At 33.9% G+C, this 57,671-nt stretch carries 44 protein-coding genes and 1 tRNA gene; 26 read left to right on the top strand and 19 right to left on the bottom strand.

What is annotated here, in order from left to right; genetic code table 11:
* Positions 1–243: 243 nt before the first annotated feature.
* Positions 244–1,410 (bottom strand): MFS transporter, encoded by a 1,167-nt coding sequence (locus LPB88_RS20230; RefSeq protein ID WP_230717485.1) that lies wholly within the window; start codon positions 1,408–1,410, stop codon positions 244–246.
* Positions 1,411–1,513: 103 nt separating this feature from the next.
* On the opposite strand from LPB88_RS20230, the gene LPB88_RS20225 reads away from it, so the two are divergent.
* The 8 genes from LPB88_RS20225 to LPB88_RS20190 all read left to right on the top strand — a co-directional run bounded on the left by LPB88_RS20225 (position 1,514) and on the right by LPB88_RS20190 (position 10,622).
* Positions 1,514–2,347 carry an AraC family transcriptional regulator gene (locus LPB88_RS20225; protein ID WP_230717484.1) on the top strand — a complete coding sequence of 278 codons (834 nt, stop codon included), beginning with the start codon at positions 1,514–1,516 and terminating at the stop codon, positions 2,345–2,347.
* Between the two features lie 70 nt (positions 2,348–2,417).
* On the top strand, positions 2,418–2,804 hold the full coding sequence (locus LPB88_RS20220; protein ID WP_230717483.1) for a hypothetical protein: 387 nt from the start codon (positions 2,418–2,420) through the stop codon (positions 2,802–2,804).
* A gap of 133 nt (positions 2,805–2,937) precedes the next feature.
* On the top strand, positions 2,938–3,468 hold the full coding sequence (locus LPB88_RS20215; protein ID WP_230717482.1) for a DUF3347 domain-containing protein: 531 nt from the start codon (positions 2,938–2,940) through the stop codon (positions 3,466–3,468).
* Between the two features lie 2 nt (positions 3,469–3,470).
* The gene (locus LPB88_RS20210) at positions 3,471–4,031 is read left to right on the top strand and encodes an AraC family transcriptional regulator (protein WP_089352876.1); all 561 of its coding nucleotides are present in this window, start codon (positions 3,471–3,473) and stop codon (positions 4,029–4,031) included.
* A 273-nt stretch (positions 4,032–4,304) separates the two neighbouring features.
* On the top strand, positions 4,305–6,869 hold the full coding sequence (locus LPB88_RS20205; RefSeq protein ID WP_230717481.1) for a heavy metal translocating P-type ATPase: 2,565 nt from the start codon (positions 4,305–4,307) through the stop codon (positions 6,867–6,869).
* Between the two features lie 9 nt (positions 6,870–6,878).
* A complete protein-coding gene (locus tag LPB88_RS20200) occupies positions 6,879–9,131 on the top strand; it encodes a multicopper oxidase family protein (RefSeq protein ID WP_230717480.1) in 2,253 nt (750 codons plus the stop codon).
* Positions 9,132–9,184: 53 nt separating this feature from the next.
* Complete coding sequence (locus tag LPB88_RS20195; protein WP_230717479.1) at positions 9,185–10,336, top strand: hypothetical protein; 1,152 nt, start codon at positions 9,185–9,187, stop codon at positions 10,334–10,336.
* 121 nt (positions 10,337–10,457) lie between these two features.
* Positions 10,458–10,622, top strand: coding sequence for a hypothetical protein (locus LPB88_RS20190; protein WP_230717478.1), 165 nt, complete (start codon positions 10,458–10,460; stop codon positions 10,620–10,622).
* Positions 10,623–10,790: 168 nt separating this feature from the next.
* Here LPB88_RS20190 and LPB88_RS20185 read toward each other — a convergent pair whose 3' ends face one another.
* Entirely contained in the window at positions 10,791–11,243 is a 453-nt protein-coding gene (locus LPB88_RS20185; RefSeq protein WP_089352871.1) for a DUF4442 domain-containing protein, read from the bottom strand.
* A gap of 255 nt (positions 11,244–11,498) precedes the next feature.
* Between LPB88_RS20185 and LPB88_RS20180 the strand changes: the two genes are divergently transcribed.
* The 5 genes from LPB88_RS20180 to LPB88_RS20160 all read left to right on the top strand — a co-directional run bounded on the left by LPB88_RS20180 (position 11,499) and on the right by LPB88_RS20160 (position 15,846).
* A complete protein-coding gene (locus LPB88_RS20180; RefSeq protein WP_230717477.1) occupies positions 11,499–11,954 on the top strand; it encodes a DUF4870 domain-containing protein in 456 nt (151 codons plus the stop codon).
* A gap of 132 nt (positions 11,955–12,086) precedes the next feature.
* Positions 12,087–12,419, top strand: coding sequence for a PadR family transcriptional regulator (locus tag LPB88_RS20175; RefSeq protein ID WP_008464689.1), 333 nt, complete (start codon positions 12,087–12,089; stop codon positions 12,417–12,419).
* A gap of 3 nt (positions 12,420–12,422) precedes the next feature.
* Positions 12,423–14,153 carry a PspC domain-containing protein gene (locus LPB88_RS20170; RefSeq protein WP_230717476.1) on the top strand — a complete coding sequence of 577 codons (1,731 nt, stop codon included), beginning with the start codon at positions 12,423–12,425 and terminating at the stop codon, positions 14,151–14,153.
* Positions 14,154–14,156: 3 nt separating this feature from the next.
* Positions 14,157–14,888, top strand: a complete 732-nt coding sequence (locus LPB88_RS20165) for a head GIN domain-containing protein (RefSeq protein WP_230717475.1) — start codon at positions 14,157–14,159, stop codon at positions 14,886–14,888.
* Between the two features lie 88 nt (positions 14,889–14,976).
* Positions 14,977–15,846 (top strand): GIN domain-containing protein, encoded by an 870-nt coding sequence (locus LPB88_RS20160; protein WP_230717474.1) that lies wholly within the window; start codon positions 14,977–14,979, stop codon positions 15,844–15,846.
* Between the two features lie 133 nt (positions 15,847–15,979).
* On the opposite strand, the gene trxB is transcribed toward LPB88_RS20160, so the two are convergent.
* Positions 15,980–16,927 carry a thioredoxin-disulfide reductase gene (gene trxB / locus LPB88_RS20155; RefSeq protein WP_230717473.1) on the bottom strand — a complete coding sequence of 316 codons (948 nt, stop codon included), beginning with the start codon at positions 16,925–16,927 and terminating at the stop codon, positions 15,980–15,982.
* A gap of 152 nt (positions 16,928–17,079) precedes the next feature.
* Here trxB and LPB88_RS20150 point away from each other — a divergent pair.
* The 10 genes from LPB88_RS20150 (at position 17,080) to LPB88_RS20105 (ending at position 27,385) form a co-directional block, all read left to right on the top strand.
* Positions 17,080–17,154: transfer RNA gene (locus LPB88_RS20150), tRNA-Pro, on the top strand.
* Positions 17,155–17,472: 318 nt separating this feature from the next.
* Positions 17,473–17,880, top strand: coding sequence for a septal ring lytic transglycosylase RlpA family protein (locus LPB88_RS20145; protein WP_230717472.1), 408 nt, complete (start codon positions 17,473–17,475; stop codon positions 17,878–17,880).
* Between the two features lie 249 nt (positions 17,881–18,129).
* On the top strand, positions 18,130–20,637 hold the full coding sequence (locus tag LPB88_RS20140) for a DUF2339 domain-containing protein (RefSeq protein ID WP_230717471.1): 2,508 nt from the start codon (positions 18,130–18,132) through the stop codon (positions 20,635–20,637).
* The gene (locus LPB88_RS20135; protein WP_230717470.1) at positions 20,624–21,850 is read left to right on the top strand and encodes a hypothetical protein; all 1,227 of its coding nucleotides are present in this window, start codon (positions 20,624–20,626) and stop codon (positions 21,848–21,850) included. The genes LPB88_RS20140 and LPB88_RS20135 overlap by 14 nt, the downstream gene beginning before the upstream one ends.
* A gap of 225 nt (positions 21,851–22,075) precedes the next feature.
* Positions 22,076–22,843 carry a ParA family protein gene (locus tag LPB88_RS20130; protein ID WP_089353624.1) on the top strand — a complete coding sequence of 256 codons (768 nt, stop codon included), beginning with the start codon at positions 22,076–22,078 and terminating at the stop codon, positions 22,841–22,843.
* 5 nt (positions 22,844–22,848) lie between these two features.
* Complete coding sequence (locus LPB88_RS20125) at positions 22,849–23,751, top strand: ParB/RepB/Spo0J family partition protein (RefSeq protein ID WP_230717469.1); 903 nt, start codon at positions 22,849–22,851, stop codon at positions 23,749–23,751.
* Positions 23,751–24,311 carry a DUF5683 domain-containing protein gene (locus LPB88_RS20120; RefSeq protein WP_230717468.1) on the top strand — a complete coding sequence of 187 codons (561 nt, stop codon included), beginning with the start codon at positions 23,751–23,753 and terminating at the stop codon, positions 24,309–24,311. Before LPB88_RS20125 ends, LPB88_RS20120 begins: the two co-directional genes overlap by 1 nt.
* 37 nt (positions 24,312–24,348) lie before the next feature.
* Positions 24,349–25,050 (top strand): 4-hydroxy-tetrahydrodipicolinate reductase, encoded by a 702-nt coding sequence (gene dapB, locus LPB88_RS20115; RefSeq protein WP_230717467.1) that lies wholly within the window; start codon positions 24,349–24,351, stop codon positions 25,048–25,050.
* A gap of 69 nt (positions 25,051–25,119) precedes the next feature.
* Complete coding sequence (gene lepB, locus LPB88_RS20110; protein ID WP_230717466.1) at positions 25,120–26,676, top strand: signal peptidase I; 1,557 nt, start codon at positions 25,120–25,122, stop codon at positions 26,674–26,676.
* A 91-nt stretch (positions 26,677–26,767) separates the two neighbouring features.
* Positions 26,768–27,385: a WbqC family protein gene (locus LPB88_RS20105; protein ID WP_230717465.1), complete on the top strand. Its 618-nt coding sequence runs from the start codon at positions 26,768–26,770 to the stop codon at positions 27,383–27,385.
* A gap of 174 nt (positions 27,386–27,559) precedes the next feature.
* Here the strand turns inward: LPB88_RS20105 and LPB88_RS20100 are convergent, their stop codons facing one another.
* The gene (locus tag LPB88_RS20100; RefSeq protein ID WP_230717464.1) at positions 27,560–28,858 is read right to left on the bottom strand and encodes a S28 family serine protease; all 1,299 of its coding nucleotides are present in this window, start codon (positions 28,856–28,858) and stop codon (positions 27,560–27,562) included.
* 171 nt (positions 28,859–29,029) lie between these two features.
* Between LPB88_RS20100 and LPB88_RS20095 the strand changes: the two genes are divergently transcribed.
* Positions 29,030–30,250: a Xaa-Pro peptidase family protein gene (locus LPB88_RS20095; RefSeq protein ID WP_230717463.1), complete on the top strand. Its 1,221-nt coding sequence runs from the start codon at positions 29,030–29,032 to the stop codon at positions 30,248–30,250.
* A gap of 358 nt (positions 30,251–30,608) precedes the next feature.
* Here the strand turns inward: LPB88_RS20095 and LPB88_RS20090 are convergent, their stop codons facing one another.
* The 9 genes from LPB88_RS20090 to LPB88_RS20050 form a co-directional block, all read right to left on the bottom strand.
* Positions 30,609–34,460 (bottom strand): M43 family zinc metalloprotease, encoded by a 3,852-nt coding sequence (locus LPB88_RS20090; protein ID WP_230717462.1) that lies wholly within the window; start codon positions 34,458–34,460, stop codon positions 30,609–30,611.
* 649 nt (positions 34,461–35,109) lie between these two features.
* Positions 35,110–36,567 carry a SusD/RagB family nutrient-binding outer membrane lipoprotein gene (locus tag LPB88_RS20085; RefSeq protein ID WP_230717461.1) on the bottom strand — a complete coding sequence of 486 codons (1,458 nt, stop codon included), beginning with the start codon at positions 36,565–36,567 and terminating at the stop codon, positions 35,110–35,112.
* 11 nt (positions 36,568–36,578) lie between these two features.
* Positions 36,579–39,785, bottom strand: coding sequence for a SusC/RagA family TonB-linked outer membrane protein (locus tag LPB88_RS20080; RefSeq protein ID WP_230717460.1), 3,207 nt, complete (start codon positions 39,783–39,785; stop codon positions 36,579–36,581).
* A 427-nt stretch (positions 39,786–40,212) separates the two neighbouring features.
* A complete protein-coding gene (locus LPB88_RS20075; protein WP_230717459.1) occupies positions 40,213–42,375 on the bottom strand; it encodes a DPP IV N-terminal domain-containing protein in 2,163 nt (720 codons plus the stop codon).
* Between the two features lie 3 nt (positions 42,376–42,378).
* On the bottom strand, positions 42,379–43,674 hold the full coding sequence (locus LPB88_RS20070; protein WP_230717458.1) for an aminopeptidase P family protein: 1,296 nt from the start codon (positions 43,672–43,674) through the stop codon (positions 42,379–42,381).
* A 3-nt stretch (positions 43,675–43,677) separates the two neighbouring features.
* Positions 43,678–44,913 carry an FAD-binding oxidoreductase gene (locus LPB88_RS20065; protein ID WP_230717457.1) on the bottom strand — a complete coding sequence of 412 codons (1,236 nt, stop codon included), beginning with the start codon at positions 44,911–44,913 and terminating at the stop codon, positions 43,678–43,680.
* 74 nt (positions 44,914–44,987) lie between these two features.
* Positions 44,988–45,998: a 4-hydroxyproline epimerase gene (locus tag LPB88_RS20060; RefSeq protein WP_230717456.1), complete on the bottom strand. Its 1,011-nt coding sequence runs from the start codon at positions 45,996–45,998 to the stop codon at positions 44,988–44,990.
* Positions 45,999–46,000: 2 nt separating this feature from the next.
* On the bottom strand, positions 46,001–47,584 hold the full coding sequence (locus LPB88_RS20055; RefSeq protein ID WP_230717455.1) for an aldehyde dehydrogenase (NADP(+)): 1,584 nt from the start codon (positions 47,582–47,584) through the stop codon (positions 46,001–46,003).
* Positions 47,585–47,663: 79 nt separating this feature from the next.
* Positions 47,664–48,578 carry a dihydrodipicolinate synthase family protein gene (locus LPB88_RS20050; protein WP_230717454.1) on the bottom strand — a complete coding sequence of 305 codons (915 nt, stop codon included), beginning with the start codon at positions 48,576–48,578 and terminating at the stop codon, positions 47,664–47,666.
* 176 nt (positions 48,579–48,754) lie between these two features.
* Here LPB88_RS20050 and LPB88_RS20045 point away from each other — a divergent pair, with 176 nt between their 5' ends.
* Positions 48,755–49,600 (top strand): AraC family transcriptional regulator, encoded by an 846-nt coding sequence (locus LPB88_RS20045; RefSeq protein ID WP_230717453.1) that lies wholly within the window; start codon positions 48,755–48,757, stop codon positions 49,598–49,600.
* Between the two features lie 195 nt (positions 49,601–49,795).
* On the opposite strand, the gene LPB88_RS20040 is transcribed toward LPB88_RS20045, so the two are convergent.
* The 6 genes from LPB88_RS20040 to LPB88_RS20015 all read right to left on the bottom strand — a co-directional run bounded on the left by LPB88_RS20040 (position 49,796) and on the right by LPB88_RS20015 (position 56,061).
* Positions 49,796–50,812, bottom strand: coding sequence for an endonuclease/exonuclease/phosphatase family protein (locus LPB88_RS20040; RefSeq protein ID WP_230717599.1), 1,017 nt, complete (start codon positions 50,810–50,812; stop codon positions 49,796–49,798).
* A 48-nt stretch (positions 50,813–50,860) separates the two neighbouring features.
* Positions 50,861–51,724, bottom strand: a complete 864-nt coding sequence (locus tag LPB88_RS20035) for a rhomboid family intramembrane serine protease (RefSeq protein WP_230717452.1) — start codon at positions 51,722–51,724, stop codon at positions 50,861–50,863.
* 44 nt (positions 51,725–51,768) lie between these two features.
* Complete coding sequence (locus tag LPB88_RS20030; protein ID WP_230717451.1) at positions 51,769–52,518, bottom strand: rhomboid family intramembrane serine protease; 750 nt, start codon at positions 52,516–52,518, stop codon at positions 51,769–51,771.
* Positions 52,515–54,404: a DNA mismatch repair endonuclease MutL gene (gene mutL / locus LPB88_RS20025; protein WP_230717450.1), complete on the bottom strand. Its 1,890-nt coding sequence runs from the start codon at positions 54,402–54,404 to the stop codon at positions 52,515–52,517. The genes LPB88_RS20030 and mutL overlap by 4 nt, the downstream gene beginning before the upstream one ends.
* Before the next feature lie 220 nt (positions 54,405–54,624).
* Positions 54,625–55,197 carry a 6,7-dimethyl-8-ribityllumazine synthase gene (gene ribH, locus LPB88_RS20020; protein WP_230717449.1) on the bottom strand — a complete coding sequence of 191 codons (573 nt, stop codon included), beginning with the start codon at positions 55,195–55,197 and terminating at the stop codon, positions 54,625–54,627.
* An 81-nt stretch (positions 55,198–55,278) separates the two neighbouring features.
* Positions 55,279–56,061 carry a tetratricopeptide repeat protein gene (locus LPB88_RS20015; protein ID WP_089353645.1) on the bottom strand — a complete coding sequence of 261 codons (783 nt, stop codon included), beginning with the start codon at positions 56,059–56,061 and terminating at the stop codon, positions 55,279–55,281.
* A 404-nt stretch (positions 56,062–56,465) separates the two neighbouring features.
* On the opposite strand from LPB88_RS20015, the gene LPB88_RS20010 reads away from it, so the two are divergent.
* A complete protein-coding gene (locus LPB88_RS20010; RefSeq protein ID WP_230717448.1) occupies positions 56,466–57,545 on the top strand; it encodes a DNA replication/repair protein RecF in 1,080 nt (359 codons plus the stop codon).
* Positions 57,546–57,671: the final 126 nt, after the last annotated feature.

Below are 57,671 nucleotides of genomic sequence, written 5' to 3'. Positions count from 1 at the left end.
CTCATTGGTAACCTCAACAATCATGCGCTTTTTTTACGTTCCATAGGAACGTTTGTTTCGTGTCCAATACAATGCATACAATTTACCAAACATCCCTACAGGATGATATCGAATCGTGAACATTTTTTTTCTACCGATGAAATGTTCCGATGGAACAAAAAATGTTGTTTACGATATTTTTTATCAGATTGTTGTTGTTTTTTATATTCTGAATATTGGAAAACCGCTATTCATACTTATTTTTTAGGCATTCTGTAATTGCAAATTGCTTTTGTGTTTCTGCATTAAAGCAACAGTAATAATCATACCGGTAATCGCCATTCCAACACCTATAAGATTTGGAGAAGCATAACTGTAACCAGCTGCCAAAGGCAATCCGCCTAAAAAGGCTCCTAGAGCATTCCCAATATTAAAACTTCCCTGAAGCGCTGCAGAAGCAATCATCTCAGCACCTTTTGCTGTTTTAATCATTAACATTTGAATAGGCGCAATTACTGAAAAAGAAATAGCTCCCGTTAAAAAAGTCAGGAATAAAGAAATGTATTGATTATAAGAGAATAAGTAAACCAAGATTAAATCAATCGACATTACAAATAATAAAGCCAATACGGTTGGTGCCGGAGAAAATTTATCAGCAAGTTTACCGCCTGCAAAATTTCCAACAACCATTCCGAGTCCCGCCAAAATTAAAATGTATGAAACGTCTTCGGCAGCAAACTTAGAAACATTGATTAACAAAGGAGCGATATAACTAATCCAGGCAAACAGTCCTGCAAACCCAATCGCAGTAATTCCGATAATCAGCCAGGCTTCTGTTTTCTTAAAAAACAGTAATTGCGTTTTCATATTTACATTTCCGCTTTTCTCCAGATTTGGCATCCATAAAGAAATAAACAAAAACGTAAGCAAACCAACAACGGCAATTAATATAAAAGTATAACGCCAAACAAAATTGTGTCCTATATAAGTACCAATTGGAACACCAATTAAATTAGCCAGCGTTAAACCCGAAAACATAATCGCAATTGCCTGAGCTTCTTTGCCTTTGTCTGCCAAACGGCTTGCAACTACAGCTCCAACCCCAAAGAAGGCGCCGTGTGGTAATCCTGAAAGGAATCTCGATGCGAATAAAAAATTATACGTTGGTGCAATAATAGAAAGCGCATTAAAAACAGTTAACATCAAAGCTAATATTAAAAGCATTTTCTTTGGAGCTAAATTTCTTCCTAAGATTACTAATAAAGGAGCTCCTATAACAACGCCAAGAGCGTAAGCCGAAATTAAATATCCGGCAACTGGAATCGAAACTTTCATATCTGAGGCAATATCTGGCAACAAACCCATCATAACAAATTCGGTAATTCCGATAGTTAATCCTCCTAATGAGAGTGCAATAAGACTTTTTTTCATTTTGTTTTTACAAGAAAGGAATAGAATTTCTATGACGCAAAGTTAACGCTGTTAAACGCGAAAAAAGTTGTACATTTGCGATATAAACTTGTAAATTTATGCTATGCCGATCTTAAATCAATTCAAGACTTTAGTTATTGATGAGTTTGAAGATGAAAAATTTCACCTTCCGCCACACACGCATACTTATTATGAAATTATTTACATCAAAAAAGGAAGCGGAGTTCATCATCTCAATAACAATCTATTACCTTATAAATCGGGAGATCTGTTTGTGATTTCTCCGGAAGACGAACATTATTTTGATATTAAAAAAAGTACACGTTTCTTTTATATAAAGTTTACCGACAACTATTTTAATTCAAAACAGAATCTTACCTGTGATGAATTTTTAATTCATACTCCGGAAAGTTTCATGCGTGATAAAACACTCAAAGAAACGGTTCTTAAATTAGACGATCCCTGCAAAACCATATTAAAAAATACGATCGAAAACATTGCTGCTTATAATTGCAAAACAGATGTTTCTACCTCACCAATTGTATTTTATCAGATTCTTTCAATTTTTGGATTAATCAAAGAAACCATGCGCGGCCAGAATCTTGTTGTTAAAGGAAATTCTATTGATAACGAGCAAATCACATCTTATATCCATCAGAATATATACAATCCTAAATTAGTTCAAATTAAAGTGATTGCAAGTCATTTTAATATTGCCGAAACTTATTTTAGCGCTTACTTCAAAAGGACATTCACTATTAGTTATCGCGATTATATACATAATTTAAGAACGACTTTAATCGAAAAACGAATTCACAACAACCAATTACCAATTAAGCAAATTGCTTATGAATTTGGTTTTACCGATGAAAGCCATTTGTCAAACTATTTTAAAAAACGAAAAAACATGAAGCCTACAGATTTTAAGAAAACTTAAAATTGGAAATCTTAAATATGTAGCAGCTCTAAAAAAAAATATCTAAATTTGTATTTCTAAAACATTTTCATTGAGAAAAAAGTTCCGCATATTATTTCTTTTTTTAACTCTTGGCTTCTTCCTGATGTCCAATAGGGGTTATGCTTGCGGAAAAACTTCTGAAAAAACTTCTTGTGAAACGAAAACAGCTTCTAAAAAAGAAACTGCTGATTCTTGTCAAAAAGAGTGTTGCAAAGACAATCATAATTCGAAAAAAGACCAACATGGCTGTAACGGAAAATGCGATCATTCAGGTTGCACACCTTCAGGCTTAGTCTTTAGTTTGATTGCGACAAATGAATTTGAATTCGACAATAACCTATTCAATTTCTCTACTGAGAAAACTTCTTTACACCATAAAACCGCTAGTATTTCTGACGGTTTTACTTCTATTTGGTTACCGCCTAAAATAAAATAATTGTATTTCTGATAGCCATAATTGGGTTTTGTTTAACCGCAAAGTTCGCGGAGATTTACGCTAAACTCGCAAAGAAAAATTAAAATTATTTAACTTAGAGAAGAATTTACATTCTCTCTTAAAATCACATAAAATGAAAAAATCAATAGCAACTATAATCGCAATAATCGCATTAGTATTTAATGCAAATAGTATTCAGGCAACTTCAATCAAAATAGAAACAACTACAATTGAAGAAGCAGATTCAAATCAGTTACAAGCTGTTTATGATGCTTACTTTACTGTAAAAGATGCCTTAATTAAAAGTGATGCCAAATTAACTTCGGCGAAAGCCCAGGATTTACTGACTGCAATTACTGCGGTAAAAATGGATAAACTAAAAAGCAACGAACATACTGCATGGATGAAAGTCGTTAAAAAAATAACTGCTGATGCCAAAAGTATTTCTGCAACAACAGATCTTAAGAAGCAACGTGAGACTTTCAAATCACTTTCAAAAAATACTTACGATCTAATTAAAGTTTCTAAATCTACTGAGGTTGTTTACAAACAATATTGTCCAATGGCAGATGCTGATTGGTTAAGCAAAGAAAAAGCAGTTAAGAATCCTTATTATGGTTCTTCGATGCTAACTTGTGGAAATGTGGTAGAAACCATCAAATAAATATGACACTCTACATCAAAAACATGGTGTGTGGTCGCTGTAAAATGGTTGTGAAGTCTGAGTTTGAAAAACTCGGACTTCATACTATTTCTGTTGAATTAGGCGAAGTCGAACTGCAAGATCCAATTACCGAAAGCCAAAAAGAAGTTTTACTTAAAAATCTGCAAGCCTTAGGTTTTGACTTTATTGATGATAAAAAAAGTAAAACCATCGAGAAAATAAAAAATCTGATCGTCGATTTAGTTCATCACAGAAACAACGATCTTAAAGTCAACTTATCCGATTATTTAGTCGAAAATCTCAATCAGGATTACAGTACACTAAGCAATCTATTCTCGGAAGTTGAAAACACTACTATCGAAAAATATTTTATCAGTCAGAAAATAGAAAAAGTAAAAGAGTTATTAATCTACAATGAACTTTCGCTAAGCGAAATTGCCGATATTCTAAATTACAGTAATGTAGCACATTTGAGCAATCAGTTTAAGAAAATCACCGGCTTTACTCCTACTTACTTTAAACAACTGAAGGATAAAAAACGCATTCAGATTGAGAATTTGTAAAAAAGTTAATTTCTCGCAAAGCCGCAAAAGCGCAAAGTTTATTATTTAATGCCACAGATTAAAAGGATTTAAAAAATCTGCTTAAATCTGCAGAATCTGCGTGAAACAAAAAACTTTGCGCTTTTGTGGCTTTGCGAGATTATTACAAAACTTTGTAAAAACCGTTGCGCCCTTTGCGGTTAAATAATATTACAAATCATTCTCAAAATTATACAAACCGTTGTAAACCTTACTTCGGAAATTTGCATTGTAATACTTTAAATAATAGAAACAATGACTCATCAATATGTAATTTCAGGAATGTCGTGCGATGGCTGCCGTAAAAAAGTAGAGAAAACTTTAAACTCTGTAGAAGGAATTCAGGCCGAAGTAACTTTAAATCCTCCATTGGCAACTATAACAATGGAAAAACATGTCCCGACTGAAAAATTTCAAGAAGTCTTAACCGAAGCCGGAAAGTATACTATTGAGATGACTTCTTCTAAACCATCTTCAGAACCAGCGGTCAAATCTTGTTGTTCAAGTCATACTAAAGACAGTCATGCTGGTCATGAACATAAAAAAGAAACTACTGTAAAACATCAGCACAACCATAATCATAGCCACAATCATCATAATGCAACCGGAGTTTATTATTGTCCAATGCATTGCGAAGGTGATAAAACTTATGACAAACCCGGAGATTGTCCGGTTTGCGGAATGGATTTAGTTCCTCAAGTTGCCATTGGAACACAATTTACTTGCCCAATGCATCCGGAAATCGTTTCAAACGAACCTGGCGATTGTCCAATTTGCGGAATGGATTTGGTGCCAATGCAGGCTTCTGAAAACGAAGAAAACAAAACATACACTGACTTACTAAAGAAAATGAAGATTGCGATTTTGTTCACACTTCCAATCTTTATTATTTCAATGTCAGAAATGATTCCGGATAATCCTCTTTATAAAATAATGTCTATAGAAAACTGGAATTGGGTTCAATTCTTATTTTCAATTCCCGTATTATTTTATGCAGGCTGGATGTTTTTTGTTCGCGCCTATAAATCGATTATCACTTGGAATCTCAATATGTTTACCCTTATCGGGATTGGAACTGGTGTTGCCTTTTTATTCAGTATTGCCGGAATGTTTTTTCCTGATGTTTTTCCATCTGAATTTAAATCGCATCACGGAACCATTCATCTTTATTTTGAAGCCGCAACGGTTATTATAACTTTAGTTTTATTAGGACAACTATTAGAAGCCAGAGCACACGGGCAAACAAACGGAGCTATAAAAGAATTGTTGAAATTGGCTCCAACCGAAGCAACTTTGGTAGAAAACGGAAATGACAAAGTAATTTCGATTCATAATATTAAAAAAGGAGATTTATTACGTGTAAAACCTGGAGAAAAAATTCCGGTTGACGGAAAAATTACCACAGGAGAAAGCAGCATCGATGAAGCGATGATTACCGGAGAACCAATTCCGGTGGATAAAAAAGTGGGCGATATCGTAATTGCAGGAACTATAAACGGAACCAAATCTTTTGTGATGATTGCCGAAAAAGTAGGATCTGAAACCTTGCTTTCTCAAATTATACAAATGGTAAATGATGCGAGCCGTTCAAGAGCTCCAATCCAGAAATTGGCAGATCGTGTGGCAAAATATTTTGTTCCAACAGTTGTCGCTATTTCAATATTAACCTTTATTTTATGGGCAAAATTTGGTCCTGAACCAGCTTACATTTACGGATTAATCAATGCGATTGCGGTTTTAATTATCGCTTGTCCTTGTGCTTTAGGATTAGCAACTCCAATGTCGGTGATGGTTGGTGTCGGTAAAGGAGCGCAAGCGGGAATCCTGATAAAAAATGCCGAAGCACTCGAAAACATGAACAAAATCGATGTTTTAATCACAGACAAAACCGGAACAATTACAGAAGGAAAACCATCTGTCGAAAAAATCTACGCAGTTAATAATAATGAAGATCTTTTACTTCAAAATATCGCATCGCTAAATCAACACAGCGAACATCCTTTAGCGCAAGCCGTAGTCAATTTTGCCAAAGCTAAAAATCAAACTATACTTGACGTTCCTGACTTTGAAGCCGTTGCCGGAAAAGGAGTTATAGGAACTGTAAATAATTCAAAAGTAGCTTTAGGAAACAAAAAACTAATGCTTCAGGTTGGTGCTTCAATTTCTGAAGATATTGAAAATAAAATTATTGCCGAGCAAAATCTGGGTAAAACAGTTTCTTATATCGCCGTTGATAAAGTTGTTTTAGGCTATGTAACGATTACAGATGCTATCAAAGCAAGCAGTGCAAAAGCCATAAAAGATTTAATTGATCAGGGCGTTGAGGTCATTATGATGACGGGAGACAATGGTAATACTGCAAAAGCAGTTGCCGATCATTTACATCTAAGTTCGTTTAAAGCAGATTGTTTGCCTGAAGACAAACTGAAAGAAATTAAACGTTTGCAAGCCGAAGGTAAAATTGTAGCGATGGCAGGTGACGGAATCAATGATGCTCCGGCTTTAGCGCAAGCGAATATCGGGATCGCAATGGGAACCGGAACTGATGTTGCCATCGAAAGTGCCAAAATTACCCTTGTAAAAGGAGACTTAAACGGAATTGTAAAAGTGAAAAAACTAAGCCATTCTGTAATGAAAAACATCAAACAGAATCTGTTTTTTGCTTTTATCTATAATGTTTTGGGCGTTCCAATTGCAGCTGGAATTTTATATCCAGTATTTGGGATTTTGCTTTCGCCGATGTTAGCAGCTCTTGCCATGAGTTTGAGTTCGGTTTCGGTAATTGTAAACGCTTTAAGATTGCGAAATCTAAACCTTTAAAAAATCAACATGAAACTACATACTATTATACTTGTCTTTTTGATTGCCTTGAGTGCGCAAGCTCAAAAAGTAGTTCGTTACGATTTACATGTTCGGGACACTATTGTGAATTTTTCCGGAAAAGAAAAACGCGCTATCGCAGTCAACGGACAAATTCCGATGCCAACCTTAACTTTTACAGAAGGTGATATTGCAGAAATTTATGTTCATAACGATTTAAAAAACGAAGATACAGCATTGCATTGGCACGGATTATTTCTTCCAAATAAGGAAGATGGAGTTCCGTATTTGACTCAAATGCCTATTAAACCGGGAACAACACATAAATATACTTTCCCCATTATTCAAAACGGAACGTATTGGTATCACAGTCATTCTGGTTTGCAGGAACAAATTGGTTTGTACGGACTTTTCATTATTAATAAGAAGAAAGACGATACTACTTTTAGAAAAGGGATCCATGATTTACCAACTGTTCCTGTCATTTTAAGTGAATGGACAGATTTGAAACCAGAAAATGTTCAGCGAATGCTGCACAACGCCAATGATTGGTTTGCTATAAAAAAAGGAACAACTCAAAGTTATGCCGAAGCAATCAAAAAAGGGCAATTTTCTACAAAAGTCACTAATGAATGGAAACGCATGAATGCCATGGATGTGAGTGATGTTTATTATGAGAAGTTTTTAATTAACGGAAAAAATGAAGATCAGCTTTCGCAATTTAAACCTGGTGATAAAGTCAGATTGCGAATTGCAAACGGTGGTGCTTCCAGTTATTTCTGGCTTACTTATGGCGGTGGAAAAATAACGGTTGTTGCCAGCGACGGAAACGATGTTGAACCTGTAGAAGTCGATCGATTGATTATTGCAGTTTCTGAAACTTATGATGTTGTAGTTACAATTCCTGAAGACAATAAATCCTTTGCTTTTTTGGCTACAGCCGAAGACAGAACCGGATCAGCTTCTTTATTTTTAGGCGGTGGAACTAAACAACCTGTCAAACATCTTCCTAAATTGAAATATTTTGAAGGGATGAAAATGATGAACGACATGATGAAAATGAACGGAGAAATGAACGATATGGGCATGAAAATGTCTTTGAACAAAATGGACATGAATGCCGTAATGTATCCTGAAATTTCCGGAGAAGATGAATCTGCAAAAACCGAAGATCATTCTATGCATAATATGGAAGGCATGAAAATGGAGGAAATGAAAATGTCCAGCGATACAACAGAAACTGCCGAGATTACGACTTTGAATTATGGAATGCTGAAATCTCCAACAAAAACAACGTTACCAAAAGACGCTCCTGTAAAAGAATTACGTTTTGAATTATCAGGAAACATGAACCGTTACGTTTGGAGTCTTGACAATAAAGTAATTTCTGAAACGGATAAAATCTTAATTAAAAAAGGAGAAACTGTTCGGATTACCTTGTATAATGGATCAATGATGCGTCACCCAATGCATTTACACGGACATGATTTCAGAATTTTGAATGAACATGGCAAATATTCTCCATTGAAAAATGTGATCGATATTATGCCAATGGAAACGGATACAATAGAATTTCAGGCTAATGCCGATGGCGACTGGTTTTTTCACTGCCATATTTTATATCATATGATGGCGGGAATGGGACGCATTTTTAGTTATGAAAATTCAGCACCAAATCCGTTGATTCACGATCCAAAAATGGCGTATAAAATGCTAAAAATGGACGATCGAATGTTTCATTTTATGGCTGAGAATGATTTTGCAACAAACGGAAACGATGGCGAAGCAATGTTTAGCAACACGCGCTGGAGCATTGGAACCGAATGGAGATTGGGTTATAACAACGAACACGGTTATGAAACCGAAACCCATATTGGTAGATATATAGGTAAAATGCAATGGTTTATGCCTTTTATTGGTTTTGACTGGCGTTACAGAAGAATGGGAATGGACGAACAGGAACAAAATATGTTTGGACAAAAAAACACGAAAGACAATCGTTCGGTTTTTAGTGCGGGTATGGAATATACTTTGCCAATGCTGATAAAAGCTCAAGTTGAGGTTTATACCGATGGAAATGTGAGAATTCAATTTGAACGAAAAGACATTCCGCTTTCCAGACGTTTACGAATGAACTTAATGTGGAATACGGATAAAGAATATATGGCTGGTTTGAAATATATATCGGGCAGAAACTTCGGGATTACTACTCATTATGATAGTGATATGGGAATTGGTTTTGGGGTAAATCTGAATTATTAATTATTTATATTAGCTCAGAAATAAAATCAATTTTGTCAAAAACAGAAATTCAAATGAGCGAAATTATAGAAAACGGATATTGTTATATTGAATTTCATTTTACAGATGAAAAAAACTTTGAAGATTTAAAACATACATTCGAAATAATAAAAGACACCAAAAACAATTCAATTAAAAAAGATGATGCATTTTGGATCAAAGAATTTCCTGAATACGCTCTGGAGAAGTTTACGTTCTTAGATTCAGATTTAAAACCGAGCTTTCATACAAATAATAATACACAATCTAAATGGCATTTTTATTCTCTTATCGAGTTGCTATCCATAAATTACGAAATTGAATATATTGATCTAAAAAAGACTTCCAATAATCAGGGCATACTTATATATGATGCCTATTCTTATCCATATGGAGGAGCAGACGGCTTAATAAATTTTATAGAATCTTTTAATTGTAATGTAAAAATTTACGATGATGGAACCGGAATCTATACTTATCCAACGAATAAAAAAGACTCAAAATGGAATTTACAATGGTTTAAAAAACTATTCAAAACAGCTATACTTTTATTTTTATTAACTTCAATTATAAGTTGTAAAAACACAGAGAAAGATTTACAATTTGAAAAAGATGTATTGTATGAGGTTTATCCTGCTCTTATTGATTCGGTTTGGGTAAATGCTGTTCTTACTTATGTTCCGCCTGCGCCTCCAGGAGTATATCCCTCGGAATATAAATTGAATAGGCGAAATGAATCAAACAAACGATTCAATAGAGAACTAGCAGAATTTAAACAAAAGAAATTTCCTGTTGATCTTGTTTTCTTTGATGGAGTGATTATAAGAGACAATTCTAAAGAACTTCAGAAACATTTTAAAGATGCTATAATATCCAAAGATAATGTTACAGACACACTTGAATATAAACTAGACAGAAAAAAACTGGATACCTATACCGCTTTTCATCTTAAATATATTTCCAGAATACCACGTGGGAATGATAGGATATTTTATAATGAATGTTGCTATTCTGTACGAGGAATAATTATTCTAAGTAGAATTCAATTTGATGACGAAAAAAAATATGGCGTTCTCACCGCAGGAGTTGAATGTGGTGGTATGTGCGGATATGGATATCTAATCTATATTAAAAAAGTAAATGATAAATGGGTCATTGATAAAATAGAAGATGGCTGGATTGTGTAACATATAATCATTTATAAATCATTAACTTATCGTTGACAATTTCTAAAACTAAATCGTATTATATTTGAAAAACATCTTCAATCAAAAAAAGAAAAATACTTAACAATTAAATTAAACAAAAATGAAAAAATTATTTACCGTTTTAGCAATCGCTTTATTTACAATTGGTGCACAAGCACAAGACACTAAACCAGCTCCTAAAAAAGAACCTACTAAAAAGGAATCCTGCTGCAAGAAAACTTCAACAGATAAAAAAGACAAAAAATCATGTTGCGTTAAAAAATAATCACAACATTTATTAAATGTAAAAGGCCTCAAATATTTGAGGCCTTTTTTATGGTTTTCTTTCGCCACGAATTTCACGAATTTTCACGAATTATTTTTTATCTGCAAAATGCATTAAGCATTTTGAATTTGTGAAAATTCGTGGAATTCGTGGCAAAAAACTTAAAAACTACTTCAATTTTACACTCCATTCAAAATCCATTTCAGAAACCTGAACTCCTTCTTCATTTGTTCCAATAGATTTCATCCAGAAAGTTTGCCCCTCGCCTGTTGCGATTGTTCTTTGGATTGCTTCGGCGATTAAATGCCCGTCGTTGCAAACGAATGTTATTCTTCCGGTTGCTTTTTTGGTGAAGTTCCCTTTATTATTAGCAACCAGCATTGAGATTTTTTTTCCGCTTTGCTGAATTTGAGAAATCACTAAAGCTCCTGTAGTTAATTCGGCGGCCATAGCCTGAACAGCAAAGTACATTGAATTAAAGGGGTTCTGATTAATCCATCTGTGTTTTACACTTACCACGCATCTATCCTGGTCGATTGCCTTTACACGTACACCACAAATGTATGCTGATGGTAATTTGAATAATACAAATTTGTTAAGTTTAGAAACTGATATTGCCATGGTATTTATTTTTTTATGTAAAAATACAAAAAAACTATGCGCGCACAATAAATTCCAATTACTTTCCTAATTCACCAATAAAATCAAGACTTACCAATGATTTTCAGCTCATTATAAGTCATTCTAAAATTTCAAATTTGTTAAAATTTTGTTAATAATTAGTACTATGTAAAACAAGATACTGTCTTTTAGCCATATATTTGTATAAGAAGTTACTATATGCTTTTAATCATGGAAACAACAACACCACTCATCATGGAAACATCATCAGAAAAGAACACTGCAACGTTCACACACTTAAGTACTTTAACTCAGTATTTCATTCCATTTGGGAATTATATTTTCCCAATATTGATCTGGACGAGTTACAAAGACAAATCAGAATTTGTTAATCACCACGGAAAACAAACGCTGAACTTTCAATTAAGCTTATTGCTTTACACATTGATTCTGGCTTTGATTGCAATTCCGATTTTTATCACTGTTATTCTTCAGAATCTTCCAATGGAAGCTGTTTTTAACAACGACGATTTCTTTATTAGAAATATCGATTTTCAAGGAAACATTGCATTATTAAGTATTGGAGCGACAGCAGTTTTACTTTTTGGATTATTAAAGTTTGCTGAATTCTTTTTAGTGATTTATGCTTCAATAAAAGCTTCAAACGGCGAATTGTATAAATATCCGCTAACGATTCCTTTTATTAAGTAATCTAAAAAAAAATTAAAAGTTATAGTCGGAACATTATAAACAATCAATTAAAATAGTTTCGAAATCAATCATCAATCAATCATCATCAATCAAAAAACGAATTGTTCAATCTAAAAAAAACAAAATGAAATTATGAACATTGAAAACACAAAAGCACAGATGCGCAAAGGTGTTCTTGAGTTTTGCATCTTATCTGTATTGAAAGAAAAAGACGCTTACACATCAGAAATATTAGACACTTTAAAAAACGCAAAATTACTAGTTGTTGAGGGAACAGTTTACCCACTTTTGACTAGGCTGAAAAACGACGGTTTGCTTAATTATCGTTGGGAAGAATCGACCTCCGGGCCACCAAGAAAATATTATGGATTAACCGAAATAGGACAAACATTTTTAAACGAACTTAGCGGTACCTGGACAGAATTGTCTGACGCCGTAAATCTAATCACCAATCAAAATCAATAAGTCATGAACAAAACAGTAAATATTAACTTAGGCGGTATGTTTTTTCACATCGATGAAGACGCATATTTAAAATTGACACGCTATTTTGACGCTATAAAACGATCACTTAACAACTCGTCCGGACAGGATGAAATTATTAAAGATATCGAAATGCGTGTTTCTGAATTATTAACAGAAAAACAAAAAAGCGAAAAACATGTTGTAGGCTTAAAAGACGTTGACGAAGTGATTACGGTTATGGGACAACCTGAGGACTACATTATTGAGGATGAAGAAAAACCAAATCAGTCTTTTAACGACTACGGTACGAGAAAACATAAAAAATTATATCGTGACAAAGAAAAAGGTATGATAGGTGGTGTTGCAACCGGTTTGGGACATTATTTTGGAATTGACGCCGTTTGGATCAAAATCATTTTCTTAATATTTGTTTTTGCAGGTTTTGGAACTGGAATTTTAGCTTATTTTGTTCTTTGGGTTGTAACTCCGGAAGCGGTTACAACCTCTGAAAAACTGGAAATGACAGGAGAACCGGTTACAATTTCGAACATCGAGAAAAAAGTTCGTGAGGAAATTGAAAACTTATCTGATAAATTCAAAAATGCAGATTATGACGCAATGGGAAACCAGGTAAAGTCGGGAGCTGAGAGAATAAGTAGTTCATTTGGAGACTTTGTAATGACGGTTTTTAAAATCTTTGCAAAATTTTTAGGGGTAATCTTAATTATATCAGGGGTTAGCGTTTTGATCGGGTTATTGATTGGAGTTTTTACTTTAGGAACCAATATCTTTATTGATTTTCCTTGGCAAAACTTTGTTGAAGCCGGAAACTTTACTGATTATCCAATCTGGTCATTTGGTTTATTAATGTTCTTTGCTGTTGGAATTCCGTTTTTCTTTTTGACTCTTTTAGGTTTCAAATTGTTATCTCCAAACTTAAAATCAATTGGAAATATAGCAAAATACACCTTATTAGCAGTATGGATTATTGCTGTTGCAATTGCAATTAGTGTTGGAATCAAACAAGCGACTGAACTTTCATATGACAACAAAACAATTGAGAAAAAAGATATCAGTGCTCGTGTAACAGATACTCTTTATGTAAAATTCAGATACAATGATTACTACGCTAAAAGCCTAAATCAACATAGTGATTTTGAATTCGTTCAGGATTCTGCCAACAATCAATTGATTTATTCTACTGACGTCCGTTTACATGTTTTACACACTGACAATCCTACAGCCTATTTGCAAATAGAGAAAAGCGCAAGAGGAAATTCATTTGTAAATGCAAGACAAAGAGCTGAAAAAATCAATTACAAATATCAAATTACAGGGAATCATTTACTTCTTGATAATTATTTTTTGACAGATGTAAAAAACAAATTTAGAGGTCAGGAAGTTGATGTATATTTGTACTTACCAGAAGGACAATTGTTTAAACCAGATGCATCTGTTCAGGATTATGACGATTCTGACAACGATTTTTTCAACTTACACTTTAGTGGAAACTATAATTATAAAGTTGAAGGATCAAAAATTAAATGTCTGAATTGTCCAGCAGACGAAAACGACCATGATGATATGGACTATGACGATGAAGGAAACACAATTGATAACGATACTGTAAAAGAAGTATCTATTAAAATAAATGGAAAAGAAGTTTTAAACGGAAAAAAAACATCAGGAAAATTAACCACTGATAAAAACGGAGTTGTAATCAAAATTAACTAAGCCATGATAAAAATAATCATTCATATTACGAAATTAATTGTTGTAACAATAACCGCATTACTATTTGCCTCATGTAATTTTAACATGAATTCAATTGAAGGCAGCGGAAATGTCACTACTGAAAAAAGAATTGTTCAGGGAGATTTTAAAAATATTTCTGTAAGCAATGCAATAGATTTAGTTATCGAACAATCTGATGTTACTGAAATTACGGTCGAAGCCGATGATAATCTTCAAAAAGAAATTGTAACAAAAGTTGAAAACGGAACTTTAGTAATTCAATGCAAATACAGTTCTTTTCATAATGTTACTATGAAAAAAGTGACTGTAAAAATGCCATCGATTAATAAAATTGAAGCATCAAGCGCATCGTCTGTACAAAGCAAAAATGTTATAGAAGGACAAGATATTGCTTTAGAAACTTCAAGTGCCGCAACAATGGATGTGAACATTGAATCTGATAATATCTCTATTAATTCTGATAGCGGAAGTTCTGTTAATATAGAAGGAAAAGCTTTAAAACTTATCACTTCAGTGTCAAGCGGCGGAAGTATCGATGCTCAGAAACTAATAGTAAATGAGGTTCAGGCAGATGCCTCAAGCGGAGGAAGTACCAGCATTCATCCAGTTGTAAGTCTAAAGGCTAATGCATCAAGCGGAGGAAGTATCAATTATGACACTACACCCAAAACAATTGAAAAAAGCGCATCATCAGGCGGGACTATCAGCCAATAATTAACCTTATTATGTGTTAAATATAAAAGAAATCATTCATCAAAAGTGGATGATTTTTTTATATTTGTCAAAATCAAATCTAGAATTAATGAAAAAACACACAGCCCTATTTCTATTAGTATTAGTTACAACGTTAACTTTTGCTCAAAAAAGAGAAAAAATAAAAGGTTCTAAAATTGTTACCACTTCAGTAAAAGAAGTCGGAGAATTTGATGGCATTGAAGTTGATGATAATTTAGAAGTTTACCTTGAAAGAGGAGAAAAAAACGAAATCAAAATTGAAGCCGACGATAATTTACACGATATTATTGGAATGGATTCAAGAGAAAAAGTACTTCGTATATACACTTCAAAAGAAAGTACTATTTTCAAAAAACTAACTGTACGTGTTACCTATACAAATTCATTAAAAACTGTAATTGCCAAAAACGGTTCCTCAGTTTTTGCAATTCAGGAACTTCAATTAGACGATATTACTTTTCATAGTTTTGATTATGCTAAATTATTCCTGAATGTAAACTCTAAGAAATTTAGTTTATTTGCTGATGACAGATCTAAAACAGAATTGAACTTAAAATCTGAAGATGCGAGTTTACAATTGAGCAAATATGCTTCTATCAAAACATTGGTATCGGCAATAAAATTTAAATGTGATTTGTATCAAAAAGCTAATGCTACAATTGAAGGAATTGCAGAAAAAGCAACAATTCGCTTAGATAATAATTCAGTCTTTACCGGAACAAAATTCACACTGAAAGATGCGAAAGTTACTACTGAAGGTTATGCCGTTGCAACTATTTTAGCCGACACTACTATAGCAATAGCAGCCGGAGATAAGTCTGAAATTTCATTACTTGGTGATCCAAAAATTGATCTTACGCGCTTTACCGAAGAAGCAAAACTGATTAAGAAACCAGGTGCAATAAAGCCTAAAGCAACAACACCATTAGCACAATAGATTTCTTCCACTAAAACTAAACTTATATAAAAAAGTCCCATTCATTTAAGAATGGGACTTTTTATTTTGAAGATTTCCAAACTCACATTCCAACAATTTGAAACCTGAAACAATAAAAACCTGAAACTCTTTTTTACTCTTTTGAAGCCAAATATCTTTCAGCATCAAGTGCAGCCATACATCCTGTACCCGCAGCAGTAATTGCCTGACGGTATACATGATCTGCAGCATCACCTGCTACAAAAACACCATCAACATTTGTTTGAGATGTTCCCGGAGTATTGATAATATAACCTGTTTCGTCAAGTGTAATGTAATCTTTGAAAATATCTGTGTTTGGTTTGTGACCAATTGCAACGAAAAATCCTGTTGCAGGAATGTCAAAAACTTCACCTGTAGTTTTGTTTTTTGCTTTGATAGCATGAACAACATTTTCATCACCTAAAACTTCTACAGTATCGTGATTCATTAAAATCTCGATATTTTCGGTTTTACGAACGCGGTCTTCCATGATTTTAGAAGCTCTGAATTTTTCGCTTCTTACCAACATCGTTACTTTTTTACAAAGTTTAGATAAGTAATGTGCTTCTTCACAAGCTGAATCTCCTGCTCCAACAATTACAACTTCCTGATTACGGTAGAAAAATCCGTCGCAAACAGCACAAGCAGAAACTCCACCACCCATTTGTAAATAATGTTGTTCTGATGGTAATCCTAAATATTTTGCTGATGCTCCTGTCGAAATAATAACTGTTTCGCAGTACAATTCGATTGTATCGTTAATCCAAACTTTATGAATATCTCCTGAAAAATCAACTTTAGTAGCCCAACCATCACGAATATCAGCACCAAAACGTTTTGCTTGTTCTTGTAAGTGAATCATCATTTCCGGTCCTGTAACACCATCAACATATCCAGGGAAATTCTCTACTTCATTAGTTGTAGTCAACTGACCACCAGGCTGCATTCCTTGGTACAAAACTGGATTCATATTTGCTCTGGCAGCATAAATAGCTGCAGTATAACCCGCTGGACCAGAACCAATAATTAGGCATTTAATTTTTTCGATTGTATCTGACATAGTATGTATAGTTTTTAGTGCTGCAAATGTAAACTTTATTATAAAAATTTGCACCCAAAACAAATCCTAAATAACTATCTCAAAATAAGTTTTATTTATTTTCATTTTTTTCTTTTGTAAAACAAATTTATTACTATATTTGCATCCGCTTACGGGGTGTAGCGTAGCCCGGTTATCGCGCCTGCTTTGGGAGCAGGAGGCCGCAGGTTCGAATCCTGCCACCCCGACAAAAGTCTTTTCATTTTTTGAGAAGACTTTTTTTTTGGACTAAACTATTCTAAATCAATCCCAAATCATATTTTAATTGTAGTTCGCGATTACAACCATGGGACACTGATTGCAACATAATATCGTGCTCCAACGGTTCAAATCGTTGGCAATGTTAGTAATCCGGCAATTACTATCTTATGATAGAAAATCGGAAATATCAAAAACTAGAATTCTCCAAACCTAACAAAAGTCTTTTCATAGCATAAATAAACCCTATACTATATATCATCCTTTTTAAAATAAACTTGATTTGCCAAAATTTAGAAATTTTAAAAATGAAAAAAATAATATTCTATCTTCTTTTTGTAGTTTCAACAATAGCTACTGCACAAGAAAACTCCGAGCCTATTATAGAAGAAAACACAAAAACTGAAAACTTCGAATTATTCAAAACAAATGCTCATGCTTCTTATTACCACGATAAATTTAATGGAAGAAAAACAGCAAGCGGCAAAAGATTCGATAACACTAAATTGACCGCTGCTCATAAAAAATTCCCTTTTGGCACAAAACTAAAAATCACCAATGAAAGAAATAATAAATCTGTAATTGTAGAAGTTATTGACAGAGGTCCTTTTATTAAAGGAAGAGAAATTGATTTAAGCAAAAAAGCCTTTATGGATATTACTGCAAACAAAAATAGCGGATTAATGTTTGTGAAAATTGAGATTCTGACAGATTAAACCCTTTCTCCTCATTTTAAACAACATTCTTAAACATCAAAATCTGCTACATCTTCAACATAGGACGTTATGTCCTTAAAGTCAATAAATTACACATTAATGTTTTACTATTCTACAAAAATCCTTTCATATTTTAGAGTGCGCTCTTTTCACTTTTAGATTTTAATTAACACGAAAAAACTAAATAAACCGCCTTCATATCAAAATGTTATTATATTTACCAATCATAACATCATACCTAATTTCTTTATGGAAAGTTTTCTTTTAGTTGCGTTATTTTGTTTTCTAATTTACATTCTTAATACGATCCAAGGTCGATTTAACAATCTCGAAGACGATATTCAGAGACTTAATAAAAAGATAGATCTTTTAAAAACAGTTGAAAAACCATCCGAAACTATTCCGGTAATTAAGAAAGAAGAATTCAAAATAGCGCCCGAGGAATCCAACAAGGCTACTTTTGAACCTGCTAAACCAGAAGTATCTCAAGAAAAAATTACTGATGAACAATTAGAAAAAATTGCATTATCATCTAAAATCGATAATTCACCTAAGCTGATTGAATCAAAACCGATTGAACCAAAACCAATCCCTAAACCGATTATTCCTGTTGAACCTGAAAAATCATTTTGGGAAAACTTCAAAGAAAAAAATCCGGATTTAGAAAAGTTCATTGGAGAAAACTTAATCAATAAAATTGGAGTATTAATTCTGGTTTTAGGAATAAGTTATTTTGTGAAATATGCAATCGACAAAGATTGGATCAACGAACCTGCACGTGTTGGAATTGGTGTTTTATGTGGCGTATTAGTTATGGGAATTGCGCATAAATTACGTAAAAATTATGCGGCATTTAGTTCGGTTATTGTCGCCGGAGCTATTGCCATTTTCTATTTCACAATCGGGATCGCTTTTCATGATTATCACTTATTCAATCAAACTGTCGCTTTTAGTATAATGGTTGTTATTACTGCTTTTAGCGCTTTGATATCTTTATCATATGACAGGATTGAACTAGCAGTTCTTTCCTTAATTGGTGGTTTTGCAGTTCCGTTTATGGTTAGTACGGGTGAAGGCAATTACGTAGTTCTCTTTACTTACATCATCATTCTGAACGTTGGAATTTTGGCTTTAGCCTATTATAAAAAATGGAATCTGGTTAATATTCTTGCTTATATATTTACAGTACTTTTATATGGAGCGTGGCTGTCTAAAGATTTAACTTCTGCTAAGCCACATTATCTTGGAGCACTTATTTTTGGTTTTGCTTTTTATTTTATTTTCATTTTAATGAATATCATTAATAACATCAGATCAAAAGGAGAATTTTCTAAAACTCAATTGACAATTTTAGCCAGCAACACCTTTTTATTTTATGGTGCAGGAATGGCCATTTTAACCAATTATCATCCAGAATTAAAAGGTTTATTTACGACAGTTCTTGCGTTATTAAATTTGATTTACGCCTGGTTTTTATACAAAAAATTCGAACTCGACGAAAAAGCTGCATATCTGCTTATCGGATTAACACTGACTTTTATAACATTAGCAATTCCTATTCAGTTTGAAGGCAATTATATTACTTTATTTTGGGCTGCCGAAGCTGTTTTACTATTATGGCTTTCTCAAAAATCTAAAATAATCAGTTATCGTTTTGGTTCTATTATAGTTCATGTTTTAATGCTTTTCAGTCTGATTATGGATTGGAATAAATATTATTATGGTAATTTACCTTTAAATATTATCATCAATCCAATATTTATAACAGGCGTTTTTGCCATAGCCTCGTTGTTTGCAATTTGGTACTTATTAAAAAATGAAACTGAAAAACTAACTGTTTTCGACATAACATTTAATCCTGAAAACTATAAAAAACTTGTTTTAGAAGTAGGTTTTGTGCTAACTTATTTAACGGGTTTATTCGAAGTAATTTTTCAATCGAATCAATATATAGAAAACTTATACAGTGCAATTGCATTGCCTATTTTGTATCACTTACTATTCTCAGCAATATTTACTTCTTTTTTAATAAAAAGAAAAACAGAAACAGCCTATCAAGGAGTTTTGTTAATCGCAGCTGCTAATATTATTTTGTTTGCTTTTTGGTTCTCCTACTATCCATTCTTAGAACATAAAGACATTATAAGTTCTGGAATCGGGGAATCTATTGCTTTTTATCTTCATTATGTTTCGTTATTTATCACGATTTATTTTGGATATCAATTATTCTTAATCTATAAAAAAGCTGATTTTGACCTTTTCAAACATCGTTATTTTATGTGGATTGCAGCTTTTTTAATTATTTATATTGCTAGTTCTGAAGTTATGCTTCATGGTCTTATTATTATGAATTCGCCAATTACAATTCACGATTTACAAACAAGTACTATGTATTCAAGCTATAAATCTGATTTACCATATTTACGTAATTTTATAGCAGATGATAATATTGGATTGGCGAGAACTAAAATAATCAAAACAGGATTTCCGGTTCTTTGGGGAATTCTGGCTTTTGTGTTTTTAATTGTTGGAATAAAAAAACAATACAAATCTTTAAGAATTATTGCTTTATCCTTACTTGGATTAACTATTTTAAAATTATTTATATACGACATCAGCAACATTTCTGAAACTGGAAAAATCATATCATTTATCCTTTTAGGAATTTTAATTTTGATTATCTCTTTTGTATATCAAAAAATTAAAGTCTTAGTTATTGATGAAAACAAGCCAAAAGAAAACAATGAAACTGAATAAATTCATCTTAGTACTATTTCTTTCCAACCTTTCGTTTGGACAATATAATACAACTGCAAAACTAAAAAAGGTGGCAGAAAACGGCATGCATGAAATTGTTTTATCGTCTGAGATCAGATCTTTTTCAAAACAAGATTTAAGTGACGTTCGAATATTTGATTCTAAAGGAAATGAGATTCCTTATTTTATTCAAAACAGTAAAGACGTTTCATCAAATTCATTTGTAGAATACAGTATTATTTCTAAAACGGTTTCTCCGAAGAAAACTACTTCGATTATTATTGAGATTCCATCAAATAATAAAAACAATCAGCTTTCGCTTTTTATTGCAAATTCTAATGTCGAAAAAAAGTATTCTGTTTCCGGAAGTGATGATCAAAAAGAATGGTTTGGAATATCAGATTCGCAAATACTTTCTGATTTAAATAGTGCATCAGAAACCAGCGTTATTAAAACAATTTCATATCCTTTAAGTACATATCATTATTTAAAAATAGATTTTGACGATCGCAAAACACTCCCTGTTAATGTTCTGAGAGTTGGAAATTTCAATACTCAATTGCAAAAAAGTGCTTTACAGGCAATTGTTCCAAAGAAATCATTTACAACAGAAGATCATTCAAAAAAAGAAACACAAATTCATGTTCTTTTTGCTGCTCCACAAGTTATTAATGAGATTTTGTTTGAAATTTCAAAACCAACTTATTACAATCGTCGCGCTATTTTATTTAGAAAAGTAAAACAAGAAACGAAAAGAAAATCTTCAATAATTGAGGAAGAAATTGCTTCTTTTGAATTAAACTCAAACGTAAAAAATACCTTTACTATTCCTGAAATATTCGAAAAAGAAATTTATATCAAAATAGAAAATCACGATAATCAGCCTTTATCTGTTTCGGCAATAAAATACAGTCAAAAACCAATTTCTATAGTTGCGGACTTAAGTGCTAATGAAAGTTACATTCTTAAAACCGGAAACAAAACTTTGACCGAACCTGATTATGATCTTTCAAGCTTCAAGAATAATATTGCCGTTAATTTACCTCAAATATCTGTTTATGATATTCAGCAAAAAACCTCGGATAAAAATCAGATCAAAAACAAATATTTTTGGCAACAATCATGGTTTATGTGGCTTTGTATTATCCTTGGAGGAATTACAATCTTCTTTTTTACAGCAAGTTTAGTAAAAGATTTAAAAAGAAAGAATTAACATTTAAATAGTTTTCCGAATTCAGACTTTAAATCTGCCCATTTTTACCTTAAAAAAAGATTTGGATAGAAAGAAATTTCACCAATAAATTCATTATTATCAAAAATTAAATTCGGCAAAACACGCACCATACAACGATTAGCCAAAGTTTAGCAAATGTTAACAAAATAGATTTTCAAAAACCATAAATAATTGTATTTTTACGGTTCAAAATTTAGAAAATAAATGGGCAAAATCATTGCGATTGCTAATCAAAAAGGAGGCGTTGGAAAGACTACTACATCTGTAAATCTTGCGGCCTCATTAGGTGTTTTAGAAAAGAAAGTATTATTGATAGACGCTGATCCTCAAGCAAATGCTACATCTGGTCTTGGGATTGATGTAGAATCTGTTGAAATTGGTACCTACCAAATACTTGAACACAGCCACACCCCGAAAGAAACCATTATAAAATGTTCAGCTGTAAATGTTGATGTAATCCCTGCTCACATTGACCTTGTTGCCATCGAAATCGAATTGGTTGACAAAGAAAATAGAGAGTATATGCTTAAAAAAGCATTAGAAAGTGTAAAAGATGAGTATGATTATATAATTATCGACTGTGCACCTTCGTTAGGTTTATTGACCTTGAATGCTTTAACTGCGGCTGATTCTGTAGTTATTCCTATTCAATGTGAATATTTCGCACTTGAAGGTCTTGGAAAACTATTGAATACTATAAAAAGTATCCAAAAAATACACAATCCGGATCTTGATATCGAAGGCTTATTACTAACGATGTACGATTCAAGATTACGTTTATCAAATCAGGTTGTTGAAGAAGTTCAAAAACACTTTAACGATATGGTTTTTGATACCGTAATTCAGCGTAATGTAAAATTAAGCGAAGCTCCAAGTTTTGGTGAAAGCATCATTAACTATGACGCAACCAGCAAAGGAGCAGTTAATTACATTAATTTAGCTCAAGAAATTATAAAGAAAAACAGTAAATAGTTTTTATGACAAAAGCAATTAAAAAACAAGCCTTAGGAAGAGGATTATCAGCATTATTAAAAGATCCGGAAAACGACATTGTATCAGTAGAAGATAAAAATGCTGACAAAGTTGTTGGAAATATCATAGAGCTTGAAATAAGTGCTATCGAAATAAATCCATTTCAGCCTAGAAGCAATTTTAATGAAGAATCATTACGTGAATTAGCTACTTCTATTAAAGAACTTGGCGTAATTCAACCTATAACTGTTCGAAAATTAGACTTCAACAAATACCAATTAATTTCTGGAGAGCGCCGTTTGCGTGCTTCAACTTTAGTTGGCTTAACTCATGTTCCGGCATATATTCGTATTGCCAATGACAATGAGTCTTTGGTTATGGCTTTGGTTGAAAATATCCAACGTCATGACTTAGATCCAATTGAGATTGCACTTTCATACCAACGTTTAATTGACGAAATTCAATTAACACAGGAACAAATGAGTGAGCGCGTTGGAAAAAAACGTTCTACAATTGCCAACTACTTACGTCTTTTAAAACTAGATCCGATTATTCAAACTGGTATTCGTGATGGTTTTATCAGCATGGGTCACGGTAGAGCGATTATTAATATTGAGGATTTAGACGTTCAGACTGATATCTACCAAAAAATTGTAAGTCAAAATCTTTCTGTTCGTGAAACAGAAACATTGGTAAAAAACTACCATGAAAGCTTACAGCCAAAAGCGGAAGGAAAAGCAAAACCAGAGTCTTCATTTGTAGTTAAAGAAACACAAAAAAATACTTTCAACGATTATTTTGGTGCGAAAGTTGATGTAAAAGTCGCCGGTAACGGAAAAGGAAAAATCACAATTCCTTTTAATTCTGAAGCCGACTTTAATAGAATTATAAAATTAATTAACGGATAGTGAATAAGATTGTCCCCATAAGTCTATTGTTCTTTCTCATAGGAACCGTCTCTCTTTTTGCTCAGGCAAAAGAAGAAACGGTTTTGGTAGCTAAAGACACTACCAAGCTACAAGAAATAGACCCGCTTACTCCAGCAAAAGCCGCTTTTTACTCGGCAATTTTACCCGGTTTAGGTCAAGCATACAATAAAAAATACTGGAAAATTCCGCTTGTTTATGGAGCAATCGGTACCAGTTTATACTTTTATATTGATAACAATAAAAAATACCACGATTATCGCGATGCCTACAAACGAAGACTAGAAGGTTATAACGACGATGACTATAAATTTCTGGACGATAGCAGACTTATTGCTGGTCAAAAATTCTATCAAAGAAACAGGGATTTATCTTTATTATTTGTTGTTGCCTTTTATGCTTTAAATATTATTGATGCCAATGTTGATGCGGCTTTGATTCAATTTAACGTAAACGAAAGATTATCAATGCGTCCGGAAGTTTATCCTAACGATGTAACTTTCAGACCAAACGTTGGACTAACTTTTAACTACCAATTTTAAATAGCTTTTGTTATTTAAAAATCAAAAAATATACAAAATGAAAATTGCGCTTTTAGGATACGGAAAAATGGGTAAAGTAATTGAACGAATTGCTTTAGAAAGAGGTCATGAAATTGTTTTAAAGAAAGACGAACACAACACATACGACGGACTTTCTACAGCTGATGTTGCTATCGATTTTAGCGTTCCTACTGCCGCCGTTAACAATATTTCGAATTGTTTTCATGCAAATGTTCCTGTAGTTTCAGGAACAACTGGCTGGTTAGAACATTTTGACGAAATGGTAGCGCTTTGCAACGAAAAACAAGGAGGTTTTATCTCAAGTTCAAACTTTAGTTTAGGAGTAAATATCTTCTTCGAGTTAAATGAATATTTAGCCAAAATAATGTCACAATTTGACTCATACAAAGTGGCGATGGAAGAAATTCACCATACGCAAAAACTAGATGCTCCAAGCGGAACAGCTATTTCTTTAGCCAAAGGCGTTATTGAAAACAGTAATTATGCTAATTGGACTTTAGAAGAAGCGAAAAATAATGAAATTCATATTGAAGCTAAAAGAATTGGAGATGTTCCGGGAACTCATACAGTAACATACGATTCAGTTGTAGACAGTATCGAATTAAAACATACTGCCCACAATCGTGAAGGTTTTGCTCTTGGTGCTGTTATTGCTGCAGAATGGCTTGCCGGTAAAACTGGTATTTATAACATGAAAGACGTATTAAACTTAAAATAAACAAATTTAAAGGTTAAGACAAAAACTTCAGATAATGTGTCTTAAACCTAAAACTTTAAACACAATATCATGACTCTATATTTTTGGTTTCTTTTTTTCTTAGCAGTTCAGGTTATTCACTTCATCGGAACTTGGAAAATGTATGTAGCAGCAGGAAGAAAAGCCTGGGAAGCTGCAATTCCGGTTTATAATTCGATTGTTTTGATGAAAATAATTGGCCGACCAACATGGTGGACCATTTTACTTTTCATCCCGATTATTAACTTGATTATGTTTCCGGTTGTTTGGGTCGAAACTTTAAGAACGTTTGGAAAAAAATCTACTTTAGATACCGTTTTAGGGATTTTTACTCTTGGTTTTTATATCTATTATGTTAGCTATACTCAAAAATTAGAATACAATGCCACTCGTAAATTAACTTCTGACAGTAAAGCTGCAGATACAGTAAGTTCATTGCTTTTTGCTATTATTGTAGCAACATTGGTGCATACTTACGTGGTACAACCTTATACGATTCCTACCTCATCATTAGAAAAATCATTACTAATTGGAGACTTTTTATTTGTTAGTAAAGTAAATTATGGCCCTAGAGTTCCAATGACAACTATTGCATTACCAATGGTTCACGATTCTATACCGTTAACCAAACGTAAATCATATTTAAGCTGGCCACAATTACCCTATTTCAGATTGCCTGCTTTAGAAAAAATCAAGCGAACTGATATTGTCGTTTTTAACTGGCCGGTTGATACTGTACATTATTTTTACGAACCAAAAGGAAGACCTGGTGTTATAAAACCAATTGACAAAAGATCAAACTACGTAAAAAGATGTGTTGGTATTCCTGGAGACAGCTTATCTATTAAAGATGGTTTTGTTTTTATCAACGGAAAAAAATTAGTTTTACCAGAACGTGCTAAACCACAATATTCTTATGCAATTGCCTTAGACGGAAAAACGCCTATCGATTTTGAAACTTTATTAAAAGAATTGGATGTTACAGATGGTGCTTATTTTAAAGATGAACAAAAAAGAGATACTCTTTACTTCAGAGCTTTAACTGAAGCAAGCGCAGAACGATTTAAAAATACTCCTGGCGTAACTGGCGTAATAAGACAAATTCAAAGAGGAAATGACAATTCAATTTTCCCTCATATCAACAAATGGAATCAGGATAATTTTGGTCCGATTTACATTCCGGAAGCTGGAAAAACTGTTGCTTTGACAAATGAATCTTTGCCTTTCTATAAAGAAATCATTACGAATTACGAAGGAAACACTTTGCAATTAGACGGTTCTAAGTTTATCATTAACGGAAAACCAACCACAACTTACACTTTCAAACAAAACTATTATTGGATGATGGGAGATAACCGTCATAACTCTGAAGATAGCCGTTACTGGGGTTACGTTCCTGAGGATCATATCGTAGGAAAACCAGTTTTCATCTGGATGAGCTGGGATACAAACGGAAAAGGAATCAATAAAGTTCGTTGGAATAGGGTTTTCACAACTGTTGACGGTGAAGGACAACCACAATCTTACTTTAAATATTTCTTATTTATTCTTGCCGCATATTTCGTTGGAGATTATTTCTGGAGAAAAAGAAAAGAAAACAAAGCATAAAAAAAATTAGTTATTTTTGTTTCAGGTTTCATGTTTCAAGTTCGCAAAGAACCTGAAACATGAAACCTGAAACTTTTAAACAAAGAATACAATGAACTCGTTATTACTTCCTACCTATTTTCCTTCGATAAGCCACTTTGCAGTTATGGCTCAATCTGAAAATATTATTTTTGAAATGGAAGATAATTTTCAGAAACAGACGAATAGAAACCGTACGTATATCTATAGTCCGAATGGGATTCAATTATTAAATATTCCAGTTAAACATTCAAAATCTGCACATCAGAAAACAAAAGATGTTTTAATTGAAAATGAATTTGACTGGCAAAAACAGCATTTCAAATCATTAGAAGCTGCTTATAGAAGCTCTCCTTTTTTTGAGTTTTTTGAAGATGATATCCGCCCTGTTTTCGAAAAGCAACATACATTTTTAATGGACTTAAACCTTGAAGTTTTTGACATTACAACCAAATGTTTACGCATGAAACTGGAGTTTACCAAAACCACAGAATACTTTCATGAAGTCGAAAACATTTCTGATTTTAGAATTTTGGCAAACGGAAAAAAAGACCTTAATTCATTCGAAAAATACACTCAGGTTTTTGATGACAAACACGGTTTTATAAACAATCTAAGCGTTTTGGATTTACTTTTTAATGAAGGTAAATTTGCTATGGATTATCTAAAAACACAAAAGCTCCTGATCTAAATTAAACCACAAAGTGCGCTAAGATTTTTTAACGGTATTTTATATAAAAACACAAAGTTCGCAAAGCTTTATATTGATCTAGCTTTGCGAACTTTGTGTTTTTTCTATGTGTAAAGTAAAATTAAATCTTAGCGCACTTTGCGGTTAAAATTTTTCACTATTTACAAAATAGCCTTATTTTTTTTCAGCAACTCTTTTTATTTCCAGCCATCTTGAAAGTGTCTCCATAATAAGTTTTTGATCTTTTTCAGGAAAATCTTTAACTCTTGTCGAGTGGCTTCCGGTTGGGAGAACCATTTTTAAAGCATCTAACTTTGGATTTGGTGTTGGAGAACAAGAAAACCATGTATCGTAACCTCCATAGACATACAAGATTTTATCTCCTTTATTTTCAACATATTTTCTGACTTTCTTAATGTATTTAGGATTGTACTTTATCACAACTCCTTTTGGCGCAAATCGATCATTTGAAGAACTTTTCACAACTTGAAGCAAATCGGCTACCGGAGTTAAATCAAAACCATAATATCCTAGCTCGCTTAAATGCTGATAATAAGACGGCAGATACTTAAAGTAATTTTTATCATTGTAAGTCCCCATTCCTACAATGTCATTGAGATAATCAAATAATTCTTTTGGAGTAGCTGTTACTGGTGGAATTGCATCACATTTTCCTCCCCATTGCCAAAATGAAAAAGGGAATTCCAAAACAGCATATTCTAAAGACTCATTAAATGACACTTCAGTAAATGTCATTTTTTTTTCTTCAGCATATTGCGTAAACTCTTTTAAAACAGCTTCTCTATTCTCCAAAACAGCTCTTTGAAATGCTGTGATTTTAGCTCTGCATTCTGCTGTTCCAACAGTTCTGTCGTGATTTATTGTTCTCGGATCTTCCTGAGTATTTATCAACGGAGCTACATAAGGCATCGCTACATCGACATCGTTTGGGTATTTTGACTTATAAATCAAAGAAGTTTCCCCTCCTTTACTGATTCCGGTTGAAATCCATTTACCTGAATATATTTGTTTAAGCTTCATCACGATATCATGATAATCTTCAATTGCCTGATCGTTAGTCAAATATTCCCAAGGAAATGGTTCTGGACGAGATTTTCCGTAAAAGCGATATTCAACTGCAATTTGATTGGCGTTTAATAATTTACTTACTTCACTTTTAATATTGTTTGTATTATAACCATGTGTTTCGATAACCATAGGCTTATTAAAATCGAGATGAGAGAGATAAACATAATGTTTGAATGTCCCTTTTTGAGGATTTTTATGATCTAATGATTCATCCAGAATTAATTGATACGATTCTGAATAACCTTCTAAGTTTTCTATAACGGTAATTTCAGCTTTTGGAAACAATTCTGTGAGCTTTTGACGTAAATTTGATGTTGTCTGTGCTGATCCAAAATGCGAGATCAAAACAAAACACATCAATACTAAACTTTGTATTTTTTTCATTTTTTGAGGTTTAATTGAATTTTTAAAAATACTGGCAATGCAAATCTAAGCATGATACTATATTACCCTTAAATTATTTTATTTTATCTACTTTGAGTTAAAATAACACTATGCGAAAATAATACCTTAATTTTGAAATTGACTTGAATCATTAACCTTAAAACAAAAAAGATGACTATTGGAGTTGGCGGATCTAACGTAAATACAGAACTGGAAAAAATACAAAACATGACACTGAATGTAAAAGCCATTCAGCCCGAAGAATACCAAAAACGTATTCAAAAAGCAGTGTCTCTTATCAAATCGGCTGGTTTTAAAGCTTTATACTTAAATGCCGGAACCAATTTATATTATTTTACAGGAACTAAATGGAATCCTTCTGAAAGAATGGTTGGCGGAATATTATTTGAAGATGGAAGTCTGGAATATATCGTTCCTAAATTTGAAGAAGGTACTTTTAATAAATACAAGCAAATTGACGGCAAAATTAATTGTTGGGAAGAACATGAATCTCCATCGGTTTTATTTGGAAAAATACTTCAAAATAAAAACATCAGCGCAGGTAAAATCGCTTTAGACGAATCTGCCGGTTATTTTTTAATTGATGCGATCATTAAAGCGAATCCTGCTTATGAATTTGAAAACGCACAATCCTTTACGGCGGGATGTCGCATGCATAAATCCGAAAATGAAATTGCTATTATTCAGCAGGCGAAAGAAATCACAATGGTTGTGCAACGTGCTGCTGCCCGTATTTTGCATCCGGGAATAAAAGTAGAAACTGTTGTTGATTTTATAAATCAGGCACATATTAAAGCAGGAATTCCGAGTGGTTCTTATTTCTGTATTGTTTTATTTGCCGATGATTCTCAATATCCACATGGCGTTACTGTTCCTCAGGATTTAAAGGACAATGATGTTGTATTGATTGATACGGGTTGTCGCTTAGAAGGTTATTTATCTGATATTACAAGAACTTATGTATACGGAACTCCAACTGAAGCGCACATAAAAATTTGGAATTTAGAGAAAGCGGCTCAAAAAGCAGCTTTTGATGCAGCACAATTGGGAGCTACATGTGGTTCTGTAGATGATGCAGCCCGAAAAGTAATTGCAGAAGCAGGTTTAAGTCCGGATTATGAACTTCCGGGATTACCTCATCGCGTTGGTCACGGAACAGGATTAGACATTCATGAATATCCATATCTGGTAAGAGGTAACACTACAGTTTTGCAAGAAGGAATGGTGGTGAGTAATGAACCTATGATTTGTATTCCTGAGCAATTTGGAATTCGCCATGAGGATCATTTTTATATGACACCTGAAGGCCCTAAATGGTTTACAACTCCTATGCATAGCATCGACAATCCTTTTGGGATTGATGTAAATTAGTTTACAATTTGTGCCGTTAGGCACTAAATATCGGTAGAAAACATGGATTGCAAAAAAAAATAGCGTGCCGTAGGTACGCAACAAAATGACTCCATTGTGTACCTACGGCACGCCAACGAATTTCAAATCTAATGACTACCAATATTTAGTACCTAACGGCACATTTCAATTCTTGATTGGTATAATTTGATATTTATAACAAAAACAAAAAGGGGAAACGATAAATCGTTTCCCCTTTTTTCTTAACCAAACTCAAGTTTATTTATTAGCTGCAATTTTCAAAAATATTCTTCGCTCTTTTAATAGTATAAAATATGCGTAAATGCTTTAAGACCATTACAACCAACAAAAACCAAAACTACTTAATCAATAGTTTTTTATTTTCCGTGAAGCTTCCGTCTGTAGCCACTACGATATAGATTCCTTTTCTAAGATGATTTACAGGATAAGAAGTTACGTTGTTTTGTAAAACATCTACTAAATTTCCTGTACTATCATAAATAGCTATTTTTATACTTGTTGAATTTAGATTTTTGAAGCTAAAATTAACTACATCTGAAGCCGGATTAGGATACATCGAAAATGATTTTGTAAAATCGATTTGATCCGGACCTGCGCTTCCGTTTTGTAAATCTATTGTCAATGGATTGCTCCAATCACTGAATTCCGTAGCATTTTTTGCTCTTACTCTAAATTGATAAACGGTTTGTGTTCCTTGTTTTGGAATCCATAAATAATAGGTTGTTGAAGTTCCAAATGTGGTCCAGCCAGTAGTTGCATTATTTAATTGCACTTCATAACTCGTAGCATTAGAAACTGTACTCCATGAACTGTAGAATCCCGATGAATAAACTCCTGAGTTCCCCGCAATAGGCGTAGCCAATGTTACCGGATTTGGATTCGTCACCGTTCCTGAAACTACACTATAATCTTCCACTTCACCGTCAACAATGTTTCCGCAAGCTGATGGATTCGAATAGTATTTCATTACGATACGCATTCTTGTAGTTCCTGTAAACGCAGCCGCAGTAAAACTTCCGGTAGCTGTTCCGTTTGAAGAAATTCCGTCGATTACTTTTTCTGAAGCTTCAAAAGTGCCGTTTTTGTTATAATCAATCCAGATTCCCCAATACTCTAAATAGGCGTCACCTGAGAATCCTGGCGTCAAACTTACGTTTGTAAGTGCGTTTGGTGCTACAGTAACCACTTTAGCAGTATAATCAGCATAACCGCCTGTATCTTTTCCTGAAGCATTATTAAAACTTCCGATAGTTACAGAATTAATGTATTCATATTTATTATCTGATTGTGTTGTACAATAAGCTGAATTCGCTGTGATTGTCGCAGAAACTTCATTAGAATATGAAGAATAAATAGCATTTGCTTTTGCACGAACTCTGTATTTGTATGTATTTCCAGCTGTTAAACCAGTATTTGAATACGTTAATGCTGTACTTGGCAAGGTTACAATTTCGACAAAAACATTATCAGTTCCCGCTCTTTCAACTACAACGTTTGTAGCATTTGTAGCATTATTTACCCAAGTCAATTGCACTTGTAAACTAGTATTGTTTGGAACTGCCGTTAAACTTGTTGGAGCCAAAACAGTGACCTGAGTTTGTGTCCCTGCCAAAATTGATTCGTTAGGTTTTGTATTATAAGCATAATCCAAAACGGTATAACCAACTCCCCCCGCTTCTACTTTAACATGCATCCAACCGTAGCAAGTACGTCCTCTGCTCATATATTCAAAACCTACATATCCTGTTTGATTGTCCCAAGTCGTATAAGTTGCAGTTCTTAAATCTAACTGATCCGGATATGCAGCGCCCGGAGCCACAAAACTACTTGATGCACCAATTGATGTTCCCTGACTAATCAAGGTAATATTTCTTGTTCCGGTTTGGCAAACTAATCTTTTACCATACGTTTCGATTTTTAAAGCTGCAGCTGCAAATTGCCATGCTCCGTACTCTGTATTATCGCCAAGTCCTAAATTAAAATATTGCCATGTTTGTGCCGCCGAAGCAACATAATCAGGATTATTAACATAGAAAACTCCATAAGGCGCATCAAATTTCAAATTGATTGTTTTTGAAGCACTATCAAGAGTCGAAATTCCGCCCGTAATTGCAGCATCTTTAAAGGTTATCACTACAGAAGCATCATTTGCAGGAAGATGCGCATTAGCTTTTCCTGTAAAAGATACCGCCACTTTATTATTTGCCTGAAGTGTTAATACAGCTGTTAATCCAGAAGGAACTCCGGTTATCGTATAATCTGTTCCTGCAGTAAATGTTCCGGTACTTTTTGTAAATGTTGCATTATTAGTCGATAATGTAATAGTGCTAGTTGCTGTTACGCCTCCATCGTTTGCCTCTGCTTCATATAAAACACTATCGGATAATGTTACCGCAGTTTTATTAGACATTCCGGTATAGATTGGTGCATTAGGCTGAGTATTATATGCATATTCAGAAATGGTAAATGCATCTCCACCTGCAGCAACATCAACTTTAAACCATCCATAGCAAGTTTGTCCGTCAATTAAGTATTCAAAACCTACATATCCGGATTTTCCTTCCCAAGCGGTATAAGTTGCTGATCTAATATCTAACTGATTCGGGTATGCGCCCGGAGCTGTCATATTGCTTGTTGGCCCTACGGCAACATTTTGCCCTAATAACGAAATATTTCTGGTTCCGGTTTCGCAAACTAACTTTTTGCCATACGTTTCAATTTTTAGTGCATTAGCAACATAACGCCAGCCTCCGTACGAGGTGTCGTCTCCTTTTGCGATATCAAAAGCCTTCCAGGTTAAACTTGAAGAAATATTTATATTAGGCATATCAACAAAAAATATCCCGTACGGATCTGTAAATTTCAAATTGAAAAATAAAGATGTACAAGATAAACCTGTTGTTCCCCCGGTAAAAGCAGCTGGTAAAAATGTAATTCCGGCTGTTGTATTTTGTGCTGCGGCATGATTAACAGCTTTTCCTGTAAGCGTAACTGTTAGTTGTCCGTTTGAATTTACAGTAACTACTGGTGTAAGACCCGCCGGAAAAGTGTGAGTATAATGTGTTCCGGCAGTCATTGTTCCTGAGCTTAATGCAAATGTTTTGCCTGCGCTTAGTGTTACAACAGATGGCGTATTAAAAGCTCCATCATTTACAACTGTCTCTTTCAATGTAGTGACACTTGCAACAAGATTACTTTCAGTTGAGTTAACTCCTGTGTCTATTAAATTTTGAGGCTGCCAAAGTGTTTTTCTCGCAGGATGCTGCAATGCTGCCAACATTCTATCAATTTGTCCTTGGGTATACATTTTATAACACCCTTGTGCGCCATTATACCCCATGTAGTTTTCGAAGTTTACTTTATCCCCGCTACAATTTGTTCCGGGTGTACAGGCAAGTGTATGCAAACCGTCTTCTGGTGGAGTGTCAGCAATTTCGTCAGTTCCTGTACAGCCTCCTTCAAAAGTGTGAATTAAATTTAGAAAGTGACCAAATTCATGTGTTAAGGTTGCCGAAAATTCTTTACTGTATGAGTTGTCGTAAAGATAAGCTCCGTTAAAAACAACACGTGCTGTATTACTTGCTGTCATTGCACTATTTGGATACCATGCAACTCCCGAATTATTTAAAGCACCATCATTATACAAATCATTCTGAATGTAAACATTCATATATTTTGTATTATCCCATGCATCTGCAGCGATCTGGTCGTCATAGCCACCGCCATTTCCGTAACCGTTTTTAGCAGTATGAAAAACTACACCGGTGGTACAGCCTCCATTTGGGTCTTTTTTGGCTAGTTTAAATTCGATGTTTATAGTTCCTCTTCTTGCCTGAAAAAAAGGCTCAACGGTTTGAAAATCTGCATTTCTTCCGTTAAAGTCGTCATTTAATTGCGCCAAATGATTGACAATTTTCTCGTAAGTAATTGTTTTACCACTTTGTACATCTCCATAAATGTGAAAAACTACTGGAATAGTATATGTAACTGCTTCTGTTTTTGCAGTTTTACTTTTACGCTGAAGGGCAAAATTCTTAGTAAAAGTATCAAAATCTTTTTTCTCCTGAAGTGAATTTGGGTTTGCCCGATACACTTTAGCATTTTCTTCCGTCGTCCGGCACGGAAGTCCTTGTGCGCTAATTTTTCCTACCGAAAAAACCAGCAATAACATTAGTAATTTTATTTTCATAATATGTTTAGGTTAAATTGTTGCCACCAAAATTACCTACATACGTACTATTTTACTGATACTATGTTATTTAAAAACAATATATAATTAACAACTTTTTAACTTTAAAAAAACACACTTTGAAAAAATAAACCAATAAACATACGTATTTACAACAAAAATCACTCATTAATTAAATATATACAAATAAAAAACCATAACACTTATCATTTTACTGCAATGAACACAATGAAACAAAAAACGCAAAGTTCACAAAGCTATTTATTATAGACTTTGCGAACTTTGAGTATCCCGAAGCTTCGGGCAATGTCATTAAATTAAGAGAAAAATTATAATGCTATGGCGAATAAATCTCTTGTAGTTCCGAAATTTTGGGAGCGAAGTTGTAAAGTTTTTTTGTTTCACACAGATTTGGCAGATTGAGCAGATTTAAATTGATTAGAATTTTATTATAAATCTGCATAAGTTTTTTATTCAGTTTTGTAATCTGCCAAATCTGCGAGAAAAAGACTAACCACAATTTGCTAAAAAAAAGCTTAACTTAATGATATTACGCTTCGGGATTGCCTCTTTGCGGTTAAACAAAAACAAAAAAACCGGGAAATCTAATTAAAGATCCCCGGTTTCAAAAACAGAAAACTAACTCAATTTAAAATCTGTCCCAAAATATTTTTGTTGTCATTAAATCCCCACCAATAGCGGTAGCGGCTGCTTCATAATTTTCTTTATTCAGTGTTTTATCAAAAAGCGAATAAATGTTACGAACCGGCACTTTTCCTTGTGCTGCATCAACTGCAGTCGAAGGCGCTTGCAAAGCAGGAAAATCTAATCTTCTATATTCTGTCCAGGCTTCAAATCCTCTATTATAGTAAGCAATCCAAAGTTGGTATGCTATTTTTTCTTTAGAAGTTCCGGTTGCAGTTGCAAAAGCAACATCGGCTCTATCTACATACGTTTGCGCATCTGCATCTGCAATTTTCCAAAAATGCATACTTGCCAAAATTCCTTTTTTGTAATATTCATCTGCCGTACCTCCCACATTAAATCCGCGGTTAGCTGCATCTGCCAATAGAAAACATGTTTCTGTATAATCAAAAATAACTCCCGGATTTGTTTTCTCTTTTAGTCTTGATCCTACATTAGAAAAATCGCCATAAGTTACTTGTTTGGCATAAGGTGCTCCTTTATAAACTCCTCCTTTTTTAGACTCTGGATTAAAGAAAACATCACGTCTTGGATCTTCTTTTGCATTCAATTCGTTAACAAAAAACTCTGTTGGTACAGTCTGTTGTTCATTCACTAAAGTATTATACAAAGGATTCATATCTACAATTGACGAAAAATATTGAAACAATGCTGTCTGACTTTCATTTGTTATTACTCCCGAATTGTAAGCACTTTCAACTATACTTTTAGCTTTTGCAGGATCTACGTCAGCAAGGTGCAATCCTAGTTTTAGTTTCACACTGTTTGCTAATGTTTTCCAGTTAGCTACATCGCCCTTATATATTAAATCTGCTTTGCCAAAACTGTCTTTACTACTATCCATATCAGCAATTGCAATATCTAATCGTGCTGCTAAATCCAGATAAATACTTTTTGCATCATCATATTTAGGAAGTGGATGTACTGTAATATCGAGAGCTTGGGTATAAGGAACATTTCCAAATAAATCGACAAGCGTTTGATAAGCCATAACAATCTGAACTTCAAGTATCGAAATTTTGTTTTTCTTAATTGCTATATCAACCGGACCAAGCGCTTCTTTAGCTTTAATCTGTTTTTCAGAGTTTAACAAGTCCTGCAGGACATCTCTGTACAATATAACCGTATGAGAATTTCCCAAATTCCTTGCTTCCTGATTGTAATTTACCTCATCTGTATAAGTTGTACTTGTCCAATACTGTGCATATCCTCTAAAATTATTATCATTTACAGAAGCATTGGTCAGGAAATAGGCATAATTAACTTGTGCATTTGTCATCAAGGCGTTTGGCAAAACGGTTGTATAAGCTTTTTTATCTTGATTTAAATCGTCTACATTGTCACACGAAGCAACCGAAAGTAAAATGGCTCCTGCAAAAAATATTGTTTTTACTATTTTCATTTTGTTTGTTTTTAGAATTGAACTTTCATGTTAAAGTTATACTCCTTTGATGTAGGCAAAACTCCGGTTTGAAAACCTTGAAGATTACCTGAAGAAAGTCCCGCTTCCGGATCAGCGTAAGGTAAATTTTTACTTATGATCCATAAATTAGATCCGTTGACAGCAAAAATCATACTGCTCATAAAAGTCTTTGCAAGAAACTTAGACGGCAATCTATAGCTCAACCCAACCTCACGAAGCTTTACATAAGATGCATCGTAAACATATTGTTGCTGTGGCATAGAATTGTAAAAAAAGTATCCGTCTGAACCGTGTACACTAACAACCTTATCATTTGGAGTTCCATCTTCTTTTACACCAGCTAATAAAATCCCTCCGCCATCTGCAACAAGATCTCTCTGCGGATGTCCTAAATGATTATTAGATACTGTACTTTCATAAATTCCTGTAGTATGTCCGAAACGTTGATCTAATGAATAAACATCTCCTCCTTTTTTCACATCAATTAAAAAGTTGAATGCGAAATTTTTATAAGTTAAAACGTTATTTACACCACCAATCCAATCCGGATTTACATCACCAATATTAACTCCGGCAGCTTGTAAATATCTTCCGTTTGCACGAATTACTTTTTCCCCATTCAAATACGTAAATCCAGAACCAGTAAGCTGTCCAACTGGTTTCCCAACCTCAGCAACATAATTTACACCTTGAAAAGATCCCAACGAGATTCTATCAGCTCCTCCTAATGAGATTACTTCATTTTTATTAGTAGACCAGTTTACTTTTACTTCCCAAGAAAAATCTTTAGTTTTTACCGGAATCACATTCATTGTTACTTCAAAACCTTTGTTCTGAACATCTCCTGCATTTATCCAAGCCTTTGTATATCCTGTTTGTGATGGAGTTTCAATAGAAAGAATTTGATTTGTTGTATTTGTTTTGTAGTAAGAGAAATCAAAACCTAATCTGTTTTTAAACAATTTAACCTCAATACCTGCTTCAACACCTTTAGTCAACTCACTTTTTAAGTTAGAATTACTTCTGTTGTTTTCTGTAGAAAAACGAATTCCGTCAGGACCAAAATTATCATTCTTAGGATATGTTGTTGAAGTCACTGCAAAAGGAGCATCATTTCCTGTTTCAGCATAATTCAGACGCAGTTTTCCAAAAGACAACCAATCTGTTTTAATGTGATTACTAAAGATATAAGTTCCCGTAATAGACGGATACGAATAGGTATTATTATCTTTTGGCAATGTCGAAGATTGATCTACACGATAAGTTCCTTCTAAGAAATAAGTATCTAAGAAATTAAAACTTGCATTAGCATAAATACTATTTGTTCCAAGAGTGGTTTGATGTTCTTCCGGACTATTTATTTTGTCAATCGAATTGCTCAAAGCATACATTCCCGGCACCACTAAACCTCCATTAGTTCTGGCATATATCGAATTAGAAATTGAGCGTCTTGAATTTGCCCCAACCATTCCGTTGAATTTGATTCCCTCCGTAATATTGGTCTTAAAATTTAAAATCAAATCAAAATTGACCTCTCTAAAATCTTTATCATATCTCGAATACTGTCCAAGCCCATTTGGAGTTCTTTTCGATCCCACAGCAATACGCTCTTCCTGTAGTTGGTGGTAATAATCTACAGCACCTTTACCAGTAATATCAAACCAATCGTTTACCTGAGTAGTCAAATTCACATTTCCAAAGAAACGATCACGGTCTAAAGTATTGTAATTATTATATCTCTGAAAATATGGATTATCATGAAACTGAACTGTCGAGTCATTAGGGCCGGCCACATTCCAGGTTGTATTTTCTCCTGTTAGATTATAAGCATCTCTTAAATCCTTAAAATCTACACTTGTTGAATACCATTGTCTCACACTACTTAAATAATTATTTCCTCCATCACCATAACCAGTTTCATTCATCCCTTTTGCATTTGCCTTTAAGTAATTGGCTGAAGCCGAAATTTTGGTCTTAGGTTTTAGATTGTAACTTGCCGAGAAATTAAAATTATCCTTACGATTATCACTATTTGGCAAAATTCCCTGATCTTGATTGTAATTTGTATATCCAAATCTGAAATCACCATTTTCATTAGCAGCCGCAACTGCAACATTATTTATGTAGGTTACACTATTCTGATAAAAACTATTTGGATTATTTTGTACCGCTTTCCATGGTGTTGCTTTTCCGTAACCCGGTAATTCAGGATAAAATGAATTCCAATTGTAAACTAACAAATTAGAATCAAACTTTGGTCCCCAAGAAGCATCATCGGTTGCAGCATAAGGATGCACGCCGCTACCTAAATCTACAGTTCCATAAAAATCACCATATCCGCTTCCATATTGATTTTGATATTCCGGTAATGTCTTTTTATCGACTACTCCAATAGTAATTCCAGAGCTAAAAGTCACTCCCAAACCACCTTTAGACTTACTTCCTTTTTTTAGAGTAACCAAAATCACTCCGTTTGAAGCTCTTGAACCATATAAGGCAGAAGCCGCAGCTCCTTTCAACACGTTCATAGTTTCAATATCATCGGGATTTATATCCGCAGCAGCGTTCCCATAATCATATCCACCGGTATTACCTCCTCTTTGCTGATCTTCACTATTGGTATTATCATTATTTAAAGGAATCCCGTCTACGATCCACAATGCCTGATTGTTTCCTGTTAACGAAGTTGTACCACGAATAATCACATTAGTAGAACCTCCAATATTATTGTTACGTCTAATTTGTACACCGGCGATTTTACCCGAAATTGAGTTCGCCACGTTACCCGTGTTTACCTTTGTCAAATCTTCGCCTTTTATTTCCTGAGTCGCATATCCCAGAGATTTCTTTTCTCTTTTGACACCCAAAGCCGTAACTACAATTTCCTGAAGCTGCTCTGAACCTCCAGCTAAAACTACATTTACAACAGTATTTGTAGCCGTTATTTCCTGAGTTTTCATTCCAATATAATTAAAAACAAGAACAGCATTTGAACTTGCTTTAATAGAATATTTCCCGTCAAAATCTGTTTGAGTTCCTGTCTTTGTTCCCTTAATTAATACACTCGCACCCGGTAAAGGTATTCCTGTATTATCTGAAACAATTCCGGATACAATCCGCTCCTGTGCGAGCGCAAATTGTGCTAGCAGTACAAAAAAAAGTACTACCGTTTTTCTTTGAAAAAACTTAAATTTCATAAATTGGTTTTATAATTAGTATTGGCAAATATTTTGCTTTTTTAACAATTTTAATGACAATATATTACCACAAAAACCTATTATATTACCCTTTAATTAAACATTTATCATTTTCACATGTATTATCTTATCTTAAAAAATCAACCTTTTTATACCTTTTAATTGAATCAGTGGAGAAACATAAAATATTTTGTACTGACTAATTATTTTAACCGCAAAGCGCACTAAGATTTAATTTTACTTTATACATAGAAAACACAAAGTTCGCGAAGCTAGATCAACACAAAGCTTTGCGAACTTTGTGTTTTTTAAACATACTGTTAGATAAAAAACCTTAGTGTGCTTTGCGGTTAAATTTATCTCAAAACAAAAAAGGGAAAACTTCTTTTTACAGAAATTCTCCCTTTTTTATTTTAATTATCAGATTTTATTTTGCTCCCGGAGGACATTTTTCGTTTACAAATTTTATAAAAGTATCTACTAAATGTCTAGTAGTACCCTGTCCTTCATAAATAGAATGCGAACGATTTGGATAAATCATTAAATTAAACATTCTGTCATATTTGATCAATTCATTAATCAAAACTTCTGCATTTTTGTAATGTACATTATCATCTCCAGTTCCGTGAATGTAAAGCAAATTTCCTTTCAAATTCTTTGCATACGTAACCGGTGAAGCCTGAACGTAAGTTGCTTCGTTCTCACTTGGCAATCCCATATAACGCTCAGTATAGATATTATCATAAAAATGCTGATCTGTAACCGCCGAAACTGCTACACCTGTTTTGTATATATCAGGATATTGAAACATCAAATTCAATGTTACAGCTCCACCGCCGCTCCATCCGTGCACAGCAACTCTGTCAGCATCAATAAAATTCCATTTCAAAACTTCTTTCGCCGCCATTGCCTGGTCACGAGTATTGATAATTCCGATGTTTTTATAAATAGACTTTCTCCATTTTGTCCCTTTTAATGATGGAGTTCCTCGGTTATCCATTGCGATTCCGATATATCCTTTTGGAATCAATAAATCTATAAATCCATTAAATTCAGGTGTATCATTTGCTACACAAGCCATTGGTTCACCATAAACATAAAAGAATAATGGGTATTTTTTAGTTGGATCAAAATCTAATGGTTTTGCCATAATTCCGTCCATTTCGACACCATCAGCAGTTGTTACTTTAAACTTTTCAAGAGAGAAATTACGGTTTGGCTTCGCAAAAACATCTGCTTCTTTTGGCAAGATTTTTTTATGCTCTGATAACGAAACCAAGCGAATATTATAATAGCGATTGATATTAGAATTGGTATGTTTTGCATACGATCCGTCAGTAGAAAATTGATATTCATTAGTTCCTTCAAATTCTTCCGGAGTAATTCTTTTTGTTTTTCCCGAATTCAAATTCGTTTCATACAAATATCTCTGAGTCGCATCTTTAGGACTTGAAATATAGTAGATTGATTTTGTCTTATCATTATAAGCTTTATAATAAGCATCATAATTTCCGGTTGTAAGTAATGTTTTTTTCTTTCCGTCGGCACTAATTTTATAAACATGCATCCAGCCATCAGCATCAGAACTCCATAAAAAAGATTTTCCATTGTCTACAAACTGACATGGAAAACCATCATAAACTCCAGATGAAATATCAAAAACATCAATCCATTCCGGTGATTTTTCCTGATAGATTAAATTTGCTTTACCAGTTTGTGCGTTGCAATTATAGATCGAAGCTTGATTTTGGTGTCTGTTTAACTGAATCACCATTACCGCATCTTTGGCAACCCATTCCATACGAACCAAATAATTATTATCAGGTTCACCCGGAATATCAAGCCAGTTTGTTTTTAAAGAAGTGATATCGATAACACCAATTTTTACTGACGACGGTTTTTCTCCCGCTTTAGGATATTCTACCGGAACCACAAATGGATATAACGCATCTGTATTATTAATCATTAAATGGAATTTTGTTTCTGAAGCATCAACACGCCAAAAAGCAATACTTTTTCCGTCAGGACTCCAACGAAATCCATCGCGTGCCGCAAGTTCTTCTTCGTAAACCCAGTCAAAAGTTCCGTTGATTACTTTATCAGTTCCATCGGTTGTTAAAGGAGTTACTTTGCCCGAAGCCAGATTCTCTAAATAAATATTATGCTTAGAAACATAAGCAACATTCTCGTTGTCATTAGAGAATTTAGCAAACATCAAAGACGATTCTTCTAAATTTGATCCCAACATTCTTCCTTTTCCAGTTGCTAAATCAAAAAACCAATAATCCCCTTTAGTTTTAGCTCTCCACACGGTTTTTGAATTGGTATAAACCAAAACTTTTGTCTTGTTTTGATTCCAAACCAAATCTTCAACTTCTCCGTTAAAGCCTGCATTTTTTAATTGTTCACCTGTTAAAACAGTAGTACTTTGATTTAATTTATCTACATCGTAAACCAAAACATTCTGATCAGAACTTACCCAGAACGAATGCGAATTGGGCAGCCATTTTAGCTCATTGATATCAATGCCAGTCTGAGCAAAAATACCTGAGCAAACAAAAAGTAATAGTAAAAAGTGTTTTTTAATCATGGTTTATTTGGTGTTAATTAGTAATTCTATTTCTATAATTTCAATTGGCAGTTCTTCTGATAAATTGATATTTCCGTTCTCTGTCAGCAGATAATCGTTTTCTAATCGGCAGCCAATTCCTTCTTCTCTGATGTAAATTCCGGGCTCGCAAGTTAAGACCATTCCTTTTTCGAAAGGTTTTGAATACAAACCGACATCATGAACATCAAGTCCTAAAAAATGTGCTGTTCCGTGCATGAAATATTTTTTATAAGCTGGACTTTGAGGATCCTGAGCAGAAATTTCTTCTTTAGTAATCAACTTCAGTTTAACCAATTCTGTTTCGATCAGACTTGCCATTTGCAATTCATAATCTTTTGACAGAACTCCGGGTTTCAAAAATTTAGAGCCTTCTTTCAAACAATATAAAACGGACTCGTAAACTTCTCTCTGACGTGCTGAAAATTTTCCGTTTACCGGAAGACAACGTGTAGTATCTGAATTATAATTGGCATAACAAACACCAAAATCTACCAAAATCATTTCGCCATCACGACAAACAGAATCATTGGTATTGTAATGAAGTGCACAGGCATTTTTACCAGAAGCTATAATAGGTTTAAATGCATGACGATTTCCTCCATTTTTAATATATTGATAAGCCAGTTCGGCTTCCAATTCGTATTCTTTTACATTGGGTTTTACGGCATTCAAAAGCCCTTTAAATCCTTTGACGCTTATCGAAATTGCTTTCCGAATCAAATCGATTTCTTCCTCAGATTTTACCGGGCGCAATTCTCTTGTAATTTTAGCAACACGCTCGTATTGATGCAACGGATATTTTTGTTTGCACCACTGAATCATTCGATCCTGACGTGTATTCATTTCTGAAGTTACTCTTTTAATATGCTCGTTATGTCCTAAATAAATTGCATCTACTTCAAATGCAAAAAGTTGAATTGTCTTTTCGAATTCGTGAATCCATTTCACATTTTTAATTCCTGATATGGCCGAAACTTTTTCTTTGGTCAGAAAATCTCCTTCCCAGATTAAAGTGTGCTCACTAACTTCTTTTACAAATAAAATTGCTCGGTTTTCTTCTTTAAAAGCATCAGGATAAAGTACTAAAATAGTTTCATCCTGCTCAATTCCTGACAAATAAAACAAATCATTATTTTGCGCAAAACCCATTACATCGTCTGCGTTATTGGGCATTACATCATTTGATGTTAAAATTGCCAAACTGTTATTTTGCATCTTTTCGATAAACCTTTTTCGGTTCTTCTCAAACAAAGAAACTGGAATTGAATCGTATCTCATCTTTTATAATTGAAACATTTTTGTATCAACAGAAGTCGTTTTACCAGAAATAATCTCTGTAATTACTTTTCCTGTTGCCGGCGCAAGACTTAAACCCATCATGGCGTGTCCGGTTGCGAAAGTCAAATTTACAACTTTTTCTGCACGCGAAATAATTGGCATTCCGGAAGGTGTGCAAGGTCTGAATCCAAACCAGGTTTCTTGTTCTTCAGGCATTCCTATTTTCATTTCAGGGTAAAACTCGTTTATACTGTTTACAATTCCCTGTAGTCTGTTTTTATTGATTTTAGTATCTCCGGTGTGTGTGATTTCCATAGTGCCTCCAAAACGAATATCATTATTCATAGGCGTTACCGCTACTTTTCCTTCACATAAAATAGATGGAATTGATGGTTTATGGCTTTTATCTTTTAAGGTAAAACTGTAGCCTTTTCCCGGAAGGATTGAAATTGAAATTCCTGTTTTCTTCGCCAATAAAGGACTCCATGAACCTGCTGCCAAAACTACCTCGTCTGTAGCAAATGTACCTTTGCTGGTTACAATTTTGGTGATTTTATTTTTATCAAAAACAAAATCCTGCACCATTGTTGCCGGATGTATTTCGACCTTCAATTGTTCTAATTCCTGCTTTATAAATTGCATAAATTTTTGAGGATATAAATGCGCATCACCTGTATAATGAACACCACCCTGAACATCTGTTTTTGTTCCTTTTTCTAATTTTGCAACGGCTTCCGCCGAAAGATAATCAACCTTCAATCCCATTTTTTCTGCTTCTCTTCCTTCAAGAAACATTTCGTGTCCCACTTTTTCTGTTTTGTACAACATTAAAAGTCCTTTTTCTTCATAGAAAAAAGAATTATTATTTTTAGCAAAATCCTGATACAACTCTTTACTCAACAAAGATAAATCTCGTAATGCCGGCATTGCTTTTTCTACATGTTTTGCATTTGCGTGTTTGTAGAATTGCAATCCCCATTTGATTAAATCAGCATCTAATCTTGGTTTTACATAAAACGGACTTTGACTATTAAACATCCATTTCATTCCTTGCGCAATCATGCCGGGTTGCGCCAGCGGAATTATATGCGACGGAACTATCATTCCTGCGTTTCCATAAGAACAACCGTCATCCATCGCAGATTGATCAAAAATGGTTACCTCAAAACCTTCTTTAGCAAGATAATAGGCTGAACACAGACCAATTATTCCTCCTCCAATTATACTTACTTTTTTCATTTATACAGAATTAAAAAATTCATTGAAGGAAGTTACTATTTCTTCCTTCAATGAATCAAATTTTTTATTAGTTTTTAAATCACCTGAAAACCATGTGCATACGGATCATCTGATTCGTCTATCATGATTGTATTGTAACCGTATACTTTTGCCCAGCCCTGAATGCTTGGCACAATTGCAGCAATTTCACCAATAGAAGTTTCTTCTTCGACTCTACCAATAAATTTACTGCCTATATAACTTTCGTGAATAAAATCTTCACCTTTTTTAAGCTTTCCTTTTGCATGCAACTGAGCAATTCTCGCCGAAGTTCCGGTACCGCAAGGCGAACGATCTATGGCTTTGTCGCCGTAAAAAACTGCATTTCTTCCGGATGAACTTGGATCAAGAGGTTCGCCCGTCCATAACATGTGGCTCACATCGCGGATGGTATCATTTTGCGGATGAATAAAATAATCCGGATATTTCTCGTTGATTCTTTTACGGACTTCCTGACTAAACTGAATAATTTTGCTGGCTGTAAAATCCTGAACTCCTGAGAAATTTTTCTGCGGATCTACAATCGCATAATAATTTCCGCCGTAAGCAACATCAAAAGTAATCTCGCCCAATTCAGGACAATCGATAGTTAAACCTTCAGCTGCTAAATATGATTTTACATTGGTCAAACGAACCCAGTCAACTTTTCCAGCGGTTTGTTGGTATTCGATATTTACCAAACCTGCAGGGGCTTCCATTTTTATTTTTCCGGGTACTTTTGGCGTAATTAAACCTTCTTCAATGGCAATTGTAATAGTACCAATTGTTCCGTGACCGCACATTGGCAGACAGCCGGAAGTTTCGATAAACAAAATTCCAAAATCATTATCCGGATTACTTGGCGGATATAAAATACTCCCGCTCATCATATCATGACCGCGAGGTTCAAACATTAATCCTTTGCGAATCCAATCAAATTCTTTTAAAAAATGCTGACGTTTTTCGCTCATATTAGCACCAACCAAATTTGGTCCTCCGCCAGCCACAACTCTCACAGGGTTTCCGCAAGTGTGTGCATCTACACAAAAAAAAGTTTTCTTTGCCATTATTATACCTGAGATTTCGTTTGAATATTATTTAGCGTTCTTAAAATTTGCAATGGATTTTCGTTTTGTAATTCTGCCGGTAATAACTCATTTGGCCAGTTTTGATAACTAAATGGTCGTACCCAACGGTATACAGAATGAATTCCAACTGCCGTAAATCTAGAATCAGAAGAAGCCGGATAAGGGCCTCCGTGAATCATTGCCGGACAAACTTCAACTCCTGTAGGAACGCCATTAAAAATCAAGCGCCCAACTCGGTTTTGCATTGCCGCGATCAGTTTATTATAATCTTTCAATTCGTCTGACTCTCCGATAATTGTTCCTGTCAATTGCCCGTCTAATTGATTGACAATTTTCAGTAACTGCTCTTCATTATCGCATTGTACAACTATTGAAACAGGTCCGAAAACCTCATGACTTAATGTTTTATTCTCTAAAAAAGTTTTACCATCTACCGTCAAAACCTTCTGAACTCCATAATTAGGAGCTGCTTCGCCTTTGTATTCAGCAATTTTCGAAACTCCATTTTGAGCAATCATTGTTGCTGCACCTTCCTCAAAACTATTTTTCATTGATGGATGCAACATACAAAATGGTTCAATTTTTTCAATGGCTTTTGCCAATTCTTCTGCAAATTTATTTAATTCAGCTCCCTTAATTCCAAATAATAATCCTGGATTGGTACAAAACTGACCTGCGCCAAGGGTAATTGATCCTGCATAAGCCGTTGCCCATTTTTGACTGTTTACTTCTAATGCTTTTGGCAGAAAAACTACCGGATTCACACTTCCCATTTCGGCAAAAACCGGAATTGGTTCTGGACGCTGTGCTGCAAGATCAAACAAAGCTCTTCCGGCACGAATACTTCCTGTAAAACCAACTGCTTTTACCAACGGATGTTTTACCAAACTAGCGCCAAGAGTTGTTCCGCCTCCAACAAGATTAGAGAAAACTCCATTTGGCATATTTGTTTTTTCGGCAGCTTTAAGAATTGCAGAAGCTACCATTTCGCCAGTACCAACATGCATCGAGTGACTTTTTACAATTACAGGACAACCCGACGCTAAAGCTGAAGCGGTATCACCTCCGGCTGTTGAAAATGCAAACGGAAAATTACTCGATCCAAAAACTACAACAGGACCTAATGGCACCATCATTTTTCGCAAATCTTCTTTTGGAGCAGGAACCCTGTCTGTTATTGCAGTGTCAATTGCAGCCTGAACCCAGCTCCCTTCGGTAAGCATTTGAGCAAACGAACGTAATTGTCCGACCATCCTGCCTCGTTCCCCCTCTGCTCGACCCATTGGAAAACCGGATTCACTGCAATACTGCACTAACAAATTATCTCCTAAAGCTAAAACTTCGTCTGCAATAGCATTTAAAAAAACTGCTTTTTCAAGACCGGAACAATTCTTATAAGTCCCAAAAGCCTGATTGGCCAACGTAACAGCTTCTTCTATTTCTTCTTGAGTTGCTTCTGTAAAAACCCAAGGATTTTCCTTATCTAACTGCGGATTAAATGTTTTGAATGTTTTTTCTCCGGCAGCTTTAAGTGTATTTCCCACGTAATTTTTTCCTGTAATCATATCTCTTTTTGTTTTTTGAATAAATACTTTACAATTCTTAAAAGAAGAAACTTGTAAAACCAATTGTATCAGCCTATGATTACAAATTTTTATAATCCGGTAATTCCGGTCTTGATTCTAATGATCTGGCAATAATTCCTAAAACGTGCTCTCTCTCAGCTCCACGAAGCGGCAATCTTGGTGCACGAACATTTTCTGTTCCAATTCCTGTTGCTACTTCAGCAAGCTTGATATTCTGAACTAAAAAAGAATTAATATCTAATTCTAATAAAGGTAAAAACCATCTGTATATTTTTAACGCTTCGTCAATTCGTCCCGCTTTTGCTAATTTGTAAATCGCAACGGTTTCTCTCGGGAAAGCATCTACTAAACCAGAAACCCATCCGTGAGATCCCATTAATAAACTTTCTAAAGCCAATGTATCAACTCCCGATAATATTTTTAAACGATCTCCAAAACGATTGATCATTCTTGTTACATTAGAAATATCTCTGGTTGATTCTTTTACAGCCTGGATATTATCGAATTTTAAAATTTCTTCGAACATATCCAATGTAACTTCAATTTTATAATCAATTGGATTATTATAAACCATTATTGGAAGCGTAGTATTTTTAGCCACTTCAGAGAAAAACACTACTGTTTCATAATCAGAAGCTTTATAACGCATTGGAGGCAACATCATCAATCCTTTTGCTCCATCTTGTTCCGCTTTATTAGCAGCCAAAATTGCTCCGCGTGTAGTTTGTTCAGCAATATTCATGATTACCGGCACTTGATTGTTAACCATGCTAACAGTACCTTTTACCAACTCTCTTTTTTCTTCTTCTAAAAGCGTGCTGGCTTCTCCTAAAGTTCCGCCAAGAATTATTCCTTCTACACCTGCGTCTAGTTGTGCTTTTAAGTTAACTTCAAACATTCTGAAGTCTAATTTATCATCTGCAGTAAATTTTGTAGTTACCGCTGGCATAACGCCTTTCCATTGAATACTCATAATATTGATTTTAATTAGGCCAAAATTATTTATATTGAACAAAGCAGGAGACTTAAAAATTACCTTAAAATAATACTATATTACCGTATATATCCCATTTAAGTAAAAAACTAACTAATATATTGCTATTTTTTTTACAAAATAAAATATATTTGAAGTAACTAACTAACCTAACCATGAAAGTTTTTCCGTTCAAAATCCCTAAATCAGGAGAAGATCCCCTTATATATCAAGAAGATAGAGAAGTTGTTTTCTATGACAAACTTCATCAGCATGAAGAAATTCAGATTAGTTTTATCGAAAAAGGCGAAGGTGCAATTTTTGCCGGTGATACTATTTCGCATTACAACGAAGGCGACATATTGGTGATTGGCAGCAATTTACCTCATGTTTTCAGAAGTGAAGTACGCGAAAATGAACCATCCATTATGCTTACCTTGTTTTTTACGACAAACTCATTTGGAAGAGATTTTTTCTCCTTAAATACATTCAAAAATATTCATCCTTTTTTAGAAAGCAGCAAAAATGGCTTTATAGTCCATAATGCACCCAAAAAAATCACCAAGTCTTTCAAAAAACTAAAAAAAGCCGACAATTATCAACGTTTTATTCTGTTTCTGGAAATACTGAAATGGCTTTCAAACAACGACAAAGAACTTTTGTCTAATCATTTATATGATAAAAAAATCACCGATAATGAAGGAAAACGAATGCAGACAGTATTTGAACATGTAATGACTAATTTTAGCAAAAACATAAATCTAGACGAAATTGCTTCGATTGCCAATATGACTAAAAACGCTTTTTGCCGGTATTTTAAAGTCCGGACGAACAAGTCCTTTTTTCAGTTTTTAATAGAAGTGAGAATTGAGCATGCTTCGAAGCTACTGGCAAATAACAGTGAACTTTCTGTTTTAGAAATTGCCGAATTATGTGGCTTTAATAACATCTCAAATTTCAACAGAAAATTTAAGGAGTTAAAACAAACCTCTCCTTTACAATATAGAAAGCTAAACTTGTAAACTACCGTATAATTTTTACCGCAGAGATTTTTTTTAACCGCAAAGTTCGCAAAGATTTAATTTTACATTGCGCGTAGAAAACACAAAGTTCGCAAAGCTAGATCAATACATAGCTTTGCGAACTTTGTGTTTTTATGATAAGCTTACATAAAAAACTTGGCGAACTTTGCGGTAAAAAAATCTTTGCAGTAAAAACTATTCAATAGATAGTCTCGTCATAATTGGATAATGATCTGAGTTTTCAAAATCCGGAAAACTTTCGAATTGCTTCACTTTCATTTTACTGTCTGTAAAAATATAATCAATTCGGGCTGGATAATATTTGAATTTATAGGTAGCTCCAAAACCTTCCCCAGCTTCTTCAAAAGCATCTTTTAGTTTTCCTTTTATATTTCGATACACGTATGAAAACGGACTATTATTCATATCACCACAAATAATAATCGGATTTTTACATTGCTTGATATTTTCTTTGAACATCTCAGCCTGTTCCTGTTGTTGTCTAAATCCCTTGCTGATTCTGGTATAAATAAGCTGCGATTTTTCCTGATTTACGTTGTCTATATTATTTGAAATATCACTAACATCAGGCGAAATCTTAATCGACTGCAAGTGCATATTATAGACCCGAATCACATCTTTACCCCGTTTTATATCAGCATAAATAACATTATTATCTGACTTAGGAAAAATAATATTACCCTCATTTATAATGGGAAATTTTGAAAAAATAGCCTGGCCGGTTTTAATTTTATTTCCTTCAATAAAAATATAACGATGCGGATACACTTTTAAATCTAAATGCGCAGAGTTTGAATATTCCTGAATACACAAAATATCCGGATCTTTTTCGTCAATAAAGGCTTTAATATTTGACGGAATATCATCACGATCCAACCATTTAAAAACATTAAAAAGACGCACATTATAACTCATCACAGAAAAATCCCTTTCATCAGCTACATATTCTTTCGTCGAAAATTTATAAAATTTACTTATAAATGTAATTCCGGTTAATAATACCAAACCAGACAAAATAAGACGCTTTTTAAACTGAATTGCCCAATAAACAAAGAACAATCCGTTCAGGACAAAAAAAGCTGGCATAAAGAGCGTCAGCACCGATAAAAGCGGAAAACTTTTAGGTGCTAAAAACGGTAAAATATAGATACTAAATGTCAGTACAGTCAGAACTATATTCAAAAAGAACATTATTTTATTAAACCACGAAAGGTTTTTCATATTTGTTTGCTAAAAGGATTATTTTCCAGCTTTAAATAAAAACTCTTTTTCTTCTTTTGTGAGACAATCATAACCAGACTGGCTAATCTTGTCTAAAATTTCGTCGATTTGCTGTTGCGTTTTGTCTTTCGTAACAATTCGGGACGTCACTTTTTCTGTAGGTTTTTTGTAATTTTTATGAACTTTTGTGAAAGGGGTCGATGGAGATTTTCTAAATAGATTTGTAAAAAAATCAAGCGTTTTGGAAATAATAATACTCAAATCTGTTCCGTTTTGAAGCAGCTTAATATAAATAAATCCAAAAACAGCTCCGGCTAAATGCGAGATATGCCCGCCGGTGTTGTCTAAACGAAACTGCATTAAATCTAAAACCAAAATCACAGCCGTAATATGCCATAATTTAACGTTTCCGATAAGCAACAAACGTACATTCATTAAGGGCTGATACGTTGTGGTTGCAACCAAAATTGCCATAATAGCAGCGGAAGCACCAACAATAGAAGCCGCAAAATTTAAAAAGTAAAAACTCAACGCAAAGACAACTCCAGAGAAAATAGCACTTAAAATGTATAATCCCAGATATTGCTTTTGAGTAAAAAAGGTTAGAAATAAATTACTGGCAAAGTTTAAAACCATCATATTAAATAACAAATGCAAAAATCCGTCATGAAAGAATGCGTACGTTAAAAATGTCCAGGGTTTATATAAGAAAACACTAGGATCTGATGACAAAGCCAACCAATTTGGAAAAGCAAATTGACCAATAGAATATTGATAGAAAAACACTAATGAAACCAAAAAACAAGCAATGTTCCAGTAAATGACACGCATTGCAATTCCACCTAATTTATATTGTAGTTTTAAATCGTCCAGAATGTTCATAAAAGCTTTCTTTAGTTTTTATTTTTTTATATTAAAGTTAAAAATTAATTCCAACGATTTTGATTAAACTGATTTTTTTTCCAATACCACATAATTAAAAATCCAAAGAGTGCACCGCCAATATGTGCGTAATGAGCCACTCCATCTGCTACACCTAAGAATGAATTTCCTAAAATCCCAAAGAAACCATCATATAAAAGCATATAAACCGGTACAAAATATTTCGCTTTAATTGGAATTGGAATAAACATAATTCCAAGTTCCGCATTAGGAAACATAAAAGTAAAAGCAACAAGCAATCCGTAAATAGCTCCAGAAGCTCCAACAACAGTCCCGAAATAAGCCTCAGTAAAATGTTTAAATTCAGAAACAGACAATATTTGTTGCCATCTCGTATCTATTTTTCCTTCATCTAATAATTGCAAAACTTGAACTTTATTGTAGCCATTAGCTAATAATGTATTTAATGCATCTTGATAAAAATAATAGTTTACAGCATAATTTATCAAAGCCGCTCCTAATCCGCAAGAAATATAAAAAAACAAGAATTTCTTACCGCCCCAAAAATGTTCCAATGTCGAACCAAAAGAATATAAAGCAAACATATTAAAAGCAATATGCATCACACTTCCATGCATAAACATGTGTGTGATAGGTTGCCAAAATCTAAATCCTGGATTCTCGGGAAAGAAAAGAGCAAAATATGCATCTGCAGCAGGAACTAAATTGCAGCCAATAAAAAATATGATATTAATTATCAATAATTGTTTTACTACGGGTGTCATTTTCATCATAAGGCAAACTTTTTATCTATATCTTCAACACGCATCGTGATGAATGTAGGTTTTTGAAAAGGTGAAATGTTTGGATCTTTACAGGCAAATAATCCGTTTACCAAATTATCCTGTTCTTTTTCGGTTAAATAAGATCCGGTTTTAACCGCTAAACTTTTGGCCATAGATTTCGCAATCGTATCATTCTGACTGTAACTATTGGCTGGAATTCCGTCTTGCAAATCACTCAGCAATTGCTCTATTACAAGAGAGACTTCACTTTCTGTAATATTTACAGGGATTCCCGAAATGACAATATGGTCTGTTTGAGCTTCTTCAAAAACAAAACCTGTTGTTTCTAATGAAGGCTTCAACTCCTCGATTAATTCCATTTCGCTCGACGAATAAAATAAATTCAAAGGAAACAATAATTGCTGGCTTGATGCTTGATTAACGGTCATATTCAACAAAAATTGCTCGTATAAAATACGTTGATGTGCACGCTGCTGATCAACAATAACCATTCCTGATTTTATTGGTGAAACTATATATTTTTTATGAATTTGATACGTTCCCTGACTTGCTTGTTCTACCTCATCATCATTAAACAATGACGATGTTACTTCTTCGTTTTCGAATGTAAAAGGTGAACTTTCGATACTTTCTGTATTCAGTCCCACATACAAACTTTCCCAGCTCGCGGTAGGTTCGACTCTTTTAGAATATCCTCCTGAATATGAGCTTGATCCTGAACCGGATCCCGAACTTGATTTCGAATAATGTTGATTGGTTTTATCATCCGTAAAGGGATTAAAAGTTCCATCGACCTGAATCGTTGGCGTTTCGGCTTCTAAATCTTTATAATGATATGGTGTGTCTAAATTTGCATCGCGATCAAAATCCAATACCGGAGCAACATTAAATTGTCCTAAACTATGTTTTATAGAAGCTCTTAAAATTGCGTATAAAGCCTGTTCATCATCAAACTTAATTTCTGTTTTGGTCGGATGAATATTGATATCGATCGTATTTGGCGGAACTTGTAAATACAGGAAATAGCTTGGTTGAGAACCGTCTTTCAAAAGTCCATCATAAGCCGCCATTACCGCGTGATGTAAATATCCGCTTTTAATAAAACGATCGTTTACAAAAAAGAACTGCTCGCCTCTGCTTTTCTTAGCAAATTCAGGCTTGCAAACAAATCCCTGAACATTTATAATTTCGGTATCTTCATTAACGGGTACCAGTTTTTCATTGGTTTTACCGGACATGATCCCCACAATTCTCTGACGATAACCTGCCGCCGGTAAATTATACATCTCGCTTCCGTTATGGTAAAATGTAAAATGAATATTTGGATGTGCCAAAGCTACACGCTGAAATTCATCCATAACATGACGGAATTCAACGGTATCTGATTTTAAGAAATTACGACGTGCCGGAATATTAAAAAACAAGTTTTTAACCGCAAATGAAGTTCCTTTTGGTAAAACGGCTACTTCTTGCGAAACAAATTTACTTCCTTCAATTATAATATGAGTTCCTAATTCGTCCTGATCTTGCTTGGTTTTCATTTCCATGTGTGCAATAGCAGCTATAGAAGCCAACGCTTCTCCACGGAAACCTTTAGTATGAAGCGAGAATAAATCTTCTGCCTGACGTATTTTTGAAGTTGCGTGACGCTCAAAACACAAACGAGCATCAGTTACATTCATTCCCATACCATTATCGATCACCTGAACCAATGATTTTCCAGCGTCTTTAATGATCAATTTTATATCAGTTGCTTTTGCATCCACAGCATTTTCTAATAACTCTTTTACTACAGAAGCTGGTCTTTGAACCACTTCTCCGGCAGCAATTTGATTAGCAACGTGATCAGGAAGTAATTGAATAATACTCGACATTAAAAAATTTGGGTTAAAGGTTGTTCCCTAATTCGAACAAACATGGTCTGTAAAAATCTCAGGATAATATTATTAATTCATTTATGGTTTTTAAAAACCAAGGTGTACAAATTTAATGAATTTCTGTTGGGTTTTAGAATAACAGCTATCATAAAAAAAACAAAAAACCTATACTCTTTTTACACAGCATAGGTTTTAGTATTTTTAAAACAATTGTGTTTTATTCGTTCTCAATTTTTCTTGGTTTGTCTTCGATTTGAAGCGCACCTGAAGACAATAATGGTTGATGAAACGGATGTGACATTGAAGCTTGCTGACGAATATAAGCCATTTTTATTGCTGCAATTGCTGCTTCGGTTCCTTTGTTTCCGTGAATTCCTCCACTTCTGTCAATAGATTGCTGCATGTTATTGTCTGTTAAAACACAAAAAATAACTGGAATATCAGTCTGAACATTCAAATCTTTAATTCCTTGCGTTACACCTTCGCACACAAAATCAAAATGTTTGGTTTCGCCTTGAATTACACATCCAATTACAATAACCGCATCTACGTTTTGCGTTTGCAACATTTTCTTTGCACCATAAATCAGCTCAAAACTTCCCGGAACATTCCAACGAATAATTTGCTGTTGCGGTACATCACAATCAACTAAGGCATCAAAAGCGCCATTATAAAGTCCTTCTGTTATGGTTTCGTTCCACTCAGAAACAACAATCCCAAATCGAAAGTCTTTCGCATTTGGGATCGTGTTTTTATCGTATTCTGATAAGTTTTTATTTTCAGTAGCCATCAGTAATATTTTAGATTTTTGATTTTAGAATTTAGATTCCTAAATACAAATCTACAATCTTAAATCTAAAGTCTAAAATTTTTATTGTGCTAATCCAATCAATACATCAACAGAAGCTGCTTCTGGAGCTGCATCGTAGTTTTCTTTAATATCAGTTAAGTATTTGATAGCGTCTTCTTTTTGACCTAAAGCCAAAGCTGTTTTACCTGCTTTTAATAAGAAACGAGGTGTTGTGAAATCATTTTTGTTAGATTCAGCAGCTTTTACATAATAGTCTAAAGCTTCTTTTTGTTGGTTCTTTTGAGAATAAGCATCTCCAATTGCACCAATTGCCAAAGCACCAACGATAGCTTCTTTTGATTTAAAGTTACCTAAGTACTTAATAGCGTCATCATATTTACCAATATTCAAAGATGCGATACCAGCATAATAGTTCGCTAAGTTTCCTGCATCAGTTCCTGAATATTCGTCAGCAATTTTAACAAATCCGAATTTACCTTCAGAACCATTCAAAGCCAATTTATATAATGAATCGCTTGCTACACCATTTGTTGCTTTTTCAAAATTTTGTTGCGCAACAAACATTTCGCTTGCAGCTTCATTTTGTTTAGGAGCTTCAATAAATTTTTGGTAAGCCAAATATCCAATTGTAGCAACTGCAATACCAGCAACTAAACCAATAATGATTTTTTGATTTTTAGCAACCCAATCCTCAGTTTTTGAAGCGGTTTCATCTAATTTTGAGAACACACCAGCCGTTGTACTATCCTTTTCGTCAATGATTACTTGTTGTTCTTCTGTAACAACATCTTTAACTTCTTTTTCTTTTGGTGTTTTATATCCTCTTTTATTATAAGTAGCCATTTCAAATTAATTTAGTGAACGGCAAAAATAAAATTTTTATTGAAACTAACGTAAAAAAAATCAATTTTCTCTCTGTTTTAAAAAAATATTTTACTAAACGACAACTTCTTTACGATTTCAAACAAAATAATTCGTCCTGAAATGCGCCAAAAGCCTATTATATCGATAATTTTCAATAATTTGCACCCTTAAACTTTTGCTTTCCAAAAAAAGTGCTTTTTTCAGCTAATACCGTAATTTTAGCCACAGATTTCACAGATTCTCACAGATTAAAAAAGTCATAAAACTAGATTTGACAAAGAAATCTTTTTAAATTCTTTCAATCTGTGGCAGAAAACAACCTAAATCTGCAAAGCAAAGAGCCTAAATTCACTAGAAGCAAGCCTTATTTTCAGTCCTAAAAAATGTATTTAAACAAAATTTCTTTATTCAATTATAAAAATTTCTCCGAAGTCAGTTTTGATTTTGACCACAAGATCAATTGCTTTGTGGGCAAAAACGGAATTGGAAAAACCAATGTGCTCGATGCAATTTATCATTTGGCTTACGGAAAAAGTTATTTTAATCCGTTGGCGGTTCAGAATATCAAACACGGAGAAGAGTTTTTTGTAATTGATGCCGAATTAGAAAAAAACGACAGAACAGAACAAATCGTTTGCAGTTTAAAAAAAGGACAGAAGAAAATCTTAAAAAGAAACGGAAAAGCTTACGATAAATTTTCAGATCATATTGGGTTTATTCCGCTTGTGATTATTTCTCCAGCCGATCGTGATTTAATTGTTGAAGGAAGCGAAACACGCCGTAAATTTATGGACAGTGTGATTTCGCAATTAGATTCTACTTATTTACATCAGCTTATTCAATATCAAAAAGTAATCGTGCAGCGAAATGCGCTATTAAAGTATTTTGCCCTCAATCATACTTTTGACAATGACACCTTATCTATATATAATGAGCAGCTAAATAGTTTTGGACAATCTATTTTTGAAAAGCGAAAAGATTTCCTGGAGCAATTTATACCTATATTTAATATACACCATCAAGCCATAACCGGATCTGAAGAAACGGTACAATTGGTTTATGAAAGTCATTTGTTCGAAAAAGACTTATTGACACTTTTAAAAGAGAACATTAATAAAGATCGCGCGCTCCAATATACAAGTGTCGGAATTCATAAAGATGATTTATCATTTGAAATTGATTCACATCCTATAAAGAAATTTGGATCTCAAGGTCAACAGAAATCTTTTTTGATTGCTTTAAAACTGGCTCAATTCGAATTTTTAAAAAAACAGAGTGGCGTAAAACCTCTTTTATTATTTGATGATATTTTTGATAAATTAGACGAAAGTCGTGTTGCCAAAATTATCGAAATGGTAAATAGCGAAACTTTCGGCCAGCTTTTTATTTCAGACACGCATCCAGAACGTACCGAAGCGATTGTAAAATCAACACATCAGAGTTATAAGATATTTAATTTGTGATTTTTTTTTAGCCACGAATTTCTCGAATTTTCCCGAATTTACTTTGTCTAAAATAATTTAGCCGCAGCTTTCACGGATTAAACGGATTTAATGCTTTGACGCAAAGTAACCGCAATATTGTCATTC

Origin of the sequence: Flavobacterium sp. JAS, from assembly GCF_020991455.1 — a bacterium.
Lineage (GTDB): Bacteria > Bacteroidota > Bacteroidia > Flavobacteriales > Flavobacteriaceae > Flavobacterium.
Note: the sequence above shows the minus strand (reverse complement) of the source record. Positions and strands in the feature narration are given on the sequence as shown.

Excerpts from the sequence above, each read along its gene's own strand:
- LPB88_RS20095 (WP_230717463.1), top strand. The coding sequence starts at position 29,030 with ATGACTATTGGAGTTGGCGGATCTAACGTAAATACAGAACTGGAAAAA.
- LPB88_RS20055 (WP_230717455.1), bottom strand. The coding sequence starts at position 47,584 with ATGATTACAGGAAAAAATTACGTGGGAAATACACTTAAAGCTGCCGGA.
- LPB88_RS20165 (WP_230717475.1), top strand. The coding sequence starts at position 14,157 with ATGATAAAAATAATCATTCATATTACGAAATTAATTGTTGTAACAATA.
- LPB88_RS20050 (WP_230717454.1), bottom strand. The coding sequence starts at position 48,578 with ATGAGTATTCAATGGAAAGGCGTTATGCCAGCGGTAACTACAAAATTT.
- LPB88_RS20215 (WP_230717482.1), top strand. The coding sequence starts at position 2,938 with ATGAAAAAATCAATAGCAACTATAATCGCAATAATCGCATTAGTATTT.
- LPB88_RS20130 (WP_089353624.1), top strand. The coding sequence starts at position 22,076 with ATGGGCAAAATCATTGCGATTGCTAATCAAAAAGGAGGCGTTGGAAAG.
- LPB88_RS20080 (WP_230717460.1), bottom strand. The coding sequence starts at position 39,785 with ATGAAATTTAAGTTTTTTCAAAGAAAAACGGTAGTACTTTTTTTTGTA.
- LPB88_RS20160 (WP_230717474.1), top strand. The coding sequence starts at position 14,977 with ATGAAAAAACACACAGCCCTATTTCTATTAGTATTAGTTACAACGTTA.
- LPB88_RS20010 (WP_230717448.1), top strand. The coding sequence starts at position 56,466 with ATGTATTTAAACAAAATTTCTTTATTCAATTATAAAAATTTCTCCGAA.
- dapB (WP_230717467.1), top strand. The coding sequence starts at position 24,349 with ATGAAAATTGCGCTTTTAGGATACGGAAAAATGGGTAAAGTAATTGAA.
- LPB88_RS20040 (WP_230717599.1), bottom strand. The coding sequence starts at position 50,812 with ATGTTCTTTTTGAATATAGTTCTGACTGTACTGACATTTAGTATCTAT.
- mutL (WP_230717450.1), bottom strand. The coding sequence starts at position 54,404 with ATGTCGAGTATTATTCAATTACTTCCTGATCACGTTGCTAATCAAATT.
- lepB (WP_230717466.1), top strand. The coding sequence starts at position 25,120 with ATGACTCTATATTTTTGGTTTCTTTTTTTCTTAGCAGTTCAGGTTATT.
- LPB88_RS20135 (WP_230717470.1), top strand. The coding sequence starts at position 20,624 with ATGAAACTGAATAAATTCATCTTAGTACTATTTCTTTCCAACCTTTCG.
- LPB88_RS20185 (WP_089352871.1), bottom strand. The coding sequence starts at position 11,243 with ATGGCAATATCAGTTTCTAAACTTAACAAATTTGTATTATTCAAATTA.
- LPB88_RS20015 (WP_089353645.1), bottom strand. The coding sequence starts at position 56,061 with ATGGCTACTTATAATAAAAGAGGATATAAAACACCAAAAGAAAAAGAA.
- LPB88_RS20090 (WP_230717462.1), bottom strand. The coding sequence starts at position 34,460 with ATGAAAATAAAATTACTAATGTTATTGCTGGTTTTTTCGGTAGGAAAA.
- LPB88_RS20125 (WP_230717469.1), top strand. The coding sequence starts at position 22,849 with ATGACAAAAGCAATTAAAAAACAAGCCTTAGGAAGAGGATTATCAGCA.
- trxB (WP_230717473.1), bottom strand. The coding sequence starts at position 16,927 with ATGTCAGATACAATCGAAAAAATTAAATGCCTAATTATTGGTTCTGGT.
- LPB88_RS20190 (WP_230717478.1), top strand. The coding sequence starts at position 10,458 with ATGAAAAAATTATTTACCGTTTTAGCAATCGCTTTATTTACAATTGGT.
- LPB88_RS20105 (WP_230717465.1), top strand. The coding sequence starts at position 26,768 with ATGAACTCGTTATTACTTCCTACCTATTTTCCTTCGATAAGCCACTTT.
- LPB88_RS20210 (WP_089352876.1), top strand. The coding sequence starts at position 3,471 with ATGACACTCTACATCAAAAACATGGTGTGTGGTCGCTGTAAAATGGTT.
- LPB88_RS20075 (WP_230717459.1), bottom strand. The coding sequence starts at position 42,375 with ATGATTAAAAAACACTTTTTACTATTACTTTTTGTTTGCTCAGGTATT.
- LPB88_RS20100 (WP_230717464.1), bottom strand. The coding sequence starts at position 28,858 with ATGAAAAAAATACAAAGTTTAGTATTGATGTGTTTTGTTTTGATCTCG.
- LPB88_RS20035 (WP_230717452.1), bottom strand. The coding sequence starts at position 51,724 with ATGAACATTCTGGACGATTTAAAACTACAATATAAATTAGGTGGAATT.
- LPB88_RS20205 (WP_230717481.1), top strand. The coding sequence starts at position 4,305 with ATGACTCATCAATATGTAATTTCAGGAATGTCGTGCGATGGCTGCCGT.
- LPB88_RS20200 (WP_230717480.1), top strand. The coding sequence starts at position 6,879 with ATGAAACTACATACTATTATACTTGTCTTTTTGATTGCCTTGAGTGCG.
- LPB88_RS20060 (WP_230717456.1), bottom strand. The coding sequence starts at position 45,998 with ATGGCAAAGAAAACTTTTTTTTGTGTAGATGCACACACTTGCGGAAAC.
- LPB88_RS20230 (WP_230717485.1), bottom strand. The coding sequence starts at position 1,410 with ATGAAAAAAAGTCTTATTGCACTCTCATTAGGAGGATTAACTATCGGA.
- LPB88_RS20180 (WP_230717477.1), top strand. The coding sequence starts at position 11,499 with ATGGAAACATCATCAGAAAAGAACACTGCAACGTTCACACACTTAAGT.
- LPB88_RS20225 (WP_230717484.1), top strand. The coding sequence starts at position 1,514 with ATGCCGATCTTAAATCAATTCAAGACTTTAGTTATTGATGAGTTTGAA.
- LPB88_RS20195 (WP_230717479.1), top strand. The coding sequence starts at position 9,185 with ATGAGCGAAATTATAGAAAACGGATATTGTTATATTGAATTTCATTTT.
- LPB88_RS20140 (WP_230717471.1), top strand. The coding sequence starts at position 18,130 with ATGGAAAGTTTTCTTTTAGTTGCGTTATTTTGTTTTCTAATTTACATT.
- LPB88_RS20175 (WP_008464689.1), top strand. The coding sequence starts at position 12,087 with ATGAACATTGAAAACACAAAAGCACAGATGCGCAAAGGTGTTCTTGAG.
- LPB88_RS20145 (WP_230717472.1), top strand. The coding sequence starts at position 17,473 with ATGAAAAAAATAATATTCTATCTTCTTTTTGTAGTTTCAACAATAGCT.
- LPB88_RS20170 (WP_230717476.1), top strand. The coding sequence starts at position 12,423 with ATGAACAAAACAGTAAATATTAACTTAGGCGGTATGTTTTTTCACATC.
- LPB88_RS20085 (WP_230717461.1), bottom strand. The coding sequence starts at position 36,567 with ATGAAAATAGTAAAAACAATATTTTTTGCAGGAGCCATTTTACTTTCG.
- LPB88_RS20030 (WP_230717451.1), bottom strand. The coding sequence starts at position 52,518 with ATGATGAAAATGACACCCGTAGTAAAACAATTATTGATAATTAATATC.
- LPB88_RS20045 (WP_230717453.1), top strand. The coding sequence starts at position 48,755 with ATGAAAGTTTTTCCGTTCAAAATCCCTAAATCAGGAGAAGATCCCCTT.
- ribH (WP_230717449.1), bottom strand. The coding sequence starts at position 55,197 with ATGGCTACTGAAAATAAAAACTTATCAGAATACGATAAAAACACGATC.
- LPB88_RS20065 (WP_230717457.1), bottom strand. The coding sequence starts at position 44,913 with ATGAAAAAAGTAAGTATAATTGGAGGAGGAATAATTGGTCTGTGTTCA.
- LPB88_RS20070 (WP_230717458.1), bottom strand. The coding sequence starts at position 43,674 with ATGAGATACGATTCAATTCCAGTTTCTTTGTTTGAGAAGAACCGAAAA.